At 62.9% G+C, this 57420-nt stretch carries 47 protein-coding genes and 1 other RNA gene (1 of these 48 only partly in view); 28 read left to right on the top strand and 20 right to left on the bottom strand.

Features of this window, described 5'->3' with window-relative positions; genetic code table 11:
- From AACW18_RS13640 to AACW18_RS13625, 4 genes are all read left to right on the top strand, one after another.
- On the top strand, positions 1 to 310 hold the end of the coding sequence (locus AACW18_RS13640) for a DUF1302 domain-containing protein (protein ID WP_042652475.1). Its footprint begins 1595 nt before the window's first position; only the last 310 of its 1905 coding nucleotides appear in the window; the start codon falls outside the window, past its left edge; it ends in the stop codon at positions 308 to 310.
- 31 nt (positions 311 to 341) lie between these two features.
- Positions 342 to 1703, top strand: coding sequence for a DUF1329 domain-containing protein (locus AACW18_RS13635; RefSeq protein WP_242379664.1), 1362 nt, complete (start codon positions 342 to 344; stop codon positions 1701 to 1703).
- A 98-nt stretch (positions 1704 to 1801) separates the two neighbouring features.
- On the top strand, positions 1802 to 2869 hold the full coding sequence (locus tag AACW18_RS13630) for a WD40/YVTN/BNR-like repeat-containing protein (RefSeq protein ID WP_218388963.1): 1068 nt from the start codon (positions 1802 to 1804) through the stop codon (positions 2867 to 2869).
- 28 nt (positions 2870 to 2897) lie between these two features.
- On the top strand, positions 2898 to 5423 hold the full coding sequence (locus tag AACW18_RS13625) for an efflux RND transporter permease subunit (protein WP_256351879.1): 2526 nt from the start codon (positions 2898 to 2900) through the stop codon (positions 5421 to 5423).
- Between the two features lie 390 nt (positions 5424 to 5813).
- On the opposite strand, the gene AACW18_RS13620 is transcribed toward AACW18_RS13625, so the two are convergent.
- Positions 5814 to 6866: an AraC family transcriptional regulator gene (locus AACW18_RS13620; RefSeq protein ID WP_042652472.1), complete on the bottom strand. Its 1053-nt coding sequence runs from the start codon at positions 6864 to 6866 to the stop codon at positions 5814 to 5816.
- Positions 6867 to 7158: 292 nt separating this feature from the next.
- On the opposite strand from AACW18_RS13620, the gene AACW18_RS13615 reads away from it, so the two are divergent.
- The 3 genes from AACW18_RS13615 (at position 7159) to AACW18_RS13605 (ending at position 11155) form a co-directional block, all read left to right on the top strand.
- Positions 7159 to 7725: an RBBP9/YdeN family alpha/beta hydrolase gene (locus AACW18_RS13615; protein ID WP_218388962.1), complete on the top strand. Its 567-nt coding sequence runs from the start codon at positions 7159 to 7161 to the stop codon at positions 7723 to 7725.
- Positions 7726 to 7820: 95 nt separating this feature from the next.
- On the top strand, positions 7821 to 9479 hold the full coding sequence (locus AACW18_RS13610) for a fatty acid--CoA ligase (protein WP_218329123.1): 1659 nt from the start codon (positions 7821 to 7823) through the stop codon (positions 9477 to 9479).
- Positions 9480 to 9598: 119 nt separating this feature from the next.
- Positions 9599 to 11155: a methyl-accepting chemotaxis protein gene (locus AACW18_RS13605; protein WP_218388961.1), complete on the top strand. Its 1557-nt coding sequence runs from the start codon at positions 9599 to 9601 to the stop codon at positions 11153 to 11155.
- Between the two features lie 105 nt (positions 11156 to 11260).
- Here AACW18_RS13605 and AACW18_RS13600 read toward each other — a convergent pair whose 3' ends face one another.
- Complete coding sequence (locus AACW18_RS13600) at positions 11261 to 12844, bottom strand: GGDEF domain-containing protein (RefSeq protein WP_218388960.1); 1584 nt, start codon at positions 12842 to 12844, stop codon at positions 11261 to 11263.
- 88 nt (positions 12845 to 12932) lie between these two features.
- Between AACW18_RS13600 and AACW18_RS13595 the strand changes: the two genes are divergently transcribed.
- From AACW18_RS13595 to maiA, 6 genes are all read left to right on the top strand, one after another.
- Positions 12933 to 13577: a TIGR01621 family pseudouridine synthase gene (locus AACW18_RS13595; protein ID WP_218388959.1), complete on the top strand. Its 645-nt coding sequence runs from the start codon at positions 12933 to 12935 to the stop codon at positions 13575 to 13577.
- Entirely contained in the window at positions 13574 to 14227 is a 654-nt protein-coding gene (locus AACW18_RS13590) for an HAD family hydrolase (protein WP_218388958.1), read from the top strand. The genes AACW18_RS13595 and AACW18_RS13590 overlap by 4 nt, the downstream gene beginning before the upstream one ends.
- Positions 14228 to 14466: 239 nt before the next feature.
- The gene (hppD, locus tag AACW18_RS13585) at positions 14467 to 15576 is read left to right on the top strand and encodes a 4-hydroxyphenylpyruvate dioxygenase (protein WP_218388957.1); all 1110 of its coding nucleotides are present in this window, start codon (positions 14467 to 14469) and stop codon (positions 15574 to 15576) included.
- Between the two features lie 50 nt (positions 15577 to 15626).
- Positions 15627 to 16787 (top strand): homogentisate 1,2-dioxygenase, encoded by a 1161-nt coding sequence (locus AACW18_RS13580; RefSeq protein WP_218388956.1) that lies wholly within the window; start codon positions 15627 to 15629, stop codon positions 16785 to 16787.
- 8 nt (positions 16788 to 16795) lie between these two features.
- Positions 16796 to 17794: a fumarylacetoacetate hydrolase family protein gene (locus AACW18_RS13575; protein ID WP_042652463.1), complete on the top strand. Its 999-nt coding sequence runs from the start codon at positions 16796 to 16798 to the stop codon at positions 17792 to 17794.
- Between the two features lie 107 nt (positions 17795 to 17901).
- Positions 17902 to 18540 (top strand): maleylacetoacetate isomerase, encoded by a 639-nt coding sequence (gene maiA / locus AACW18_RS13570; RefSeq protein WP_218388955.1) that lies wholly within the window; start codon positions 17902 to 17904, stop codon positions 18538 to 18540.
- 163 nt (positions 18541 to 18703) lie between these two features.
- On the opposite strand, the gene AACW18_RS13565 is transcribed toward maiA, so the two are convergent.
- The 4 genes from AACW18_RS13565 to AACW18_RS13550 form a co-directional block, all read right to left on the bottom strand.
- Positions 18704 to 19984: a hypothetical protein gene (locus AACW18_RS13565; protein ID WP_218388954.1), complete on the bottom strand. Its 1281-nt coding sequence runs from the start codon at positions 19982 to 19984 to the stop codon at positions 18704 to 18706.
- Positions 19985 to 20387: 403 nt separating this feature from the next.
- On the bottom strand, positions 20388 to 22052 hold the full coding sequence (asnB, locus tag AACW18_RS13560; RefSeq protein ID WP_218388953.1) for an asparagine synthase B: 1665 nt from the start codon (positions 22050 to 22052) through the stop codon (positions 20388 to 20390).
- Between the two features lie 193 nt (positions 22053 to 22245).
- Positions 22246 to 22614 (bottom strand): cupin domain-containing protein, encoded by a 369-nt coding sequence (locus tag AACW18_RS13555; RefSeq protein WP_218290883.1) that lies wholly within the window; start codon positions 22612 to 22614, stop codon positions 22246 to 22248.
- 153 nt (positions 22615 to 22767) lie between these two features.
- Positions 22768 to 23517, bottom strand: a complete 750-nt coding sequence (locus AACW18_RS13550) for an HAD-IIA family hydrolase (protein WP_042652456.1) — start codon at positions 23515 to 23517, stop codon at positions 22768 to 22770.
- Between the two features lie 204 nt (positions 23518 to 23721).
- Here AACW18_RS13550 and AACW18_RS13545 point away from each other — a divergent pair, with 204 nt between their 5' ends.
- Positions 23722 to 24741 carry an adenosine deaminase gene (locus AACW18_RS13545; RefSeq protein WP_218388952.1) on the top strand — a complete coding sequence of 340 codons (1020 nt, stop codon included), beginning with the start codon at positions 23722 to 23724 and terminating at the stop codon, positions 24739 to 24741.
- A gap of 91 nt (positions 24742 to 24832) precedes the next feature.
- Here AACW18_RS13545 and AACW18_RS13540 read toward each other — a convergent pair whose 3' ends face one another.
- The 3 genes from AACW18_RS13540 to AACW18_RS13530 form a co-directional block, all read right to left on the bottom strand.
- Positions 24833 to 25954, bottom strand: coding sequence for an alkene reductase (locus tag AACW18_RS13540; protein ID WP_218388951.1), 1122 nt, complete (start codon positions 25952 to 25954; stop codon positions 24833 to 24835).
- A gap of 164 nt (positions 25955 to 26118) precedes the next feature.
- Positions 26119 to 27660 carry a TerC family protein gene (locus AACW18_RS13535; protein ID WP_218290886.1) on the bottom strand — a complete coding sequence of 514 codons (1542 nt, stop codon included), beginning with the start codon at positions 27658 to 27660 and terminating at the stop codon, positions 26119 to 26121.
- A 276-nt stretch (positions 27661 to 27936) separates the two neighbouring features.
- On the bottom strand, positions 27937 to 28863 hold the full coding sequence (locus tag AACW18_RS13530; protein ID WP_218388950.1) for a cation diffusion facilitator family transporter: 927 nt from the start codon (positions 28861 to 28863) through the stop codon (positions 27937 to 27939).
- Between the two features lie 166 nt (positions 28864 to 29029).
- Here AACW18_RS13530 and ydiJ point away from each other — a divergent pair, with 166 nt between their 5' ends.
- From ydiJ to AACW18_RS13510, 4 genes are all read left to right on the top strand, one after another.
- Positions 29030 to 32101, top strand: a complete 3072-nt coding sequence (ydiJ, locus tag AACW18_RS13525) for a D-2-hydroxyglutarate dehydrogenase YdiJ (RefSeq protein ID WP_218388949.1) — start codon at positions 29030 to 29032, stop codon at positions 32099 to 32101.
- On the top strand, positions 32101 to 32589 hold the full coding sequence (locus tag AACW18_RS13520) for a hypothetical protein (protein WP_218290889.1): 489 nt from the start codon (positions 32101 to 32103) through the stop codon (positions 32587 to 32589). Before ydiJ ends, AACW18_RS13520 begins: the two co-directional genes overlap by 1 nt.
- A gap of 110 nt (positions 32590 to 32699) precedes the next feature.
- Positions 32700 to 33161: a hotdog fold thioesterase gene (locus AACW18_RS13515; protein ID WP_042652449.1), complete on the top strand. Its 462-nt coding sequence runs from the start codon at positions 32700 to 32702 to the stop codon at positions 33159 to 33161.
- 185 nt (positions 33162 to 33346) lie between these two features.
- Positions 33347 to 35245 carry a DEAD/DEAH box helicase gene (locus AACW18_RS13510; RefSeq protein WP_042652448.1) on the top strand — a complete coding sequence of 633 codons (1899 nt, stop codon included), beginning with the start codon at positions 33347 to 33349 and terminating at the stop codon, positions 35243 to 35245.
- A 494-nt stretch (positions 35246 to 35739) separates the two neighbouring features.
- On the opposite strand, the gene AACW18_RS13505 is transcribed toward AACW18_RS13510, so the two are convergent.
- Positions 35740 to 37062: a Na+/H+ antiporter family protein gene (locus AACW18_RS13505; RefSeq protein WP_042652446.1), complete on the bottom strand. Its 1323-nt coding sequence runs from the start codon at positions 37060 to 37062 to the stop codon at positions 35740 to 35742.
- 271 nt (positions 37063 to 37333) lie between these two features.
- Complete coding sequence (gene rnt, locus AACW18_RS13500; RefSeq protein ID WP_042652445.1) at positions 37334 to 37996, bottom strand: ribonuclease T; 663 nt, start codon at positions 37994 to 37996, stop codon at positions 37334 to 37336.
- 230 nt (positions 37997 to 38226) lie between these two features.
- Here rnt and AACW18_RS13495 point away from each other — a divergent pair, with 230 nt between their 5' ends.
- Entirely contained in the window at positions 38227 to 39102 is an 876-nt protein-coding gene (locus tag AACW18_RS13495) for a flagellar protein MotY (protein ID WP_218388948.1), read from the top strand.
- Between the two features lie 162 nt (positions 39103 to 39264).
- Here AACW18_RS13495 and suhB read toward each other — a convergent pair whose 3' ends face one another.
- Entirely contained in the window at positions 39265 to 40068 is an 804-nt protein-coding gene (suhB, locus tag AACW18_RS13490) for an inositol-1-monophosphatase (RefSeq protein ID WP_042652443.1), read from the bottom strand.
- 200 nt (positions 40069 to 40268) lie between these two features.
- On the opposite strand from suhB, the gene AACW18_RS13485 reads away from it, so the two are divergent.
- From AACW18_RS13485 to emrD, 4 genes are all read left to right on the top strand, one after another.
- Complete coding sequence (locus AACW18_RS13485; RefSeq protein WP_218388947.1) at positions 40269 to 40727, top strand: hypothetical protein; 459 nt, start codon at positions 40269 to 40271, stop codon at positions 40725 to 40727.
- Positions 40728 to 40907: 180 nt separating this feature from the next.
- Positions 40908 to 41516, top strand: a complete 609-nt coding sequence (locus AACW18_RS13480; protein ID WP_218388946.1) for a glutathione S-transferase family protein — start codon at positions 40908 to 40910, stop codon at positions 41514 to 41516.
- A gap of 17 nt (positions 41517 to 41533) precedes the next feature.
- A complete protein-coding gene (locus AACW18_RS13475; protein ID WP_218290894.1) occupies positions 41534 to 42199 on the top strand; it encodes a glutathione S-transferase family protein in 666 nt (221 codons plus the stop codon).
- Between the two features lie 449 nt (positions 42200 to 42648).
- The gene (gene emrD, locus AACW18_RS13470; RefSeq protein ID WP_218329101.1) at positions 42649 to 43848 is read left to right on the top strand and encodes a multidrug efflux MFS transporter EmrD; all 1200 of its coding nucleotides are present in this window, start codon (positions 42649 to 42651) and stop codon (positions 43846 to 43848) included.
- Positions 43849 to 43976: 128 nt separating this feature from the next.
- Here emrD and AACW18_RS13465 read toward each other — a convergent pair whose 3' ends face one another.
- The 8 genes from AACW18_RS13465 to zapA form a co-directional block, all read right to left on the bottom strand.
- Positions 43977 to 45119, bottom strand: coding sequence for a Gfo/Idh/MocA family protein (locus tag AACW18_RS13465; protein ID WP_218388945.1), 1143 nt, complete (start codon positions 45117 to 45119; stop codon positions 43977 to 43979).
- Positions 45116 to 46213 (bottom strand): sugar phosphate isomerase/epimerase family protein, encoded by a 1098-nt coding sequence (locus AACW18_RS13460; protein ID WP_218388944.1) that lies wholly within the window; start codon positions 46211 to 46213, stop codon positions 45116 to 45118. Before AACW18_RS13460 ends, AACW18_RS13465 begins: the two co-directional genes overlap by 4 nt.
- A gap of 77 nt (positions 46214 to 46290) precedes the next feature.
- Positions 46291 to 47259 (bottom strand): substrate-binding domain-containing protein, encoded by a 969-nt coding sequence (locus tag AACW18_RS13455; RefSeq protein ID WP_218388943.1) that lies wholly within the window; start codon positions 47257 to 47259, stop codon positions 46291 to 46293.
- A gap of 109 nt (positions 47260 to 47368) precedes the next feature.
- A complete protein-coding gene (locus tag AACW18_RS13450; RefSeq protein ID WP_218388942.1) occupies positions 47369 to 48361 on the bottom strand; it encodes an ABC transporter permease in 993 nt (330 codons plus the stop codon).
- A complete protein-coding gene (locus AACW18_RS13445) occupies positions 48342 to 49829 on the bottom strand; it encodes a sugar ABC transporter ATP-binding protein (protein ID WP_218388941.1) in 1488 nt (495 codons plus the stop codon). The genes AACW18_RS13450 and AACW18_RS13445 overlap by 20 nt, the downstream gene beginning before the upstream one ends.
- A gap of 51 nt (positions 49830 to 49880) precedes the next feature.
- A complete protein-coding gene (locus AACW18_RS13440) occupies positions 49881 to 50897 on the bottom strand; it encodes a LacI family DNA-binding transcriptional regulator (RefSeq protein WP_218388940.1) in 1017 nt (338 codons plus the stop codon).
- 206 nt (positions 50898 to 51103) lie between these two features.
- Positions 51104 to 51286, bottom strand: a non-coding RNA gene (gene ssrS / locus AACW18_RS13435) — 6S RNA.
- A 16-nt stretch (positions 51287 to 51302) separates the two neighbouring features.
- Positions 51303 to 51635, bottom strand: coding sequence for a cell division protein ZapA (gene zapA, locus AACW18_RS13430; RefSeq protein WP_042652432.1), 333 nt, complete (start codon positions 51633 to 51635; stop codon positions 51303 to 51305).
- Positions 51636 to 51808: 173 nt separating this feature from the next.
- Here zapA and AACW18_RS13425 point away from each other — a divergent pair, with 173 nt between their 5' ends.
- The 5 genes from AACW18_RS13425 (at position 51809) to gcvH (ending at position 57166) form a co-directional block, all read left to right on the top strand.
- The gene (locus AACW18_RS13425) at positions 51809 to 52378 is read left to right on the top strand and encodes a UPF0149 family protein (protein ID WP_042652431.1); all 570 of its coding nucleotides are present in this window, start codon (positions 51809 to 51811) and stop codon (positions 52376 to 52378) included.
- Between the two features lie 207 nt (positions 52379 to 52585).
- Positions 52586 to 53809 carry a 2-octaprenyl-6-methoxyphenyl hydroxylase gene (gene ubiH, locus AACW18_RS13420; protein ID WP_218290902.1) on the top strand — a complete coding sequence of 408 codons (1224 nt, stop codon included), beginning with the start codon at positions 52586 to 52588 and terminating at the stop codon, positions 53807 to 53809.
- A 92-nt stretch (positions 53810 to 53901) separates the two neighbouring features.
- On the top strand, positions 53902 to 55137 hold the full coding sequence (locus tag AACW18_RS13415; protein ID WP_218388939.1) for an FAD-dependent 2-octaprenylphenol hydroxylase: 1236 nt from the start codon (positions 53902 to 53904) through the stop codon (positions 55135 to 55137).
- 463 nt (positions 55138 to 55600) lie between these two features.
- Positions 55601 to 56698 (top strand): glycine cleavage system aminomethyltransferase GcvT, encoded by a 1098-nt coding sequence (gene gcvT, locus AACW18_RS13410; protein WP_218388938.1) that lies wholly within the window; start codon positions 55601 to 55603, stop codon positions 56696 to 56698.
- A gap of 78 nt (positions 56699 to 56776) precedes the next feature.
- Positions 56777 to 57166 (top strand): glycine cleavage system protein GcvH, encoded by a 390-nt coding sequence (gcvH, locus tag AACW18_RS13405; protein WP_042652427.1) that lies wholly within the window; start codon positions 56777 to 56779, stop codon positions 57164 to 57166.
- Positions 57167 to 57420: the final 254 nt, after the last annotated feature.

Raw genomic sequence — 57420 nt, 5'->3', positions numbered from 1 at the left:
GCTGTCGGTCAACTGGGGCCTGGCGGGCATCTCCCCGGTGCAGGCCGGCGGGGCGAAAGACACCGGCAACTACGCCGTCGGGCTGGGGGCCACCATCTACAACCAGTACTTCGTCGACCTGAAATACGTGGACTCCTTCGGCAAGTCGGCCGACTGCAACGACGGCGGCACCGATGGCTCTACCCCGAATGCGCTGGACGCGACCCAACGCAACACTTGCTACGCAGGCGGCTACTCCTCCTTCTCCGGTGGCGGCGCCACCACGGAAGACAGAGGCGCCATCTACCTGACCCTGAAGACCTCTTACTGATCCTCGGTGAGTCACCGAGCAGGAGCACAACATGATGAAATGTGAACGGACAGTGCTGGCCGTATCCCTCACCCTGGCCCTCATCGGTCAGGCCGAGGCGGCCGTCACCGCCACCGAGGCGGGCAAACTGGGCAGCAGCCTGACGCAGGTCGGCGCCGAAGTGGCGGCCAACAGCGATGGCAGCATCCCGGCCTACACCGGGGGCCTGACCACCCCGCCCGCCAGCTTCAAGGCCGGCGACAGCATGCGCCCCGATCCCTATGCCAGCGACAAGCCGCTGCTGGTGATCGACGGCAAGAACCTGGCTCAGTACAAGGGCCAGCTGACCGCGACCACCGCCGAGCTGCTGACCCGCTTCCCGGACTTCAGGGTCGATGTCTACCCGACGCACCGCAGCGTGGCCCTGCCGCAGGCGGTGCTGGACAACACCAAGAAGAACGCGCTCAGCGCCAAGACCCTGGAAGGTGGGCTGGCGGTGGACAACGTGCTGCCGGGCATTCCCTTCCCGATCCCCCAGTCGGGGGCCGAGGTGATGTGGAACTTCCTGCTGCGCTATCAGGGGGTGAACATCGCCACCAAGTACGACTCCTGGAACGTCGATTCGTCCGGTGTGGCGGCGCTCTCCACCACAGGTCAGGCCTTCATCAACTACGCCATCTACGAGGACATGGCCAAGCCCATCTCGGCCAGGGACACCTACTACCAGATGAAGCTGTACTACACCGGGCCCGCCCGCCGTGCCGGTGAGGCCATCATGCTGCGCGATGCCGCCAACCCCCTGGAGCAACCGCGCAAGGCCTGGCAGTACCTGCCGGGGCAGCGTCGGGTCAAGCTGGCGCCGAACCTGGCCTATGACACCCCGAACCCGGGCACCTCGGGCGCCGGCACCTATGACGACGTCTTCGTCTTCAACGGCGCGCTGGATCGCTTCGACTGGAAGCTGGTGGGCAAGCAAGAGATGATCGTGCCCTACAACACCTACAAGCTGACCTATGAGCCCGATGCCAGGGCGCTGACCACCCCCAACACCCTGTCGCCGGACTTCGTGCGCTGGGAGAAACACCGGGTCTGGGTGGTGGAAGGCTCGCTGAAGGCCGGTGAGCGCCACATCTATGCCAAGCGTCGCTTCTACATCGACGAGGACAGCTGGATGGCGCTGGCCTCCGACCAGTACGACGCCCGTGGTCAGCTCTATCGCGGCTCCTTCGCCTTCCTGAGCCAGAGCTACGACAAGCAGACCCCGGATGCCACCCCCTTCATGATCTATGACCTGGTGGCGGGCTCCTACAACATCAACGGTGTAGTGGGTCCCTACGGCGGCATCAAGTATGGCGCCTCCCTGTCGAAGGCCAAGTGGTCGCCGGAGTCCCTGGCCGGGGCCGGGATCCGCTAGTCGTCATAGAGGTCCGGCTCCCGGGAAGGGGCCGGACCTCTTGATGTTGGCGCCGGGGGGCACAGTCCCCCCGGCGCACCCTGACAAAAGGACGTGGTATGGGTTCATTCAAGAAGTTGGCACCGTGGTTGTTCTGCGCCCTGCTGACACCGAGCGCGGCGCAGGCGTCCGACTATGTTGACGTGCTGGACTTGCCAGCCAAACCGAGCGCGCTGGCCCAGCGCAGCCCCTTGCTGGACCTGGCCACGGCCGGCCAGCGGCTGGTGGCGGTGGGGCAGCGCGGCCATATTCTCTACTCCGACGACGCCGGCAAGCAGTGGCAGCAAGCGACTGTGCCGGTGAGCGCCGATCTCAATGCGGTCTATTTCCCGACCCCCGAACAGGGCTGGGCGGTGGGCGGCGATGGGGTGGTGCTGCACAGCCAGGATGCCGGCGCCAGCTGGCAGAAACAGCTGGACGGCCGCCAGATAGGCGAGTTGGTCTTGCGCCATTACTCGGTCCTGGCCAAGGCCGAGCCGGACAACGAACAGTGGGCCGCCCTGACCGAAGAGGGCCAGCGGCTGGTGGAGGAGGGGGCCGACAAGCCGCTGCTCGACGTCTGGTTCGCCAATGACCGGCTCGGCTACGTGGTCGGTGTCTTCAACCTGATCCTGCGCACCGAGGATGGCGGCCAGAACTGGACGCCGCTGCAGGATCGCACCGACAACCCGCAGGGGTTTCACCTCAATGCCATCAACGGCACCGGCGACGGACTCTATCTGGTCGGTGAGCAGGGCCTGCTGCGCAAGTGGGACGAGACCCGGCAGCGCTTCCTCGACGTTCCCACCCCCTATGAAGGCAGCTACTTTGGCGTGATCGGCAGGGCCGGCGAGCTGATCGTCTATGGCCTGCGCGGTCATGTGTTCCGCAGCACCGACGGGGGCAACAACTGGGCCCAGCTCGACAGTGGCCTGCCCATCAGCATCAGCGCGGCGGTGCAAGGCAGCGATGGCCACTACCGCCTGTTCACCCAGGCCGGCCAGATGCTGCGGGTGCAGGATGGCAACGGCCCTCTGCAGCGACTGCCCCAGGCCGAACCCTCACCGGTGGCCGGCGCGGCGCTGACCGCGAGCGGGACGCTGGCGCTGGTCGGCAGCCGTGGTGTGCGCACCCTGGCCGCCGAATAACGAGAATAACGAGAGCGAGAACGCAGACATGAGCAATGTGAAGCAAGAGACCATGCCGGTGATCCGCGACCTGGCACAGTTCGACAAGCGCAGCGGCAATCTGCTGGAGCGGATGGTGTTCAACCACAGGCCGCTATTCATGCTCTTCATGACGCTGGCCACCCTGGTGTTCGGCTACATGGCGATGACCAGGCTGACCCTGTCCCCCAGCTTCGAGAAGATGATCCCCCAGAGCCAGCCCTACATCAAAAACTTCCTGGAGAACCGCAACTCGCTGCGGGGCCTTGGCAACTCGGTGCGGGTGGTGGTGGAGAACAGCCAGGGTGACATCTTCGATCCCGACTACCTGGCCGTGCTCAAGCAGGTCAACGACGAGCTGTTCCTCGGCGACGGCGTGGACCGCGCCTGGATGAAGTCCCTGTGGAGCCCGGCGGTGCGCTGGACCGAGGTGACGGAGGAGGGCTTCCAGGGCGGCCCCGTGATGCCCGACTCCTACAAGGGCACCCCCGCCGACATCGATCAACTGCGCCAGAACATCAACCGGGCCGGCATCGTCGGCAGCCTGGTGGCCAACGACTTCAAGTCGACCATGCTGATAGTGCCGCTGCTGGACAAGGCCTCGGCCACTGGCAAGCCGCTCAACTACCACCAGTTCTCCCAGCGCATCGAGCAGTTGCGCGACAGGATTGAGTTCGCCGGAGCGCCCCATCAGGCGGGCGAGGAGGGGCAGGGCAAGTACAAGATCCGGGTGATCGGCTTCGCCAAGCTGGTGGGGGACCTGATCGACGGCCTCATCCAGGTGATCATGTTCTTCGGCCTGGCGGTGCTGACGTCGCTCGGCATCATCTTCCTCTATACCCGCTGCGTGCGCAGCACCTTGCTCGTGGTGGGCTGCTCCCTCATCGCCGTGGTGTGGCAGCTGGGCATAGTCGCCTGGCTCGGCTACGCCATAGACCCTTACTCGGTGCTGGTGCCCTTCCTGATCTTCGCCATCGGCGTCTCCCACGCGGCGCAGAAGATGAACGGCATCATGCAGGACATAGCCCGCGGCACCCATCGCCTGATCGCCGCCCGCTACACCTTCCGCCGGCTGTTCCTCGCCGGGGTCACCGCGCTGCTCGCCGACGCGGTCGGCTTCGCGGTGCTGATGCTGATCGACATCCCGGTCATTCAGGATCTCGCCATCACCGCCAGCATAGGGGTGGCGGTGCTCATCTTCACCTCCCTGCTGCTGATGCCGGTGGCGCTCTCCTTCGTCGGGGTCGGTCGCAAGGCGGCCGAGCGGGCGCTGCGGATCGATAACCGCGCCGCGGCGCACCGGGGCTTCGGCAAGCTGTGGGATCTGCTCGATCGCTTCACCACCCGCAACTGGGCCACCGGCATAGTGCTGGCGGGTCTGGCGATGGGGATTGGGGGCTTCCTGGTCAGCCAGCAGTTGAAGATCGGCGATCTCGACAGCGGGGCGCCCGAGCTGCGGGCCGACTCGCGCTACAACCTGGACAACGGCTACATCACCCGCCACTACGCGCTCTCCAGCGATCTGTTCGCGGTGATGATCAAGACGGCGCCGGAAGGCTGCCTGGACTACAAGACCCTGATCCTGGCCGACCGCCTGGCCTGGGATCTGCAGCAGTACCCGGGGGTGCAGGCCACCTCGTCGCTGGTCAATGCGGTGCGCCAGATCACCGCCGGCACCTACGAGGGCAACCCCAAGCTTGCCAGCATCCAGCGCAACCAGAACGTGCTGAACTATGCCGCCCAGCAGGCCTCGGTCAACGCCCCCGAGCTGTTCAACACCGACTGCTCCGTGATGCCGGTGATCGCCTACCTCAAGGATCACAAGGCCGAGACGCTCAACGCGGTGGTGGCCATCGCCGACAAGTTCGCCCGTGAGAACAGCACGGCGGATCGCCAGTTCCTGCTCGCCGCGGGCAGCGCCGGCATCGAGGCCGCCACCAACATGGTGGTGCACGAGGCCAACCGCACCATGCTGCTCTATGTCTATCTGGCGGTGACCCTGTTCTGCCTCATCACCTTCCGCAGCTGGCGGGCGACCCTGGTGGCCCTGGTGCCGCTGATGCTCACCTCGGTGCTGTGCGAGGCGCTGATGGTGGCCATGGGCATAGGCGTCAAGGTGGCGACCCTGCCGGTGATCGCGCTCGGGGTCGGCATAGGGGTGGACTACGCGCTCTATCTGCTGAGCGTGCAGCTGCACTACCAGCGCCAGGGCATGCCGCTGATGGAGGCCTATCGCAACGCCGTGGCCTTCACCGGCCGGGTGGTTGGCCTGGTCGGCATCACCCTGGCGGCTGGCGTGGTGGGTTGGGCCTGGTCCCCCATCAAGTTCCAGGCCGACATGGGCATACTGCTCACCTTCATGTTCCTGTGGAACATGCTGGGGGCGCTGATCGGGATCCCGGCGCTGTCCTACTTCCTGCTGTCCGGCCCCAAGGGGCTGGCGGCTGCGTCCCCCCAGGCAAAGGAGGAGCCCTCTTCCCCAGACGCCGCCAAGGTAACGCCTAACCAGATGGCCGCCAGTGTCGACGTCGGTTAAGAGGAGAGGGCGGACGAGCACGCCAGGCTCAGATGATTGAGAACCCAGAAAGCAAGAAGAGGGAGGCATGATGCCTCCCTCTTCTACGTCTGTCGGTCGGCATGCCGCGACCCTCAGGGCGCACCGCTTTGCCACCCACGTCGAACCCTTATCATCAGACGCAACCCAAGCCATGCTAGTCAGCTACCCGTCGCTGCCGGTGTCGATGTCGATGCCAGTGAGGGGTTGTCGGCAGGTCTGACAAAGGGAGAGGCAACCAGAGAGAGGGGAAGCAATAGCAAGCGAGGAGAAGCAGTAACAGAGAGGGGAGGCATGTTGCCTCCCCTCTCTGTTATCTCATGACCTTGTTATCTCATGATATCGGGAGGGTCGCCTCCCGCAGGGGGTCACTCAGCCATAGGCCAGGCTGGTGCGGGCACTCTGGACCGCCTTGGGCACTATCTTGTGGCGGGAGCGCCAGGTGGCGGGGGGCATGCCGAACTGCGCGCTGAACCAGCGGGTGAAGGAGCTGGGCATGGAGTAGCCGAGCATGTCGGCGATGTGACCGAGGGAGTAGCCCGCGTTCTTCAGGTAGCGGATCACCAGATCCCGTCGCACCTCGTTGACCAGCTCGCTGAAGGTGGCGCCGCTCTCTTCCAGATGACGTTGCAGGGTGCGCACGTTCATCCCCAGGGTGCTGGCGATCTGCTCTATGGTGGCGCGCCCCATGGGGAGCAGCAGGTAGATGGCCTTGCGCACCTCCACCAGCACGGATTGCTGGGTCTCCACCAGCAGGGTGTCGAGGTACTGGCGCGCATGGCGGGCCATGGCCTGATTGGCGAGGGGGTTGGGAACGTCCAGATCGACGGACTGGCATACGATGCCGTTGAACTCGCTGCCAAACTCCAGCTTGCAGCCAAACAGGCGCTTGTGGAGGCTGAGATCCGCCGGCGCATCATGGGTGAAGTTGACGCTGATGGGGTGCCAGTTGCTGCCGACGCCGACCTGGGCGGCGCAGAAGCGATACATGACGCCCACCGCCAGCTCGGTGACCTGGCGTGACGGCATGGGGGCGTCTGTGATGATCTCCTCGCGGATGATGACCGTCTTGCCCGCCTCCTCGATGAAGATCGCCAGCGAATTGTTGAACAGCTGGATGTATTGCACCATCACCTGCAGGGCTTCACGCAGATTGGGCTGGTAGCTGAGCAGCAGGCTGACCTCGCCAAAGTCCGATAGCTGGCGGTGTTCCGCCATGCGCAAACCCAGGCTGCTGCAAGCACCGACCCGGGCCGACAGCTCGAGCAACTTGACGATGGCCGAGACGGGAACCCGTTGGTTGGGGACATCCAGCACAGAGGCGCTGAGTCCGGCTTGTGCCAGCAGGCTGGGGGTGTTCAATCCCAATTGGCGGGCGACGTCGAGATAATTGGTAAGGGTAGCGGCTCTGGCGAAGAGGGTCATATTACAGCTCCAATGACAACGGCTCACATGCTGACTTGCTTGTTATTAACCTACTTTTATCATTTCATTTACAAAATGAGAAGAGACTTGTCACTAGTCAATTAGTCCTGTGTTTCATCTGATCACCATTCTGGGGGCCGGGTTTTTCGCTGGCCAAGCGGTCGCCGCCGCCTCGTTCCCCCTGTCACAAAATGACAAGCCCATGGCACCCAAGGTAAAGCAGCCGGCGGCGGGGCGTCTTACTGTGTCTCTCAATCGCTTGGCCCGCGCCGAGCCAGCATGAGGGAGTGAGATGAATAAATTGCACACTAGGGCCACGGTATTGATCGTGCCCGGCCTGCGTGACCATGTATCGGATCATTGGCAAACCTTGCTCGCGGCCCGTCTGGCCAAGGTGCATACGGTGCCGCCTTTGGCCTCGGACAAGCTCAGCTGCCAGGCCAGGGTCGATGCCATCGAGCAGGCGCTGGCGACCATAGAGGGGCCGGTGATCCTGGTGGCGCACAGCGCCGGGGTGCTGATGACGGTGCACTGGGCCGCGCGTCATCAAGGTGCGATCAAGGGGGCGCTGCTGGTCACGCCACCGGATCTGGACGCCAGCTGGCCGGCCCATTACCCCAGCCCGCAAGCCATGGCGGACGGTGGCTGGCGCCCGCTACCCCGCACGCGCCTGCCCTTTCCCAGTCTGGTGGCCATGAGCCGCAACGATCCCCTGGCCAGCCAGGATGCGGTGCGCGCCCTGGTCCACGACTGGGGGAGTGAGCTGGTCGACATCGGGGAGGTGGGTCATCTCAACCCGGCGAGCGGCTTCGGCCCCTGGCCCCAGGCGGAGGCCCTGTTGTTGAGTCTCGATGCCTGAGCGGCAGGCGCGGCGCAGGCAAGGTTAGTTCACAGGGGGAGGGATGCCCCCTTCGTCAGTCATCGCATTGAGCATATGAATCGCAAGGAGTGAATATGGTGAAGACCAGGATCATACCGCCAGCGCAGGGAGCCCATGCTTATCCGTTGCTGATCAAGAGTCTGTTGTTGTCGGGAGTGCGCTACCACCCCGATCAGCAGATCGTCTACGCAGACAGGTTGCGCTACGACTATCGCACTCTCAACCAGCGTATCCAGCGCCTGGCCAACATGCTGACCGCGGCCGGGGTCGGGCCCGGTGACACCGTCGCCCTGCTGGACTGGGACAGCCACCGCTCCCTCGAGTGCTTCTTCGCGGTGCCCATGATTGGCGCCGTGCTGCACACGGTCAACGTGCGCTTCTCACCGGAGCAGATTGCCTACACCATGAACCACGCCGAGGATCACCTGGTGCTGGTGCACGATGACTTCCTGCCGATCCTCGAATCTATCCAGAGTGCGCTCCCCACGGTGCGCGGCTACATCCAGCTCACCGATGGCGAGGCCCAGGCCACCAGCCTGCCCAGTCTGGGCGAGTACGAGACGCTGCTGACCGACTCGGATTGCCACTTCGACTTCCCCGATTTTGATGAGCAATCGGTGGCCACCCTGTTCTACACCACGGGCACCACGGGGGATCCCAAGGGGGTCTATTTCAGCCACCGCCAGCTGGTGCTGCACACTCTCAACGAACTCGGCACCCTGGCGGCCCACGCGGGCCAGTCGCTGCTGCAATCCGACGATGTCTACATGCCGATCACCCCCATGTTCCACGTCCACGCCTGGGGAGTGCCCTATGTGGCGACCATGCTCGGGGTGAAGCAGGTCTATCCGGGCCGCTATGAGCCCAACAAGCTGGTGCGCCTCTATCGTGAGGAGGGGGTGACCTTCTCCCACTGCGTGCCGACCATCTTGCAGATGATCCTCGACTGCGAGGAGGCCAGACAGACCTCGTTTGAGGGCTGGAAGATGCTGCTGGGGGGCAGTGCCCTGCCGCTGGGGCTGGCCACCCAGGCACACCACAAGGGGATCCTGATCCACGCCGGCTATGGCATGTCGGAGACCTGCCCACTGCTGTGCGTGGTCCATCTGAGCGAAGAGGAGCTGGCGCTACCCATGGCGGAGCAGCTCCCCCTGCGGATCCGTACCGGCACCCCGATCCCGCTGGTAGATCTGCGCATCATCGATGAGCAGGGCCGGGAGGTGGCGCACGATGGCCAGGCCATGGGGGAGATAGTGGTACGCGCCCCCTGGCTGGCGCAGGGCTATCTGAAGGAGCCGGAAAAAGGTGCCGAGCTCTGGCAGGGCGGCTGGCTGCACACCGGGGACATGGCCTCCATCGATCCCCACGGCACAGTGGAGATCAAGGATCGCATCAAGGATGTGATCAAGACCGGCGGTGAGTGGATAAGCTCGCTGGCGCTGGAGAATCTCATCAGCGCCCATGCCGCCGTTCACGCGGTGGCCGTGGTGGGGATCCCGGACGAGCAGTGGGGCGAGCGCCCGCTGGCGCTGGTGGTGTGCAAGGAGGGGAACCACCTGGATCAACAAGCCATCGCGACCCACCTGCAGCACTTCGTCGATAGCGGCCGCATCAACCGCTGGGCCATCCCGCGCCAGATCCGGGTCGTGCAGGAGATCCCCAAGACCAGTGTCGGCAAGGTCAACAAGAAGCTGATCCGGGAGCAGGAGCTGAGCGCGACCAGGGAAAATTGAGCGCAGCGTCATGAAATGAACAGAAAGGCCCTCAGTTTCCCTACGGAATGAGGGCCTTTATTGTCGGGGTCAATCGCCTTGACTACGCTAATTGAGTTTTAACACAAAAGGCGTGTGCCATGAGTAAGACGCAGAGTCATCTCGTTGATGAAGAAGTAGATTTTTCCGCCCATGAGCAGTTGGTCTCCACCACGGATATGCGGGGTGTCATCACCTACGCGAATGAAAACTTCTGCCGGGTGGCGGGCTACAGCCAGGCGGAGATGATAGGCCAGCATCACAACATGGTGCGCCATCCGGACATGCCAAAGGCGGCCTTTGCCGATCTCTGGGGCAAGCTGAAACAGGGCAAGCCCTGGCGCGGCATGGTCAAGAATCGCTGCAAGGATGGCCGTTACTACTGGGTGGATGCCTATGTCACCCCCATCTTCGAGCAGGGCAGGATCAGTGGCTACCAGTCGGTGCGCAGCCGCGCCGAACCCGAGCTGAAGGCCATTGCCACCCGCACCTACACCAGGCTGAAGGCGAGCGAGCGGGGGGAGCGCCGCGCCGGTGTCGCCCTGGGCCGCTGGGTGCGCCATGGGGTGGCCCTGCTCGGGCTGCTGGCGATGCTCGGGGGGAGCCTCCGTCTGCTGGGCGCCTGGGGGCCGCTGTTTATGCTGCTGCCGCTGGCCTGGCTTGTCCTGCTCTATCGCCACGAGCTGATCGGCACCCCCCGTTACCTGCGCCAGCTGGCCAGCGAGTACGACAGCCTGACCCGGCTCATCTACTCGGGCAATGAGCCCAAGGCTATCGCGGACTTCCACATCAAGCTGCTGCAGGCCCGGATCCGGACCGTGCTGGGGCGAGTGGAGGATGCGACCCTCTCCCTGCAGGATCTGGCCGTGCACCTCAAGACGGCCTCCAGTGAGGCGAGCGCCGACATCGCCGAGCAGGATATCCAGACCCAGCAGGTGGCGGCGGCCATCACCGAGATGGCGGCAACGGCCCACGAGATAGCCCGCAACATCGAGGAGACGGATAGCCAGATAGCCCAGGCCAAGGTGCACTGCCTGCACACCGACCGGCAGCTGGGGGACACCCAGCAGGGCATCACCGAGCTGGCCACCCAGGCCGAGCACGCCTTCAGTGCGGCGGTGGCGCTGGCCGACGAGTCGGAGCGCATCGGGGTGCTGATGAACGAGATCCAGGGGATAGCGGATCAGACCAACTTGCTGGCCCTCAACGCGGCCATCGAGGCGGCGCGGGCGGGGGAACAGGGGCGCGGCTTCGCGGTGGTGGCCGATGAGGTGCGCACCCTGTCGACCCGTACCCACAAGGCGACCGAGCAGATCCAGGGCAGCATAGGGCAGATCCAGCGCACCCTGAACGACTGGAAGGGGATGATGCAGAAGAACCTGCAGCAGACCCAGTCCTGCGTGGCCCTGACCCGGCAGGGATCGGACAGCCTGCAGCAGGTGCTGACGGAGATTGAGCAGGTGGTGGCGCTCTCGACCCAGATCTCGGCCGCGGCGGTGCAGCAGCAGGTGGTGGTCGAGGACATCAGTCAGAACGTCAACGTCATCTCCCAGCATTCCCACACCAACAGCAGCAAGATGCAGGTGGTGAACGAGTCGAGCGATATCCTGCTCACCAAGGCAAGGCAACTCAAGTCTCTGGGGCAGACCTTCGGCTGACTCGGGGACCGTCTCAATACAGCAAATACAACAAGGCCACCCCAGGGTGGTCTTGTTGCATGAGGACTGCATGGATTGGCGACGAGCAAGCCTGCGAGGGGCGACTCAGCCCAGGGTCCGCTGTTTCTCCAGCACTATGCCCTTGTCGCCATACATGGCCTGATCGGCGTTGATCAGCCACTGCTCCGCGCTCCAGCCGACCTGGTAGGGACTGACCCCCACGCTGATCCCGACCGACAGGGAGTGGCCATTGACCTCGAAGGGCGGGATCATGGCCAGCCGGATCACCTCGGCCACCTCCTCGGCCTGCCAGCTGTCGTGGTCGGGCAGCAACAGCACGAACTCATCCCCCGCCAGCCTGGCGAAGAAACGTCGGTGGCCGAGGCTGTGATTGATCCGCTCCGCCAGCTGGCAGAGCAGGGCATCGCCACAGCTGTGGCCGTAGCTGTCGTTGACCTGCTTGAAGCTGTCGAGATCGCAGAACAGCAGGCAGCCGGGATCGGGGTGTTGGATCTGCAGCTCCAGTTGCTCCATCAGGCTCAGGCGATTGGGCAGTCCGGTGAGCGGATCCTGGCGCGCCAGCTGCAATATTTCTTGCTCTCGCAGCTTGCGCAGGGCAACTTCCCGGTTGAGTCGCTCGTTGTTGATGAGCAGGTAGATGCTCAGCAGCAGGATGAGGGCGCCCACGGCCAGGCTCAGCAAGAACCAGGGGCGCCAGAATGCCCACTGCTCCGAGGGGGCCTGATAGAGGAAGTCTGCCAGCGGCAGGGGCCGCGGGATGAGGCCTATCTCCGTCAGCTGCTCCATGATGTGGCCGAAGCGATCCGGATTCATATACCCGATCTCCACATAGAGCGGCTGTATCATCTCCTTGCTCATCTGCAGCTCGTACTCCATGTGGGCCTGGCTGCGGTTGACGCCATACTCCTTGCGCAGCAGGGCAATGGCCTCCGCCGGATGGGACAGCGCGTAGCGCCACCCCTTCAGGCTGGCGGCGCGAAAGCGCTCCACCCGCGCCGGGTCGATCCGCTCTTGCGCCTGGGTGGTGAACAGGATGTCGCTGTAAAAGTCGATGCCGTAGTTGCGAGGGTTGATGATGGAGACCGCGATGCCCCGCTCCTCCAGGTAGAAGGGCTCGTTGCTGAGATAGGCGTTGAAGATATCGACCTTGCCCTCGATCAGATCGTCGATATTGACCGAGGTCGGAATGGGGGTGAGCTGGCGCTCGTGCAGTCCTTGATAGTAGAGGGTGGCGAGCAGCTCGGCATCCTGATGGCCGGGAAACATCATGATCCGTTTGCCCCTCATGTCCGCAACGGTGAGAATGCCGCTGTCACGACGGGCCAGGAAGATGGACGGCGAATGCTGATAGACACTGGCGAGGGCCAGCAAGGGCTCGCCATGGGCATAGCCGGTCAGCACCTCGGTGTTGCCGACGCCAAAATCGGCGCGCCCGGCCAGCACCTCCTGTACCGGGCTTATTCCCTTGCCACCAGGCCGGATCTCGACATCCAGGCCGACATTGGCATAGAAGCCCTTGGCCTTGGCCATGTGGTAGCCCACGAATTGGGGCTGGTGCAGCCAGCGCAGCTGCAGGACTACCCGATCGGGAGAGTCGAGCGAGCGCTCACCGGCCTGGAGGGGGGAACTGGCAACGAGCAATAGCAGCCAAAGCAAGCATCTCTTCATCCGTGCGATTCTTGTGCTGAAGGTCCATGGGGTGTGGCCAGTCGCCCGATCACAACTTATTAATAAATGTCATTCTAAAGGGTTCTAGATGTACCGGATACTGTCGCAGCAGAAAGATTTTATGGTGATCAACAAGGGGCCAGGCCTTGGTATGCATGATGAGGCGGGCGAGCCCGGCCTGATCAATCTGATGCGTGCCGAGACCGGGCTGGAGCTCTACCCCGTGCATCGACTCGACAAGATGACCTCGGGGCTGTTGCTGCTGGCCCGCACCCCGGCGGCGAACCGGGCGCTCAGCATGGGGTTTGCCGAGCGGCGGGTGAGCAAGCAGTACCTGGCGCTCTCGGATCGCAAGCCGAAGAAGAAGCAGGGCTGGGTCAAGGGCGACATGCAGAAAGGGCGAGGCGGCAGCTGGATGCTGGCACGCAGCCTGGACAATCCCGCCATCAGCTGGTTCGACTCCTGCCCGGTGCGGGAAGGCTTGCGGCTCTATCGCATCAAGCCCCAGACCGGCAAGACCCACCAGATCCGGGTCGCCCTGAAAAGCATAGGGGCGCCTATCCTGGGGGACGAGCGCTACGGCGGCACCCCGGCGGATCGCGGCTACCTCCATGCCTGGCGGCTGAGTTTCAGCCTGGATGGCGTGCCTTTCGATTTCATCTGCCCGCCGGAGGAGGGGGCCGAGTTTCTCACCCCCGAACTCGATGCCGCCATCGCCGGGCTGAGCGAATGAGCCACGAGCTGGGGGCCTTGCCCACGGGCTGGATCCTGGCGGACTTTGACGACACCCTGGCCCCGGGCGACAGCCACGCCGGCCTGCTTCGTTACATACTGCGCCGCCGTCGCTGGCCGCTGTTGCTGCTGCCGGTGATCGCGCTGGGCGGGCTTGTCTATCTATTGCCAAGCCGGCGGCGGCGGGGGATCTCGCTCATCTGGTGGGCCATCACCCTGGGGCTCTCGCCCCTGGGTTGGCGCACACTGGTGCGCGCCTATTGCCACACCCGATCCGGCCTGTATCGGGAGGCACGAACCCTGTTGCTGGAAGAAGGGAAGCGTTGCTGGGTGATCTCTGCCAGCCCCCGCGCCTTGGTGCGCGCCCAGCTTCATAGACAACTGCCTGGCCGGCTGCCTCACCGCATCCTGGGATCGCGGATGCACTACCGCTTTGGTGGCCTGATGCCGCGTTTTTACTGTCATGGCCAACACAAGATACTGCCGCGGATCCTGGATCTCGAGGTCGCCCTGGCCCTGAGCGACAGCCCGCACGATCTGCCCTTGCTGGCGTTGGGGGCAGAGGCCTGGCTCATCAATCCCAGCCCCGCTCGCCTGCAACGGGTGCGGGAGCGCCTGCCCCATATCGAACCCAGACAGTGGCGGCTGTAAGCCAGGGCTGACAGCCCCGCGGGTCGCCATGGGTTGCCCCGCAAGGCTGCGCCTTCAATGTCACAATTCATTTACATCTTTGACGGGGTAACCGGAAAAACTATCGTCATCCTGCCTCTTCTCTTCTGCGCGCCCGCTGCCTCTAATGAAACAAGTTGTTAACACCAGATCCCCCCGCGCGGATCTGCATCGGTTTGGCCATGGCAGCTGCCACAGGGCAGCGCCGCAAGGAGCGCATCATGACGACCACTTCCTCTTCCCGTTCCCACACCATCAATCCGCTCGGCACTGATGGCTTCGAATTCGTCGAATACACGGCGCCGGATCCCAAGGGCATCGCCGCCCTCAAGGCGTTGTTCGTCTCGCTGGGGTTCGCCGAGGTGGCGCAGCACAAGCACAAGCAGTGCTGGCTCTACCGCCAGGGGGACATCAACTTCGTGGTCAACGCCGAGCCCCACTCCCAGGCCGAGCAGTTCGCCAGCCTGCACGGGCCTAGCGTGTGCGGCATGGCGTTTCGGGTGGCGGATGCGGGCAAGGCCCAGCAACATGCCATCGGCAAGGGGGCCAAGCCGTTCGTCGGCAAGATAGGGCCCATGGAGCTCAACATCCCCGCCATCTACGGCATCGGCGAGAGCACCCTGTCATTTGTCGACCGCTACGGCGACAAGGGCTCCATCTACGAGGTGGACTTCGTGTTCTACCCCGACTGGCAGGCGCGCATGGCCGAGGTGGATGCGGGGCTGTACGAGATCGATCACCTGACCCACAACGTCCAGCGCGGCAACATGGATCTCTGGTCGAACTTCTATGAGCGGATCGGCAACTTCCGCGAGATCCGCTACTTCGACATCGAGGGCAAGCTGACCGGCCTGCATTCCCGCGCCATGACGGCTCCCTGCGGCAAGATCCGCATCCCCATCAACGAATCCTCCGACGACAAGTCCCAGATCGAGGAGTACCTGCGCCAGTACAAGGGGGAGGGGATCCAGCACATCGCCCTGGCCTCCAGCGACATCTACCAGACTATCCGTACCCTGCGTGGCCGTGGCACCGGTTTTATGCCGACCCCGGAGACTTACTACGAGAAGGTCAACAGCCGGGTGGAGGGGCATCAGGAGGATCTGGAGGCGCTCAAGGCGCTGCGCATCCTGATCGACGGTTCGCCGACCAAGGATGGCATCCTGCTGCAGATCTTCACCGACACCGTCATCGGCCCGGTGTTCTTCGAGATCATCCAGCGCAAGGGCAACGAAGGCTTCGGCGAGGGCAACTTCCAGGCACTGTTCGAATCCATTGAGCTGGACCAGATCCGCCGTGGTGTGCTGAGCGGCGAGCCCAGCGATGCGTAACGGGATGCGAGACCGTCGAGCGGTATTCATTTCATACGAGGTACTCAGCGATGCGTAACTGGATCAGTTTCCCCCACCGGGAGGGGACCCACTCCCGCCAGGCTCATGCCGACCTGCCCGAGCAGGCCATCTATGAGCGCGAACTGGGGCGGGCCGGTTTCTTCGGCCCCGCCACGCACATGCACCACAAGCACGCCCCCACCGACTGGATCAACTGGGAGGGACCGCTGCGGCCGCGGGCGTTCGATCTCAACGGCTTGCAGGAGGAGGTGAGCTCCCTCTCCCCCTGGGTGATGCCGGACATTTTGCACAATGCCCACTGCCGCTACCGGATCTGGCGCCTGACCGAGACCATGCCGTTCCTGGTGCGCAACGCCGACGGCGACGAGCTGCTGTTCATCCACGAGGGGAGAGGGGAGTTCTACTGCGATTACGGCCATCTGACCCTGAGGGACGGGGACTATGTGGTGATCCCCCGTGGCACCATGTGGCGCATCGAGCCGACCGCGCCGCTGTTCATCCTGATGATAGAGGCGACGGGGGACAGCTATCAGCTGCCGGACAAGGGGCTGGTGGGTCAGCACGCCATCTTCGATCCGGCGGCGCTGGACGTGCCCGCCATCGACGACGCCTTCCTGGCCCAGCAGGATGAGAATCCCTGGTCGCTGCAGGTCAAGCGTCACGATCAGGTGTCGGTCATCAGCTGGCCGTTCAACCCGCTCGATGCCCAGGGCTGGCACGGGGATCTCTGCGTGGTGCGCCTCAACTGGCGCGACATCCGCCCTCTGATGAGCCACCGTTATCACCTGCCGCCCTCGGCTCACTCCACCTTCGTGGCAAGCCGCTTCGTGGTCTGCACCTTCGTGCCGCGCCCCATCGAGAGCGATCCCGGAGCCCTGCGGGTGCCCTTCTACCACAGCAACGACGACTTCGACGAGGTGCTGTTCTACCACGCCGGCGACTTCTTCAGCCGGGACAACATAGAGCGGGGCATGGTCACCTTCCACCCCGCCGGCTTCACCCACGGCCCGCATCCCAAGGCGTTCGCGGCCGGCCGCGCCCATGCCAAGACCTTCACCGACGAGGTGGCTGTGATGCTCGACACCCGCGACGCCTTGAGCGTCGGCAGCCTGTGCGAGGGGGTGGAGAACCCGAGCTACGTCAACAGCTGGCTGCGTCCGGCACTCACCCCCGACCACAGCGGCAAATAAGGACTTTTATGAAACTGGCAACCCTGAACAATGGCAAGCGCGATGGCGCCTTGCTGGTCGTGAGCCGTGACCTGAGTCGGGCGGTGCGGGTCACCGCGATCGCCCCCACCCTGCAAGGGGCGCTGGATGAGTGGGCCGAGACGGCCCCGCGGCTTGCCGCCGTCTATGAGGCGCTGAACGCCGGTGCCTGCCCCGAGGCCTTCCCGTTCGATGAGGCGGCCTGCCTCTCCCCGCTGCCCCGCGCCTACCAGTGGGCCGATGGCAGCGCCTACGTCAATCACGTGGAGCTGGTGCGCAAGGCCCGCGGCGCCGAGATGCCGGACAGCTTCTGGCACGATCCCCTGATGTACCAGGGCGGCTCCGACAGTTTCCTGGCCCCGCGTGGCCCCATCGTCATGGGATCCGAGGAGTGGGGCATCGACTTCGAGTCTGAGGTGGCCATCATCACCGACGACGTGCCCATGGGGGCGAGCCCGGAGGCCGCGGCCACCCACGTCAAGCTGCTGATGCTGGTCAACGACGTCAGCCTGCGCAACCTCATCCCCGGCGAGCTCGCCAAGGGCTTTGGCTTCTTCCAGTCCAAGCCCTCCAGCGCCTTCTCGCCGGTGGCCATCACCCCGGACGAGCTGGGCAGCGACTGGCAGGAGGGCAAGGTGCACTTGCCGCTCATGACCCACCTCAACGGTGGCCTGTTCGGGGCCCCCAACGCGGGGGTGGACATGACCTTCAACTTCCATGAACTTGTCGCCCACGCCGCCAAGACCCGGCCGCTCGGGGCGGGCTGCATCATAGGCTCAGGCACCGTCTCCAACTATGACCGCAGCGCCGGATCTTCCTGCCTCGCCGAGCTGCGCATGCTGGAAATAATCGAGTCAGGTCAGGCCACTACACCCTTCCTGCGCTTTGGTGATACAGTGTCCATCGCGATGCTGGATCGCAATGGAATGAGTCTGTTTGGCACCATTTTGCAGCGCGTCACGCAAGGAGGCGCCAGCCAGACGAGCTAAGGAAGCCGTGGCCGACGGGGGAGTCGGCGGGGGAGACGGCAGGTGGTGGCCACCTGCCGATTTTCGTTCGCCACTCGCCGTCCGCCAAGCGTAAGAGGGACAGAGTTATGCTGCAGTTGTTTGGATATTGGCGTTCATCGGCAAGCTATCGGGTGCGGATCGTGATGCAGCTCAAGGGGCTCGATTACGAGCATCACCCAGTCAACCTGCGGCAGGGCGAGCAGCGCGAGAAGGCCTATCATCGCATCAACCCCCAGGGGCTGGTGCCCTTCCTCATCGACGGGGATGTGCAGTTCGGTCAGTCGGTCGCCATCATGGAGTACCTCGACGAGACCTATCCCGCCTATCCGCTGATGCCCTCGGCCGCCCAGGCGCGGGCCAGGGTGCGCCAGATCGTCAACATGATCGCCTGCGACACGCACCCGCTCGACAACCTGCGGGTGCTCAACTATCTGGAGCAGGAGCTGGGGCTGGGCAAGGCGCAGCGTGATGCCTGGTATCGCCACTGGATTGACGAGACCTTCAGGGCCCTGGAGCCGCTGCTGATGACCACCGCCGGTGTCTATTGCGTCGGCAACGAGGTGACCCTGGCCGACTGCATGCTGGTGCCTCAGGTCTATAACGCCCGCCGTTACAACATGACGCTGGATGACTATCCCACCATTGCCCGCATCGTCGCCAACTGCGAGCAGTTGCAGGCTTTTATCAAGGCCGCCCCCGCCAATCAGCCGGATGCGCAAGCCTGAATTTTACCCCTTATTTCCAACTCTTCTCCCGTAAGGGGAGAAGAGATCAAATAGCTCTGACTGTTAGTCAAATCAAATCGCCCCGGCTGGAACCGGGCGATTTTTAAAATAAGGCTCTGAGGGGGGCTAGGTGACAGCTAGGCTTGTGCATGCTAAGAACATTCTATTCTAGATCTACAGCATCTCGATTTAACTTTACATTTTTATCGCGAGATCCTTGCTTGGCCACAGATATAAATTTTTCTTTTAACTCAGGTAATATTTGCATGGCTTGCTGGAATGACGGAGATGAAAATAACTCATGCCAAGGACTACCATGAGCTTCATCATCAACCAAGCGAAGTGGTGCTTCTTCCAATCGAGTAAGAGCTGAACTAAATAACCTTGCTTCAAAAGCAGGGTCTATCCTAGCCGCTTCTTTACGATAACCTTCATATGCTCGCGCAACAGAAGCTTTGAATGCATAATCCTCGGTCAACTTAAAACGCTGCCCAATTTGTTTGGTTGCCATCCATGCAAACCATACTGGAGCGCCTATGCTCAGCACTGAAAGGACAATATGCATGATGATGATCCCCCACTGTGGCGATGATGAAGAAAGGGAATCTGATAGTATCTTGATTCTGCTTGAACCAAGTATTGCTCCACCAACTAGAGCCACAGTTAATCCTGTAACCCAGTATCTAATGGATGTTTTTAAGTCGTCAGCTCTAGCCTCAAAGGATGCAGCTAGACCTTTGCTTGCTGCGGCACGATATGCATCCTCACATTGGTCCATGGTTTTTTCTGCCTTAACTCCCAAAGTCATTAGTTTATCTAGCTCTTCAGATGAGGCTTTAGAATATGATCTAGTTTTGTCTGCATGAATAGCTGACTCTTCTGCCATCCTAGCTATTCTATCTCGTCCCCTTTTCAGTTCCTGCAAATCAGCAGGGAAGTTCTCTGCAACAATATGTGCATCTTGAATTTCTTTTAATTGCTTTGCGATAGCATCTTTATCAGGTAAAAGATCATCAACTTGATCCTTTATTGTATTTAAACGTCTAATAATCTGAGATGGAAGAATTTTTGAATCAGGGACTTCTTTCCAACACAAATATTCTCTAAATGTGTGCCTAATAGTACTCATAGTGGATATATATGCTGTCGTAGCCACTGCACAATTACTACCCCAGAATTGAGGTATTGTGTTAAGCTGCATTGAAAGAAGTCTTCTTGGTAAGTCTTGTGCATATGTTACTATGTTTTCAGGAAGATCTTTTATATTTGATGCCTTTAGTTCTTGGCCTAATGAAGATGCCAGGTAGGCTATTTCATAACGCGTCAGTGCGGGACAGTTCCAGCCATAAGAATCTAAAAATGTAGCGTCATTGGCGCTGGAGTTTAATATGGCATCAGAGATGGTATCTAAGGCTGTACAAACACTCTCAATTTCCTTTATCATGTTCCACCCAAACTCGTCGTTAATTTAAAGAGGCCAGAAAATCATTCCTGATTCAACTACCAAAAATAATATCCTTGGGCATGAATTCTATTATTTTTCCATTCGTAGACTCAGTTAAACTTATAAATATAACATTTGCTATGTTTATCACTCCTTGGAGATATGATTACGTTTCGCTAATCAAACTTACACATCTCAGGGGATTATTGGCATTTTACTATCTTATGGAATCATAAGGCGCGAATCCAGCGGCTTAAGAAGCCCGTAATTAGAGAAAGTTAAATTTTATGCGTTGGCGCACATCCTGATCAATTTTGGCCGTGACCAGAGAAAGGATGAGAAAAACGAAAGCCCCTATTGAGGGGCTTTCTTATATCTCTCAGCGGCTATATCCACGTTCAGATCAGTAACTCTGCTGGTGGACGTCCATCACGGCGCGACCTGAGGGGTCGGCCATCTCCTTGAACTTGGCATCCCACTCAAGAGCCGTGGGGGTGGAGCAGGCGACCGACTTGCCATAAGGCACTGTGCGGGCGGCGGACTCCAGCGGGAAGTGCTCGTCGAAGATGGCGCGGTAGTAGTAGGCCTCCTTGGTGAGCGGGGTGTTGATGGGGAAGCGGAACGCGGCTGCCTCGAACATCTGATCCGTCACCTCGACCTCGACCATGGCCTTCAGACTGTCGATCCAGGAGTAACCCACGCCGTCGGAGAACTGCTCCTTCTGACGCCAGGCCACCTCGTGGGGCAGCAGCTCCTCGAAGGCTTCGCGCAGTATGTGCTTCTCGATCTTGCCGTTGCCGCACATCTTGTCGGCGGGCTGCAGGCGCATCGCCACATCCATGAACTCCTTGTCGAGGAAGGGCACGCGGCCCTCCACGCCCCAGGCGGCCATCGACTTGTTGGCGCGCAGGCAGTCATAGAGGTGCAGGGAGGCGAGCTTGCGCACGTTCTCTTCGTGGAATTCCCGGGCGTTCGGCGCCTTGTGGAAATAGAGGTAACCACCGAACAGCTCGTCCGAGCCCTCGCCCGAGAGCACCATCTTGATGCCCATCGCCTTGATGTAACGGGCCATCAGGTACATCGGCGTGGAGGCGCGGATGGTGGTGACGTCATAGGTCTCGAGGTGATAGATGACATCCGTCAGCGCATCCAGACCTTCCTGCACGGTGAAGTGGATCTGGTGGTGGATGGTGTTCAGATGGTCGGCCACCTTGCGGGCGGCGGCGAGATCCGGCGAGCCTTCCAGGCCCACGGCGAAGGAGTGCAGCTGCGGCCACCAGGCCTCGCTCTTGCCATCGTCTTCCACCCGACGGGCGGCGTAGAGCTTGGTGATGGCGGAGATGACGGACGAGTCCAGACCACCGGAGAGCAGCACGCCATAGGGCACGTCACACATCAGCTGGCGCTTGACCGCCGCTTCCAGCGCGGCTTTGAGCTCGGCCTTGTCGCTGACGTTCTGTTCGACCGCGTCGTATTCCATCCAGTCGCGCTGGTACCACTGCTTGAGCTCGCCATCCTTGCTCCAGAGGTAATGTCCGGGCGGGAAGGTCTCGACGCTCTTGCACACAGGCACCAGGGCCTTCATCTCGGAGGCGACATAGAAGTTGCCGTGCTCGTCGCGGCCGGTATAGAGCGGGATTATCCCCATGTGATCGCGGCCGATGAGATAGGCATCCTGCTCCGCGTCATAGAGGATGAAGGCGAAGATGCCGTTGAGATCGTCCAGGAAGGCAGGGCCCTTCTCCTTGTAGAGTGCCAGCAGCACCTCGCAGTCGGAGTGGGTCTGGAACTGGAAGTCGACCTTGAGGCTCTTCTCGAGTTCTTTGTGGTTGTAGATCTCGCCGTTGACGGCCAATACGTGAGTGCGCTCGGGGTTGTAGAGCGGCTGGGCGCCATTGCCCGGATCGACGATGGCCAGGCGCTCGTGCACCAGTATGGCCTTGTCGGAGCTGTAGACGCCGGACCAGTCGGGGCCGCGGTGACGCAGTCGCTTGGACATCTCCAGGGCCGATTTGCGCAGGGCTGCTGCATCGGATTTGATGTCCAGAATGCCGAAAATAGAACACATTGGCGGTAATCCTCTTGATTTTTATGTGAGCCCCCCACGTTTGGGCTCGAAATTCCATTTACATTCCTCGCCAATCACAATGCCTAGCGTAAAACCCTTTTGCAAGCGGGAAAACCGCACAAAATCATGCCGCAAGCGTCAAGCTGGCGGCATGGACAAGCGGCAGGAAAAGGGCAGGTGCTTGACGTGCGCGTCAGGCCGCGGCGGGTTCGAAGATCACATAGAGTTTGCGGCAAGAGATGAGGGTCTCCCATTCGCCGACGAAGCCCGCCGGGATGACGAACTGATCCCCCGCCTTGAGGTGCAGCTGGCCGCCCTGGCCGTCGTGGATCCGCGCCTCACCCTCCAGCAGCTGGCAATATTCGTGCTCTGTGTAGTGGACGGCCCAACGTCCCGGCTCGCAGGCCCAGAAGCCCACGTGAAACTGCTGGCTCGGATCCGAGTAGTGATTCCACAGGGTCTGGCTTGGATTGCCCGCCCTGATGCGATTGCTCGGAGGTGTCAGCGGGGTGGGGGAGACGGGGTGCTGGTCCAGCAGGATCCAGTCATTCAGGTTCTTCATGGGGCTTCCTTGCGATGGCGGAGGGGGCAACGGGATCGTCCCGATCCCGTTTTCGTTTACTTTTCTTAACAATGTTGCAGTTAAGTTAAACGATCTACCTCCCCTTGCCAAGGGGTCGCCCTGCAGGGGCAAGAGGATGCCCCGAGTGCGGGCTCAGACGATATCGATGTCGACCACTGAGTCGAAGATGTGGTTCGGTCTGAACGGCATGCGGTCGATGTCGGCCACCTTGCTCACGCCGGAGAGCACCAGCACCGTCTCGAGGCCGGCCTGGAAGCCCGCCAGTATGTCGGTGCGCAGGTTGTCGCCGATGATGATGGTGTCATCGGAGTGCGCCTCCATCCGGTTGAGTGCCGCCCGGATGATCCAGGCGCTCGGCTTGCCCACGTAGAAGGGCTTCTTGCCGGTCATCCGCTCGATGGGGGCACAGAGGGCGCCGCAGGCGGGGTACATCATGGGGCCGTGGGTATCGGGGTTGGTGGCGATGAAGCGCGCCCCCTGATCCACGAACTTGGCCCCCAGCTGCATCATGGTCCAGTTGTAGTTGCGGGTCTCGCCCACCACCACGAAGTCGGGATCGATGTCGGTGATGGTGAAGCCGGCCTTGTAGAGCTCGTGGGTCAGGGCCCCTTCGCCGATCACATAGGCCTTCTTGCCATCCTGGCGCTTGAGGAAGTCGGCGGTGCCCATGGCGGAGGTATAGAAGCACTCTTCGGGCACCTCGATGCCGGCGGAGCGGAAGCGGTTCTGCAGATCTTTCTGGGTCTGGGCCGGGTAGTTGGTGAGAAACAGCAGCTTGCTGCCCTGCTCCAGCAGGCGATGGACGAAACGGTCGGCGCCGGGCACCAGATCGTTGTTGTGCAGTATGACGCCGTCGATATCACAGATGACGTTTTTCTTCATAAGAACTCCTTGTAGGGCGCAAGAGCGGACGCGAGGCGGGCGCCGACTTTGAATGTCTTCAATCGGTTATGATTTTTTGTGTCGCCATTATAAGGCGCTTTGATGACAAGTCTCCCCCGCCGCGCCAGATAGGTGCACAATGGGGGCAGAGGGAGGGCGCCTCAAGGGGGCGCCCGTACTGGGTCTGACGATGGAGCCGTCATCATGGATAACTTTATTGCCGGCTTGCCCAAGCTGGAACTGCATCTGCATATCGAAGGCACGCTCGAGCCTGAGCTGATGTTTGCCATGGCCAGCCGCAACGGGGTGGCCCTGCCCTGGCCCGATGTCGAGAGCCTGCGGGCCGCCTATGAGTTCGACTGCCTGCAATCCTTCCTCGACCTCTACTACCGCGGCGCCAGTGTGCTCATCACCGAGCAGGATTTCTTCGATCTCACCTGGGCCTACCTAGAGCGCTGCGCCGCCGAGCAGGTGGTGCACGTGGAGATCTTCTTCGATCCCCAGGCTCACAGTGCCCGCGGCATCCCCTTGGCCACAGTGCTCGGCGGCATAGAGCGGGCGCTGCAGGCAGGGGCGCTGGCCTTTGGCATCAGCTGGCGGCTGATCATGAGCTTCCTGCGCCACTTGAGCGAGGAAGCGGCCTTCCTCACCCTGCGTGAGGCCGAGCCCTTCCTGGAGCGGATCCACGGCATCGGGCTCGACTCGGGGGAGCTGGGCAACCCGCCCACCAAGTTTGCCGGGGTCTTCGCCCAGGCCAGGGCGCTGGGGCTGCCGGTGGTGGCTCATGCCGGGGAGGAGGGGCCGGTGTCCTACATCTGGCAGGCCATCAACGAGCTGCAGGTGAGGCGCATCGATCACGGGGTGCGCTGTGTCGACGACCCCGAACTGCTGCGCTACCTGTCGGACACCCGCTTGCCGCTCACCGTCTGCCCGCTCTCCAACACCCGGCTCAAGGTGTTCGCGCAGATGGCCGATCACAACGTGCTCCAGCTGCTGGAGCAGGGGCTGTGCGTCACCATCAACTCCGATGATCCCGCCTACTTCGGCGGCTACATGGCCGCCAACTTCCAGGCGCTGGTGGCGGAGCTCGGCGCCAGCCGGGAGCAGCTCTGCCGGCTGTCCCTCAACGGGGTGGAGGCGAGCTGGCTCGATCTGGCGGACAAGGCACGGCTGACCCGGGAGATCCTATGCTACGCCGCCTGTCACGGGGTTACCCTCAACTAGGGGCCGCGGTGAACGGCTGCCGCCGCGACAAAGCACAACGCGCCCTGAGGGGCGCGTTGGTTTTTATGGCTTGCCGGCTCGCCGACACGCCTCAGGCGGATTGCGGCTCGCGGATCCCCTGATAGAGGGGGTAGTCGGTCAGGCCCTGCTCGGCGCCGCCAAACAGGGTGGCCGGATCGTGCGGGGCCCAGGGGTAGCCGTGGCGCAGCCGGTTTGGCAGATCCGGGTTGGCCACGAAGGGGCGACCGAAGCCAATCATGTCGGCCCAGCCCGCCTGCAACGCGGCCCGTGCCCGGGCGCCGTCGTACTTGCCCGCATAGATGAGGGTGTTGGGGAAGGCAGCCCGCAGCCCCTGCTTGAAGTCCTCCGGCATCAGCGGGGCGTCATCCCAGTCCGCCTCGGCGATGTGCAGATAGGTCACGTCGAGATCCCCCAGCAGCCTGGCAGCGGCCAGATAGGTCTCCTGCGGCTTCGCATCTACGGTGCCGTTGAGGGTGGTGAGCGGGGCGAGCCGCACGCCGACCCTATCCGCCCCTATCTCGGCACTGACCGCCTCGGTCACTTCTCTCAGGAAGCGCAGCCGGTTTGCCAGCGAGCCGCCGTAGCCGTCGGTGCGGGCATTGGACTCGGAGTCGAGGAACTGGTTGATGAGGTAGCCGTTGGCGGCGTGCAGCTCTATGCCATCGAAGCCGGCCAGCATGGCGTTGCGGGCGGCCTGGCGGAACTGGCTGACCACGGCGTCGATGTCTTGCTGGCTCATGGCGCGCGGGGTGGCGGTCTCGACGAAGCCGGGGGCGTCGCTGCCGTTGTCGACAAACACCCTGACGCCGGCGGCCGGGATGGCCGAGGCCGAGATGGGCTGGGCGCCGCCGATGTTGTCCGGATGGGTGACCCTACCCACGTGCCAGAGCTGGGCGAAGATGGTGCCACCCTTGGCGTGCACGGCCTCGGTCACCAGTCTCCAGCCCGCGATCTGCTCGGCGCTATGGATGCCCGGGGTCCAGGCATAGCCCTTGCCAAGAGGGTCGATCTGGGTGCCCTCACTGACGATCAGACCGGCTTCGGCGCGCTGGGCGTAATAGGTGGCCATCATGGCGTTGGCCACATCGCCGGGCTGGCTGGCGCGGGAGCGGGTCATGGGGGGCATGACGATTCGGTTGTTAAGGTGCAGCTGGCCGAGGCGCAGGGGGCAGAACAGGGCATCGTGTGGCATGTTGAGTTCCTCATGGTGGGATTGAGGCGACTCTACCCCCCGGTGTCATTGTGAAAAAGAGGGGTAATTGCAGAAGAGAATTGTCGCTCACGCAGCAATTTGCCTAGCACCATGAGAAAGAGGGCCCGCGGGCCCTCTCTTCATATCAAGGCATGGCAGAACTATCAGCCGTTCAGCGGGGTCACCCGCACCCGCTCGATGCGCCGCTCGCTCACCGCCAGCACCTCGAAGCAGAGCTGGCCGAGGCGCAGCTGCTGGCCCGCGTCGGGCAATACGCCGAAGTGGGAGAGCAGCATGCCCGCCAGGGTCACGTACTCGTCGCTGTCGCTCACCAGGCCATCGCACTCCAGCACCTGCTCCACATGGTGGATGTTGGTGCTGCCGTTGATGAGCCAGCCCTCGCCGTCGGGCACTATGTCCGGGGTCTCGTCCTCGTCCGGCAGTTCGCCGACGATGGCCTCCAGCAGATCGTGGGTGGTGACCAGCCCCTGGATGACGCCGAACTCGTCCGCCACCAGGATGAGGCTGCCCTTGGCCTGGCGCAGCTCCGCCAGCAGCCGGATCACGTTGATGGTCTGCGGCACTATGATGGGGTCGTTCTGCTTGGCGAGCTGGGCGAGGGACTGGCCCTCGTTCAGGGCAAACAGCAGATCCCGGGCCTTGACCACGCCGATGATCTCGTCCAGCTCCCCGTCGCAGACCGGGAACAGGCTGTGGGGTGCCCGTTGCAGCAGGGCGCGGATCTCGTCGATGGAGTCGTTGAGGTCGATCCACTCCATCTCGGCGCGGGGGGTCATGATGGTACGAATGGACCGCTCCGCCAGGGAGAGCACCCCGGTCACCATGTAACGCTCTTCGTCCCCGAAGCTGATGGGGCGGGGGGCACCCTGATCCTCTTCCTCATCCTGCTGCTGGAGCTGGCTGGCCCGGCTGCCGCCCATCAGCTTGAAGATGGCGGCCGTGGTGCGCTCGCGCAGGGGCTGCCTGGACTCATGGCGCTGGGTACTGCGCTGGGCGAGCTGGTTGAAGAACTCGATCAGCACCGAGAAGCCGATGGCGGCGTAGAGATAGCCCTTGGGGATGTGGAAGCCGAAGCCTTCGGCCACCAGGCTGAAGCCGATCATCAGCAGGAAGCTCAGGCAGAGCACCACCACGGTCGGGTGGGCGTTGACGAAGCGGGTCAGCGGCTTGGAGGCGAGCACCATCACCACCATGGCGATGGTCACCGCGGCCATCATGACGCCGAGGTGATCCACCATGCCGACCGCGGTGATGATGGAGTCCAGCGAGAAGACCGCATCCAGCACCAGGATCTGGGCGATCACCACCCCAAAGCCGGCATAGACGCCGGCCGGGCCTTGTTCCTCCGGCTTGGCCTCCAGCCGCTCGTGCAGCTCTGTGGTGGCCTTGAACAGCAGGAACAGGCCGCCACCCATCAGGATCAGGTCCCGGCCGGAGAAGGCGAACTCACCGAGTTGCAGCAGGGGCTGGGTGAGCGTGACCAGCCAGGACATGATGCTGAGCAGCCCGAGGCGCATCAGCAGGGCCAGCGACAGGCCGATGAGCCTCGCCTTGTCCCGCTGGGCGGGAGGCAGCTTCTTCACCAGGATGGCGATGAACACCAGGTTGTCGATCCCGAGCACTATCTCCAGGATGATCAGGGTGAACAGACCGACCCAGATGGCAGGGTCCAGTAAAAATTCCATGACATGACCTCAATTGAACAGACGCAGATGGCGGCAAGGGTGCCGAACTAGAAAGCGATAGCGACGGCGCGATTCAGAGGCGTTGATTGAGCAGATAGAGATAGGTCTTGACGGGGGGAATAAATGAGCAACTTCGAGGGTTGTCCATGATGGGCAACTGTACCTTTTAGCGAAAATGAGTCCCGATGATAACGGGAATGGCGGCGTTGGCAAGGGGGATGATGCGATTGCCGGTCGATGGGCGAAGGCCGGCAGGGGCCTTCGCCACGGGGCAGATCAGAGCCAGCGCTTCTCGCGGGTGAAGCAGACCGAGAGCCAGGCATCGCCCAGGGTGTCGCCGAGGCGGGACCAGAGCTCCTGGCGCAGGGCGTCCTGGCGCTCGACGGGCCACTCCTGATCCGGGGCGACCAGGATGTTGATTTCTAGATCGAAACGGCGCCCGCTCTTGGCCAGATGGCTGTAGCACTCGATGCCATGGCGCTGACGCAGGGCCTCTATTTCGTGCTCGACCCGCTGGGGCACATCCCCCTTGGGTGCCACTTTCAGCACCTCCCGCAGGTTGCGGCTCAGCACCTTGATGGGGATCAGGGTGGCGCACAGCGCGAGCAGGGTGACCAGCACGGGGTCTATGTAGCGGTTGTAGTGGCCGTAACCGATGGCCTCGAGGCCGATGGCGACCACGAAGCCGATGAGCAGGGTGGCGCTGAGCAGGGTGTCGACCAGCCACTCCTTGGAGTCGACTCGCACCAGTTCGGAGTCGAGCCGCTCGGCGACGCCGGCCTCGATCCGGTAGATGATGGCGCAGAAGAAGGTGCAGACGGCGGCGTAGATGAGGGCGTGGCCGAGATCGATCTCCCGTCCCCCCTCCAGCAAGGAGGTGATGCCGCTATAGAAGGCGCCGAGGCAGAGCAGCAGGATGACGGTGCCGTTGATGACGTTGGTGATGGGTTCGAAGTGGGCGTAGCCGTACTGGAAGCGATCGTCGGAGGGGCGGGTCACCAGGTAGGCGGTGATTAACCCTAAACCCGTCATGCCCATGCTGAACAGGGTGAAGATGCCATCGAGCATGATGGCGTTGGAACCGACGAACAGGCCGTAGCCGATCCCGAAGATGGCGAAGCTGATGCAGCCGAACAGTGACAGGGTCAGAGCCTGTTTCTCGGTGCTGATAAACGTACTGATAACATGGCTGTGGTGAGCCATAAAAGTCCTCCTTTCAAATGGTGAAGATTGCAGAGCGCAAGCGGTTTTCTAGCTGATATACTGCCCGCTCAGTGAGCGGATCGGCCAAGGCAGCCCGATAGAGGCGGGCCTGGCGGTCGTTGTCGCCGGAGTTCCGGCATCAAGCAAAGGATGGGAACAAGGATTCATGATCCCGAGACTCGATTACCAGGACAGTTTGTCACCCACAACCCTGCAGTTTCTTGAGTTGCTAGGACGCAGCGCATTTCGTGGTGATATCGAAAAGTCTTATGCAAGCCGGTTGGCGATGGCGACGGATAACAGCGTCTATCAGGTCGTACCTCAGGCGGTTCTCTATCCGCGTAGCGCGGATGACATTGCGGTCATGCTCAGGTTGGCTCAGGAGAGCGCCTATGCCGCCTTGAGTTTTTTCCCTCGCGGCGGCGGCACCGGCACCAATGGCCAGTCTCTGGGCGGCGGCATTATCGTCGATCTCTCGCGCCATATGAACCAGATCCTGGAAATTAATCTGGAGGAGGGCTGGGTACGGGCCCAGGCCGGGGTGATCAAGGATCAGCTCAACGCCTATTTGAAACCCCACGGCTACTTCTTCTCGCCGGATCTCTCCACCTCCAACCGCGCCACTTTAGGGGGCATGGTCAACACCGATGCCTCGGGGCAGGGCTCCCTGGTGTACGGCAAGACCTCGGATCACGTGCTGGGCTTGAAAGCCGTGCTGGAGAACGGCGATCTCATGACCACGGAGCCTGTCACCGGCTCGCGTCTGGCCGACAAGCTGGCCCTCGAGAATCGGGAAGGGGAGATCTACCGCACCCTGTACCGCATCGGTAAGGAGCGCCGCGCCGACATAGAGGCGATCTTCCCCAAGCTCAACCGCTTCCTGACCGGTTACGATCTCAAGCATCTCTATCAGCCCGACAGCGACACCCTCGATGTGAGTCGGGTGTTGTGCGGCTCGGAAGGATCCCTCGGCTTCATCACCGAGGCCAGACTCAATATCACGGCCATTCCGCGCTATCGCACCCTGGTCAACGTCAAGTACGACAGCTTCCCCTCGGCCCTCAGGAATGCCCCCTTCATGGTGCAGGCCCACGCCCTGTCGGTGGAGACGGTGGACTCCCGGGTGCTGGGGCTGGCCCGCGCCGACATCATCTGGCACTCGGTCAAGGCGTTCATTGAGGACGTGCCCGGCAAGGATCTGCAGGGGCTCAACATCGTCGAGTTTGCCGACACCGATGAAGCCGAGCACCAGGCCAAGGTGGCCGAGCTGTGCCGGCGCATCGATGGGCTGTTGGCGCGCGGCGAGGCCGGCATCATCGGCTATCAGGTGTGTAGCCACCTGCCGAGCATCGAGACCATCTACGGCATGCGCAAGAAATCGGTGGGGCTACTCGGCAACGCCGAGGGGCGCAAGAAGCCGGTGGCCTTCACCGAAGATACCGCTGTGCCGCCTGAATCCCTTGCCGACTTCATCATGGAGTTTCGCGCCCTGCTCGACGGCCATGGCCTCGACTACGGCATGTTCGGCCATGTCGATGCCGGCGTGCTGCACGTGCGGCCGGCGCTGGACTTGTGCGATCCCGAGCAGGAGGTGCTGCTGCGCCGCATCTCGGATCAGGTGGTGGCGCTCACCGCCAAATATGGTGGCCTGATGTGGGGCGAGCACGGCAAGGGTTTCCGCTCCGAGTACAGCCCCGCCTTCTTCGGCGAGCTGTGGGAGGAGTTGCAGCGGGTGAAGGGGGCCTTCGACCCCGACAACCGCATCAACCCCGGCAAAATTTGTATACCTTATGGCAGCGGGGCCGAGCTGGTGTCGGTAGACGGCCCCAAGCGCGGCAAGTTCGACCGCCAGATCCCGATTGCGGTGCGGACAAGCTACACCCGCGCCATGGACTGCAACGGCAACGGCCTCTGCTTCACCTTCGAGACCGACTCCCCCATGTGTCCCTCGGTCAAGATCAGCAAGGACAGGCGCCACTCGCCGAAAGGCCGGGCGGGCCTGATGCGCGAATGGCTGCGCCAGCTGGCGGAGCAGGGCTTCGATCCCCTCGCGGAAGAGGTGGCGCTGCAAAGCGGCGGACTGCGCATCAAGGCCATCGTCAACAAGTTCCGCAATACGGTGGCCCGCGCCCGTGGCCAGTATGACTTCTCCCACGAGGTGATGGAGGCGATGGAAGGGTGTCTCGCGTGCAAGGCTTGCACCAGCCAGTGCCCCATCAAGGTGGATGTGCCTAATTTCCGCGCCCGCTTCATGCAGCTCTATCACAGCCGCTATCTGCGTGGTCCCAAGGATTACTTCGTCGGCACCGTCGAAGCTTACGCGCCGCTGCTGGCCAAGGCGCCGAAGCTGGTCAACTTCTTCCTGGAGAAGGAGTGGGCCCAGAAGGCGACCGAGAAGAGCATCGGCATGGTGGATGTGCCGCTGCTCTCGGTACCGACCCTGGCCGACGCCCTGCACGATCACCGCGCCCGCTACTTCGATCTGCCGGGCCTCGAGGCCATGACGGCAGAGCAGCGTGCCAAAGTGGTGCTCATAGTGCAGGATCCCTTCACCAGTTATTACGACGCCCCCGTGGTGCGGGACCTGGTGAGACTCGCCAGCAAGCTGGGCTATCAGCCCTATCTGCTGCCGTTCAAGCCCAACGGCAAGCCGCAACACGTGAAGGGGTTCCTGCGTGCCTTCGCCCGCACCGCGGCCAACAGTGCCCAGTTCCTCAACAAGATCGCGGCCCTGGGCATCCCCATGGTCGGGGTGGATCCCTCCCTGGTGCTCTGCTATCGGGATGAGTATGTGAAGGCGCTGGGCGCCGCCCGTGGCGACTTCCAGGTGCTGCTGCCCCAGGAGTGGCTGCTCTCTCTTCCGGCAGACACCTTGCCCGCCCCTGAAGCCAAAGCGGTGGATGGCGAGCAGGCCGAGCCCTGGTATCTGTTTGCCCACTGCACCGAGAAGACCGCCAAGCCCTCGACCCATGGCGACTGGAGCACGCTGTTCGGCCGCTTTGGCGCCAAATTGCAGCCGGTCTCGGTCGGTTGCTGCGGCATGGCCGGCACCTATGGTCACGACGCCAAGCAGGTGGACAACTCCAAGGGGATCTACTCCTTAAGCTGGGCCGAGCCGCTGGCTCGCTTGCCGAAGGCCCGCTGCCTCGCCACCGGCTATTCCTGCCGCAGCCAGGTCAAACGCATGGAAGGGGAGAAACTCAAGCACCCGTTGCAGGCCTTGCTGGAACTGCTCTGATGCTGAGCCTGCCCAAACGGTTCCGGGTGCCGCCCGCCTTTCGGCACCCGCACTTCCTGCTGCTGCCGACCAGCCCGGAGCAGGCGGTGGTGGAGTTCGTCGCCATGCTGCGGGAGCGGCAGCAGCTGCAACAGCTGTTTCGGCCCGACGATGTCTGGCCCTCCGCCCACTTCAGCCTGGGTCAGCACGAGGCCGATCTGGAGTGGCAGCGCTCCGAGTTTCTGGCCAAGCGCTCCTTCGCCTATGGCCTGTGGAGCCCTGAGCGGGAGCCCCAGTTCTGGGGCGGGGTCTATCTCTACCCCTCGGTATTGCCGGAGGTGGAAGTGGAGCTGTTCTTCTGGAAGGTGGCCGAGGCACCGCTCAGCGATGGCGAGCTGGAGCGCGAGTTGCGCGCCTGGCTTGGCAATACGTGGCGCTGGTCAGCCCCGCGCTTGCCGGGGCGGGAGCTGCCCTGGGCCGAGTGGCCAGGGGTGACCTACCCCTGGTGAGTCGGTTATCATTTTTGCCGGATGCCCTGCACTGCGGGGCATCTCTTCTTGTGCGTTCTCTCTGACGCAGCATGTTTCAACCCATTGATCATACAAGGAGTCATCTCGTCATGAACCAAGATATCGCCCCCATCTGGCGCAAACCCATGAGCCTCGACGTGCTCAATGCCAGCTCCCGCAATACCCTGATGGCCCATCTCGACATCCGCTACACCGCCTTTGGTCCCGACTGGCTGGAGGCCACCATGCCGGTGGATCACCGCACCCATCAGCCGCTCGGCATGCTGCACGGCGGCGCCTCAGTGGTGCTGGCGGAGACGCTGGGGTCGCTGGCTGCCAATATGGCGGTCGGACCGGACAGCTACTGCGTGGGGCTGGAGGTCAACGCCAACCATCTGCGGGCCAAGCGGGAAGGGGTGGTGACAGGGCGCTGCTCGCCCCTGCATCTGGGGGCCACGACCCAGGTCTGGCAGATTGAAATTCGGGATGAAAGGGGGCGTTTGTTGTGTACCAGCCGGCTCACCATGGCGGTGTTAAAACACAAGCTGGACAAGGACTTTCGCGAGAAGTGATCTGCAATAACGCACCATGCGTGCAAAATAAGCAAGCCATAGTCGCGAGATCCCTCTATAATTGCCAACGTCTTGAGATGCTTATCACATTTTTCAAGACAGCAGAACAAAGTGGCGCTATAATCGCCGCCTTTTTGCTATTCCGCGGTGTTAGCCGCCTGCCTTAATCTGGAAGAATCGAATCTATGTCTGATACCGAACAACTGCCCCTTTTTAGTGAGCTTGGACTGGCCGCGCCTGTATTGAAAGCGCTGCAGGACGTGGGCTATGAGCGCCCGTCTCCCATCCAGGCCGCAGCAATCCCCCACCTGATGGCGGGACACGATCTGCTGGGGCAGGCGCAAACCGGTACAGGGAAGACCGCTGCTTTTGCCTTGCCTCTGTTGTCTCGTCTGGAAGCTGGTAACCGTAACACCCAGGTTTTGGTGCTGGCACCGACCCGTGAACTGGCGCTGCAGGTTGCTGAGGCGTGCCAACGTTACGCCAAGCACATGCCGGACTTCCATGTCCTGCCGATCTACGGTGGTTCCTCCTACGAAACCCAGACCCGCGCCCTGCGTCGTGGTGCTCAGGTTGTCGTGGGTACCCCAGGTCGTGTGATGGACTTGATCCGTCGCAAAAACCTGGATCTCTCCGGTCTGAAAGCCTTGGTGCTGGACGAAGCCGATGAAATGCTGCGTATGGGCTTCATCGACGACGTGGACTGGATCATGGAGCAGTGCCCGGCCACCCGTCAGGTTGCCCTGTTCTCCGCCACCATGCCGGACCAGATCCGCCGTGTGGCCCAGAAGCACCTGAAGCAGCCCAAAGAGATCAAGATCATCACCAAGACGTCCACTGCACCGACCATCCGCCAGCGCTACTGGCAGGTGACCGGTCTGCACAAGCTGGACGCCATGACCCGTCTGCTGGAAGTCGAGCCGTACGAAGCCGTACTGGTGTTTGTACGCACCAAGAACGCCGCCGAAGAGCTGGCCGGCAAGCTGGCCGCCCGTGGTCACGCCTGTGAAGCCCTGCACGGTGACATTCCGCAGAAGCTGCGTGAGCGTACCGTCGACAAGCTGCGTCAAGGCCAGCTGGACATCCTGATCGCCACCGACGTCGTCGCCCGTGGTCTGGACGTTGAGCGCATCACTCACGTGGTGAACTACGACATTCCGTACGATACCGAATCCTACGTTCACCGTATCGGCCGTACCGGCCGTGCCGGTCGTAAGGGTGAGGCCATCCTGTTCGTGGCTCCCCGCGAGCGCCGCATGCTGCGCGCCATCGAGCACGCTACTCGTCAGGCCATCGAGCCGATGAAGATGCCGAGCACCGAGGACATCAACCAGCACCGCATGACCAAGTTCAAGGAGCGCATCCGGGAAACCATGATGGGCGAAGAGCTTGAGATCTACGTGAACCTGGTGAACGAGCTGATCGAAGAAGATTCTGCCGATCCGCTGGAGCTGGCTGCCGCCCTGGCCAAGCTGGTGCAGGGTGACCAACCGCTGCTGCTGGATGACTCCATCACTGAACCGGCAAGCGATCGTGCTGGCCGTGAGTTCGAGCGCCGTGACTTCGGTGATCGTGCTCCCCGTGATTTCGCCGACCGTGGTGATCGTCCTGCCCGTCGCATGCCGTCCCTGGAGCCGCGCCCGCTCAAAGACAATCCTGACGTAGAGATGGAGCGTTACCGCGTAGACGTGGGTGCTAACCACGGTGTCAAGCCGGGCCAGATCGTTGGCGCCATCGCCAACGAAGCGAACATCGAGAGCCGTTTCATCGGTAACATCGATATCGCCGATGACTTCTCCACCGTCGATCTGCCCAAGGGCATGACCGCTGATGTGCTGGAAGTGATCAAGAAGGCCCGTGTCTGTCAGCGTCCGCTGCAGATCAGCCACTACACCGAAGTGCCGGCCGGTAGCAACACTGCTCCCCGTCCGTCCAGCGATCGTCCCGCCTTCAACAAGGACCGTCCTTTCAACAAGGATCGCCGTCCCAGCGGTGACCGTCCGTTCAACAAGAGCGGGGAGCGCCGTGAAGGTGGCTTCAACAAGGATCGCAAGTTCGGTGGCCCCAAGCGCCGCGACAGCTAAGTCCAGATCGCACTGATAAAAGGCCGCTCATCGAGCGGCCTTTTTTATGGACATTGGCCAGGGTGGTGGAAAGGCTGAGCCGCTCTTATCTCCTCTACGCCAACGGGCACACTCTGCCTCATCCCTCTAGCGGTGATGGCAGAAGAGGAGTCGGCGGGCCGTCTTGCTGAGTCTGGGGGAGTATGCCCCGATCGCCCATCAGCCACTCAGCCATGTCCCGAGGGAGGCGGCGAGGGGCTGGCTCACAACCCTGTTCAGGGTGGGCATGTTCCTCTTAGGGGCGATAGGTATAGCGGGGCATGCTGACCTGGCAGTGGGGGTTGGGCAGGGGAGAGGGAGGCTCTGTGGCCCCGCGCCGGTTCTGCCGGGCTCCTCTACGGGGAGAGCAGGAGTGAGTCCACTCGGCGGTATCACGAGGCCGAGGCGCCTCCCTATAGAGATAAAAAAGGCGACCCTGGGGTCGCCTTTTCGTATGCAGCTATCTTATTGCCGACTCAGAGCACCATGGCGGCAATCCAGCCGAAGATGATGAGCGGGATGTTGTAGTGGATGAAGGTGGGCACCACGCTGTCCCAGATGTGATCGTGCTGACCATCGGCGTTGAGGCCCGAGGTCGGGCCCAGGGTCGAGTCGGAGGCGGGAGAGCCCGCATCCCCCAGCGCACCGGCAGCCCCCACCAGGGCGATGGTGGCCATGGGGGAGAAGCCGAGGTGGATGCACAGCGGCACATAGATGGTGGCGATGATGGGCACGGTGGAGAAGGAGGAGCCTATCCCCATGGTGATCAGCAGGCCAACCAGCAGCATCAGGAAGGCGGCGAGCCCTTTCTGATCCCCGATCACCGCAGAGACGGATTGCACCAGGCTCTCCACCCCATGGGTCTCTTTCATCACGGCGGCAAAGCCGGCGGCGGAGATCATGATGAAACCGATGAGGGACATCATGCGCACGCCCTGGGTGAAGGCATCCTGGCTCTCGCGGAACTTGATGACGCCGCCACAGGTGAAGATGACGAAGCCGGCCAGGGCACCGAGTACGATGCTGTTGGTCATCAGCTGCAGCCCCAGGGCGACGGCGATGGCCAGCAGGGCGACCCAGATGTGGTTGAGGTTGAGCTCGACCGTCTCCGGCTCGGCGGCCAGGATCTTCTCCAGATCATACTGGCGTGGCTTGCGGTAGGTGATGAAGACCGCAACCAGCAGGCCGATGAACATGCCCAGCACCGGAATGGCCATCGCCAGCGGCAGCTGGCCATGCTCGACCGGCACGCCGTTATCGATCAGGTTCTTGGCCAGGATGTTGTTGAGGAAGATGCCACCAAAGCCCACCGGCAACAGCATGTAGGTCGCGGTCAGGCCGAAGGTGATGACGCAGGCCACCTGGCGGCGATCGATCTGCATCTGGGCCATGACGTGCAACAGCGGCGGGATCAGGATGGGAATGAAGGCGATGTGGACCGGGATCAGGTTCTGGGAGGAGATGGAGACCCCCAGCACGGAGGAGAGCAGCAGGGTCTTGACCCAGAGGATGCGAGAGGTGCTGGCATCCTTGCCCAGCTGACTGATCACCTTGCGGGCCAGCAAGTCGGTGATCCCGGAGCGGGAGATGGCAACCGCGAAGGCCCCCAGCATGGCATAGGAGAGGGCGATCTCGGCGCCGCCACCCAGGCCACCACTGAAGGTGCTGAGCGTCGTCTCCAGTGAGAGTCCGCCGACCAGGCCGCCCACGATGGCGCCGATGGCGAGGGAGACCACCACATTGATCCGCAGCAGGCTGAGCACCAGCATCAGCGCAACCGCGATAACAACAGGATTCATTTGATTTCCTTATAGATTGTGTTGCTGTCTGTCGTGTGAAAGGCAGCTAGTTTGCGAAAAACGTGACAAATGTCGAGAAAAAAATCGGCAAAATAGCCTCTTCACGGCATTCCTGCCGAGCTAATCCGGAATGGCCGGGATGGAATGCTAAAAACGGTGCTGGATGGCCCTGTTTATGCCGTTCTGGTCGAACCAGATGGCATGAGGTGGTGCCCAGCGGCCTCATGGAAAGAGGCTGCCACGGCAGCCTCTTTCTCATGCTCCGGCGCGACTATTGGGGGCTGTCGTCGGCGGGGACTTCATCCGGGTTGACCGGTGGCCAGCCACCCAGGCTCTTCCAGCGGTTGACGATATGACAGAACAGCTCGGTGGTGCGCTCGGTGTCATACAGGGCGGAGTGCGCCTCTTTGTTGTCAAACGGGATGCGGGCGCTCTGGCAGGCCTTGGCCAGCACCGTCTGGCCCAGGGCCAGGCCGGAGAGGGCGGCGGTATCGAAGGTGGCGAAGGGGTGGAACGGATTGCGCTTGAGGCCGGCCCGCTCGGCGGCGGCCATCACGAAGCCGTGATCGAAGGTGGCGTTGTGGGCCACTATGATGGCGCGGCCGCAGTCGTGCTCCTTCATTCCCTTGCGAATGCCCTTGAAGATCTCGGTCAGCGCTTCTCTCTCGCTGACGGCACCGCGCAGCGGATTGAAGGGATCTATGCCGGTAAACTCCAGCGCCGCCTTCTCCAGGTTGGCGCCTTCGAATGGCTCGACATGAAAATGAAAGACCTGATCGGGCAGGAGCCAGCCCTGCTCATCCATCTTGAGGGTATAGGCGGCGATCTCCAGCAGGGCGTCGGTGCTGGCATTGAACCCGGCGGTTTCAACATCGATGACGACGGGGTAGAAGCCACGAAAGCGGCCCTTGAGGGTGTGAACGGCGTCGGTCATGGTATCTCGGTCGGCGTGAAAGAAGGCGGCATTATGGCAAAAAAGCGCGCCCTTGTCCCCCCGGACGACCGGTCAGCGGCGGCCTGGCCCGCGATTTTTGGCCGATGCACTGCCGCTTGTCAGGCCGAGGCCACTCACTCGGCTTTTCTCCTCAGGCCACATTGGTTTGTTGCTAAAGCTTGCCCAGCCCCTGCCGATACCTAATCCGAGATCGTATGGAGGGCAAGCCGTTGAATGCTTGGGTGTTAGGGTTGGTCAGCATATCAGTGAGTATGCAGTTGCAGGCGGGGGTCACCGAATTTGGTGCCGGCCTGGATCAATCCGTCTGGCGTTTGACCTCGGACACCCAGGTGGAGTGTCGCCTCGAGCACCCCATTCCCCGCTGGGGCACGGGGGCCTTCGTCAGCCGTGCCAGTCGCAAGATCAACCTGGATTTCGAGCTGAAGGGGCAGCGTCCCCAGGCGCGAACCCAGCGAGTGAGCCTCGGCATCATGCCCCCCATCTGGCGACCGGGCGTGGCTGGCCGCGAGATCAGCCAGCTGCAGTTCTACCAGCAGTTTGACGGTCTGGTGGCCGGCCAGACCGCCTGGACCATGCTGGATGAGCTGGAGGGGGGGCGCATGCCCACCTTCCAGTATCGCGACTGGTATCGCCAGGACAGGCCGGTGCGGGTGTCGCTCTCCTCGGTCAACTTCAGAGTCAAATACCAGGCCTTCATGGACTGCCTGAGCGGCCTGCTACCTTACAACTTCAACGACATCGCGTTCAGCGTGCTCTCCTATGACAAGAACAGCGACGAGTTGTCTACCGCCTCCAAGCGGCGGCTGGCGATGATCGGCGAGTATCTGAAGGCGGACAAGAGCATAGACGTGGTGGTGATCGACGCCTACAGCGACAGCTATGGCGGGCGCTGGCCCAATCAGAAGCTCTCCGAGAAGCGGGCCGACGCCATCAAGCAGGTGTTTATGGATCTTGGCGTCGAGGAGGGCAAGATCTCGGTGGAGGGGCACGGTGAGAAGCAACACGTGGCATCCAACGAAACCGAAGGTGGCCGTGCCAAGAACCGGCGCGTGGTGATCAACATGGGGCGCAACGGCACCATCTGATTGACGGTGCAGCCTCTATCCTCTCTACATTCCTGTCTGCCCCATGTTGGCGCTTGTCGCCGCACCTCCCTTGCAACCTTCGAAGGCACGTTCTTCCCGTACGACTGCCATAAAAAAAGCCAGTCAGCTGAGCTGACTGGCTTTTTATTGGAAAACACCGGCTTATTTGGCCAGGGAGTCCGGCAGGTTCTCACGGATCTTGCCGAGCATCTCTTTCAGGACGCGCGGGTTGGCAACCACGATGTTGCCGGAGTTTTCGTAGTTGTGACCACCGACGAAGTCGGTGACGATGGCACCGGCTTCCTTGGCCAGCAGCTCACCGGCGGCCGTTTCCCAAGGCTTGAGGCCGATTTCCCAGTAGCCGTCGATGCGGCCGGCGGCCACATAGGCCAGATCCAGCGCGGGGGAGCCGGCGCGACGGATATCGGCACACTCGATGAACATGCTCTGGAACATCTTCAGATAGGGTTCGATGTGGTGCTTCTGCTTGAACGGGAAACCGGTCGCCAGTACGGTGCCAGCCATCTCTTTGGCCTTGCCGACACGGATGCGGTAGCCGTTCAGCTGGGCGCCGTTACCACGAGTCGAGGTAAACAGCTCGTCACGGATAGGATCGTAAACGACGGCTTGTTCGGTCTTGCCCTTGACGCGCAGGGCGATGGAGACGGCAAAGTGCGGAATGCCTTTGACCAGGTTGGTCGTGCCATCCAGTGGGTCAATGATCCATTGGTAGTCCGGATTGGTACCGGCAATCTCACCAGACTCTTCAGCGATGATGCTGTGTTCCGGGTAAGATTTTTTGATGGTGTGAATGATGGCCGCTTCGGCTTCACGGTCAACGTTGGTCACGAAGTCATGGCTGCCTTTCTGGATAGCCTCGATATTCTCAGGCTGGGAGAAGGCTTTTACTACAACTTGACCGGCGTTGCGCGCAGCGCGCACGGCGATATTCAGCATCGGATGCATAGGTTCACCACTGGATGTTAAAGAACGGGGGACAAAAGGACGCGGTATCTTATCAGGATATTCAGGAATGGCAACCGTTATACATGGGTTCCTGCGCGTTGACGATTGCCAGATCTGACGGCTCCAATAAAGGCTCTTTTTGGTCTAGTCTTATCGCGGCAGCTGAATAACAGGCTGTGGTGAGCATAGGGATATGAACCATGAATCTGTCATTAATCAGTCAAAAACCATCGGCTGCGACGGCACAGGGAGTGCTGATCGCGTTGCAAGCCGTCAGTGGTGAGGGTCATTGCGTCGACGAGGTGCGCGTCGTTCAACCGGCACAATGGCGGCCGGAGCCGGGGGAGGCGGCCATCCTGTTGCAGGAAGAGGATGATGTTGCCTGGCCCGAGTTTGCCTGGCCGCTCGGCAATGCACCTCTGGGTCTGCCCGTCCTGCCGCTGCGAGTGAGCCGGCAGGCCGACAACCTGCCCACCCAGGGGCCGGATGTGCGGGATCCGCGTTTCTACTTCGTTTCCAACGGCATTGTGCTGGACGAGGCCGATCTGGCGGATCCCGCCTGTAGCCGTGTGCTGCAGAGCAAGCTGGAGTCCTATTTCCCCCTGCTGGCCCGTCTCATCCTGCTGCGCCAGCGCCAATCCGCGGGGCTGCTCAGCTAGTTATCTCCGCTGATGGACTGTTCAAGCGGCGCAATATTTGTCATAAGAAACAAGGAAACATCTTACGCCAGAGTGGAGGGGTAAGATGTTTCAACTGACCGGTATTGCGCCGCTGCTCTGTGTCATTCTCAGAGCCGGCGGGGCACGGCGAGAACAGGATGGCTATCGACGGAGAATGAGATGAAGGTGTATGAGCTCAAGCGTGCTCCCAACGCCCGCCGGGTCAGGATGTTTCTGGCGGAGAAGGGGGTCGAGATGACCTATCGGCAAGTGGACCTGGGGGCAGGGGAGAACCTGAGCCCGGCGTTTCTGGCCAAGAACCCGGCCGGACGCATCCCGGTGCTGGAACTCGATGACGGCACCCATATCAGCGAGACCCTGGCCATCTGCCGCTACTTCGAGGAGCTCTATCCCGACCCTAACCTGTTCGGTACCACGCCACTGGAGCGCGCGACCATAGAGATGTGGAGCCGTTTCATCGAGTTCAACCTCTGGCTGCCCACCGGCATGGCGTTTCGCCACATCACCGGGTTCTACAAGGATCGCGAGACTACCTTTCCTGAATGGGGGGAGGAGTGCAAGCAAAGCGCACTGACCTGGTTTGGCAAGCTGGACGAGCGGCTGGCCGAGGTCCCCTATGTGGCGGGAGAGCGCTTCACCATCGCCGATATCCTGACCCTCTGTACCATAGATTTTGGCAAGGTGGTCGGACTGCGCATCGCCCCCAACCAATTGTATTTGCAGGACTGGCATGAACGGGTCAGCGCCCGTCCAAGTGCCCAGGCTTGAATCACAAGGAGCCCACGATGATCGATCTCTATACCGCAGCAACCCCCAATGGCTTCAAGGTCAGCATTGCCCTCGAAGAGCTGGGCCTTCCCTACCGGGTGATCCCGCTCGACCTGTCGGCGCTGGATCAGAAGCAGCCCGACTTTCTGGCGATCAACCCCAATGGCCGCATCCCGGCCATCGTCGATCGGGACAACGGTGACTTCGCCGTGTTTGAGTCCGGCGCCATCCTGCTCTATCTGGCGGAGAAGGCGGGCAAGCTGTTGCCGCAGGACCCCAAGCGCCGCTCCCAGGCTATCCAGTGGCTGATGTTCCAGATGGGCGGGGTCGGCCCCATGATGGGACAGGCCAACGTCTTCTACCGTTACTTCCCGGAGAAGATCCCAGCGGCCATCGAACGCTACCAGAAGGAGGGGCGCCGCCTGTTTGAGGTGCTGGACGTCCATCTGGCCCATCACGAGTACCTGGCCGACGAGTACAGCATCGCCGACATCGCCACCTGGCCTTGGGTGCGGATCCATGACTGGAGCGGGATTTCCATCGACGGCCTGCCTCATCTGCAGGCCTGGATGGAGCGGATGGCCGCCAAGCCCGCGTGTCAGAAGGGGGTCAACATTCCGCCCCGCAAGGAAGAGACGCCTGAAGAGGCGGCCAAGCGGGTGCAGCAGATGATGACCCGCTGAGGTCAAGATGGCCCCGTCATGGGGCCATCTCTTTTATCTGTTCCTTCTATTCCGCCCGTCATCCGATGTTGCCTGAACAACTCCCGTCCCCGATGCCCCGGATCCATGATCCACGGCCTCTCTGCCCATGGCCGCGTGCGGCTCTCGTAGTCATCAGGCCCGCCATGAACAGGCCAGGTCGCCGAGCAGATAACGCCTTGATTTGGCGAGCCGGAAAGGGGCATAGAGATAGTTATATTAGAAAAACTAGGGAAAGCTGATTATAAAGATTCGTTCGTTTTTTGTGACCTGAATCACTAAGATTCACGCAAGCCAAGGGAGCGTCCTGCTCCCGGCCGGTGCGGGTTCTCCGCCTTGTTTTTTTACCCTTGATTGACCCTTGTTTGGATCCCCTCCGCAGCTATCTGCCAGGGGTGCGGCAGCTTTTTGATGATTTGCGGGACTGAGATATGTATCGGCACAGTTTTTACCCCCTGTTTCTTCTGACCATTCTGATGGTCGCCGTGGGTCAGATGACCCAGACCCTGTATGTGCCCTCCATTCCCATGATGGCGGGGGACTTCGATGTGGCCTCCGGCCAGCTGCAGGCGGTGATGGCCTGTTACCTCATTCCGTACGGGCTCTCCCAGTTTGTCTATGGCCCGCTGTCGGATCGCATCGGCCGTCGCCCGGTGCTGCTCATCGGCATGATGGTGTTTCTGGTGGGTACCCTGACCATACAGCTGATCCCGAGCTTCATGGCGCTGCTGATCGGCAGCTTCATTCAGGGGCTGGGCACCGGTGCCGGTGGTGCCATGAGCCGCACCGTGATGCGCGATCGCTACAGCGGCGCCGAGCTGAACCGGGCCAACAGCCTGGTGAGCATGGGGGTGATCTTCTCCCCGCTGCTGGCGCCCGTGCTGGGTGGCTGGCTGACCGAGCTGTTCAACTGGCGCGCCGGTTACTGGTTCCTGTTCGGCTTCGGCGCCCTGACCACCCTGGCCCTGCTGGCCTGGTTTGGCGAGACCCTGCCGGTGACCGCGCGTCAGCAGCCACTGCGGGTCGGTGCCGCCTATCGCCACGTGCTCGGCAACCCGCGCTTCCAGGGCAACCTGCTCTGCCTGATGGCGACCTTCGCCGGCCTGGCGGTGTTTGAGGCGGCGGCGGGCGTGCTGCTCGGCGACGTACTGAAACTGAGCGCGCGTACCGTGAGCGTGCTGTTCGTGCTGCCGCTGCCCGGCTACCTGTTCGGCGCCTGGCTCTCCGCCAAGCTGAGCTTCCGCCTGAGTCAGGGCAAGCTGATGCGCCTTGGCATCGCCTTCCTGGCGCTGGGCTCGCTCATCATACTGGTGCCTGGCCTGTTCGGGCTGGTGAGCGCGGCCTCCCTGGTGGGCGGCGCGGCGGTTTACTTCATCGGCAGCGGTATCCTCTACCCGACCGCCACCTCCTGCGCCATCGAGCCCTTCCCGGGGCAGGCGGGGACCGCCGGCGCCATCCTGGGGGGGATGCAGAACCTGGGGGCGGGTATAGTCACCCTGCTGGCCGCCTGCTTCCCCATGGAGGGGCAGGTAACCCTGGGCGCCATCATGACGCTGATGGTGTTGCTGGTGGTGCTGAGCTTCACCTGGCTGCGCCACCATGGCTCGCCCCACGAGCAGATGGCCGTCTGAGTGCATCGAAGATAGGTGAAGAGCCCGCCCTCGTCGGCGGGCTTTTTATTGCCCGCTGTCGGTGACTGGAAGGGGGAGAACCGCCGTCCGCCTGTTTGCGGTGGGCTCTTCCTTCTGTCGTTCAGGCGTCAGGAGATCTTGAGCCAGCGCCCGGCGGCGTGACTGGCCAGGCTGGCCTCGATGAAGCGCATCCCCGCCACCCCGTCTTCCACCGTGGTGAGGGCCAGGGTCTCGGGGGGCGGCGCCAGACCGGCCGCCAGGGCGTGGATCTGCAAGGCCGCGTCCGTATAGAGCTGGGCGAAGGCCTCCAGATAGCCCTCGGGATGACCGGCGGGCACCCGGCTGGCGTGGCGCGCCGCCGCGCTCTCCACCCGGCCCCGGGTCAGCCGCTGGCTGGCCCCGCCAATAGGGGTCAGCCAGAGCGCATTGGGCTCCTCCTGCCGAAAGATGAGGCTGGCCTTGTCGCCATAGAGGCGGATCTGCAGCCGGTTCTCCTCGCCGCTGGCGACCTGGCTGGCGTTAAGCGATCCGCGCATCCCGCCGGGGTAGCGCAGCCAGACCTGCAGATGATCGTCCACCAGCCGCCCCGGCACGAAGCTGTGCAGCTCGGCGGCGAGCTCGCTCGGCAACTGCCCGGTGATGAAGGCCGCCAGCTGGTAGGCGTGGGTGCCGATGTCGCCGAGGCAACCCGCCCGCCCGGCGCGGGCCGGATCGGCCCGCCAGTCCGCCTGCTTGTTCTGACCGGGGGGGATGGGGTTGGCGAGCCAGTCCTGCAGGTACTCCACCTGCACGTAGCGCAGCTCGCCGAGCTCACCGGCGGCGACCAGATCGCGGGCGTGGCGCACCATGGGGTAGCCGGAGTAGGTGTGGGTGAGGGCAAACAGCCGCCGCTGCTGGCGGGCGAGCCGGGCGAGCTCCTCCCCCTCGGCCAGGGTCAGCGCCAGCGGCTTGTCGCAGATCACGTGGATGCCGGCTTCGAGAAAGGCACGCGCCACCGGGGCGTGCAGGTGGTTGGGGGTGGTGATGGCCACCACCTCGATGCCGTCGGGCCGGGCCGCCTCCGCCTGGGCCATCTTGGCGTAATCCTCGTAGGCGCGGGCCGGGTCCAGCCCGAGGGCGAGGGCGCTTGAGCGGGCGTTGGCGGGATCGGCGGAGAGGGCCGCGGCGAGCAGCTCATAGTGATCGTCCATGCGGGCCGCCAGCCGATGCACGGCGCCGATGAAGGCCCCCTGGCCACCGCCCACCATGCCCAGGCGCAGTCTTCTCGTCATTTTTTCTCTCCTGTCTTACCGCCCGAATTACCGCTCAAGCTATCGCCGAGGCCGAGCAGGCTTCTGACCGCCTCCCGCGTCAGACCGCTGCCGGCGAAGTCATCGAAGGGGCGCTCGGCGACACGGATAATATGATTGCGAATGAAGTCGGCCCCCTCGGCGGCGCCATCCTCCGGGTGCTTGAGGGCGCACTCCCACTCCAGTACGGCCCAGCCGGGGTAGTCGTACTGGGCGAGCTTGCTGAAGATGGCGCCAAAGTCTATCTGGCCATCCCCCAGGGAGCGAAAGCGCCCCGCCCGCCCGAGCCAGGGGGCGTAGCCCCCGTAGACCCCCTGTCGCCCCGAGGGCCTGAACTCGGCATCCTTCACGTGAAAGGCGCGCACCCGCTCGTGATAGAGGTCGAGGAAGGCGAGGTAATCGAGCTGCTGCAACAGCATATGGCTGGGGTCGTAGAGCACGTTGACCCTGGGGTGCTCGCCGGTTGCCTCGAGGAAGCGCTCCAGCGTGGTGCCATCGAATAGGTCCTCCCCCGGATGCAGCTCGTAGCAGACGTCCACCCCGGCCTCGTCAAAGGCCTGCAGCAGGGGGAGCCAGCGCCGGGCCAGCTCGGCGAAGGCCTCCTCGATGAGCCCGGCGGGCCGCTGGGGCCAGGGATAGAGATAGGGCCAGGCGAGGGCGCCGGAGAAGGTGACGTGGGCGTTGAGTCCGAGCCTTCGGGAGGCGAGGGCGGCCGCCTTGAGCTGCTCGCCGGCCCACTGGGTGCGGGCTGCGGGCTTGCCGCGCACCGCCGCCGGGGCGAAGCCATCGAACAGGCTGTCATAGGCGGGGTGGACGGCCAGCAGTTGGCCCTGCAGATGGGTGGAGAGCTCGGTGATGACCAGCCCCCGCTCGGCCAGCAGGCCGCTTATCTCATCGCAATAATCCTGGCTGCCAGCCGCCAAGCCCAGATCGAACAGGCGCGAGTCCGTCGGCAGTTGCAGGCCGCGGAATCCGAGGCCGGCGGCCCAGTCCACCAGGCCGGTGAGCGTATCGAATGGCGGCTGCTCCCCCATGAACTGGGCGAGGAAGATGGCCGGTCCCTTGATGGTCTTCATGGGCACTCCTGGATGAAAGAGGGGTGAGTCTCAGGACGACAGGCTGGCGACCGGAGCCTCCGGTCGCCAGCCATCCCTTAGAACGGGGAGTCGGGGAAGTAGAACTCCTTGGCCGTTTGCGGGGTGATCAGCACCGAGGGGATGATGGTGTTGGCCGGCAGGCGCTCGCCCTTGAGGCGAGCCTCTGCGGTGAGCATGATGGCGTCATACATGAACTTGGGGGAGTAGGAGACGTTGGCCTGGATGCGGGGATCGCTGCCGTCCATCAGGGTCTTGATCGCCCCCTTGGCCCCGGCGCCACCAAACACCAGCTTGATGTCAGTGCGCTTGGCCTGATCGATGGCCTTGAGCACCCCCACCGCCATGTCGTCATCGGCGGCCCAGACGGCGTCGATGTGCTTGAAGCGGGTCAGGAAGTCCTGCATCACCTTGAAGGCGTCATCCCGGTTCCAGTTGCCATATTTGGCGTCGAGGATCTTGATGCCGCCATGCTGCTTCATCACCCCGCTGAAGGCCTCGAAGCGCTCGTTGTCCAGGGTGGTCGGAATGCCGCGCAGGGCGACTATGTCTCCCTTGCCATTCAGGGTCTTGGCCATGAACTCGGCCGGCAGCTTGCCGAAAGCGGTGTTATCCCCGGCCACGTAGGCATCCTGGGCGCTGACGTCGGTCAGCCCCCGATCGACCACGGTGACATAGACCCCCTTCTGCTTGACCTGGGCGACCGGCTTGGTCAGGGAGGCTGACTCAAACGGGAAGATGACTAGCGTGTCAATCTTGTTTACCGTCAGCAGATCCTGCAGCTGGTTGGCTTGCTCTGGGGCATTGGCGGCGGTCTTGACGATCACCTTGAGATCGGGATTGGCCTTCTCCAGATCCTCCTTGGCCTTGTTGGCCCACCAGACGATGCCGGCGGTGAAGCTGTGGGTCGCGGTCGGGATGGAGACCCCCAGGGTCATCTTCTCGGCCGCCGAGGCGCTGCCGGCAGCGATCATGAGGGCGCAGGCGCCCAAGGTGTGTAGTGTTAAGTTGTGTAGCATCTTGTTCATCTTGATAGCCTCTTGACTGTTGGGCTTGCGCCCGTTCCTTGTCGCTGGCGAGGGGAGACCCCGCCGCTCGTTTCACTGCCGTTTCTTCGCCTTCCTGTCCACAACAGTCTCAACGCCTGTGTTGCATGAAGGCGACCATGATGATCACGATGCCCTGCACGGCGGCGTTGAGGTAAACACTGATGATGCTGGTCAGATTGAGGATATTGCTGATGACCGACAGCAGTATGGCGCCCACCAGGGTGCCGAAGATGCGCCCCTCTCCCCCCTTGAGGGAGGTGCCCCCCACCACCACGGCGGCGATGGCCTCCAGCTCCCACAGCAGCCCGGTGGTGGGGGTGGCGGAGCCGAGGCGCGGTACATAGAGCAGGGTGGCGATGCCGACGCAGAGCCCCAGCAGCGCATAGGTGAGCAGCTTGACCCGATCGACCCGGATGGCGGCGTAGCGCGCCACCTGCTCGTTGGAGCCGATGGCCTGCACATGGCGGCCGAAGGCGGTGCGGTTGAGCAGCAGCCCCCCCGCCAGCGCCACCAGCAGCAGGACCCAGACCGGGATGGGAACGCCCAGCAGGCTGCCGTAATAGACGGGGCTGTAGCTATCGCTGAGGGCATCGTCCAGGGTCAGGGCACCGCCATCGGCCAGATAGGTCAGGACGGCGCGAAAGATGCCGAGGGTGCCGAGGGTGACGATGAATGGCTCAATCTTGCCCCTGGTGATGAGCAGGCCGTGACCGGCGCCAAACAACAGGCCGAGCAGCAAGGCCAGCCCTATGCCGAGGATCACCACCAGCAGGGGGGCATCCGCCAGCGCCCCGGCGCCGAGCCGGTTCATGACGAGGATCATGGCGCCGGCGATCAGGGCGGCCATGGCGCCGACCGAGAGATCGATGCCGCCGGACATGATAACGAAGGTCATGCCCACCGCTATGATGCCGATGAAGGCGGTGCGGGTCAGCACGTTGAGCAAGTTGTCCAGGGTGGCGAAGTCGGGGTTGAGCAGGGTCCCGAGCAGGCACAGCAGGATCAGCCCCAGCAGCGGGCCCGTCTCCGCTAGCAGGGAGAGCAACCGCTCTTTGCGGCTTTCAGTGGGTACCTGTTGCATAGGCGATCAACTCCTCTTCGGTCAGATGATGGGCGGGCAGCACCGCCTGGAGGCGGCCGGCCCGCAGCACGGCGACTCTGTGGCACAGGCCGATCAGCTCGATCAGCTCGCTCGAGATGACGATGACGGCGCGCCCCTCGGCGGCCAGTCGCTGGATCAGGAAATAGATGTCACGTTTGGCACCGACATCCACCCCCCGGGTGGGCTCGTCGAGGACGATGACCCTGGGGTCCGGGTGCAGAAACTTGGCGAGGGCCAATTTTTGCTGATTGCCCCCCGACATCATGCGGGCCCGGGCCGAGTGGGAGCCGGCCTTGATGCCGAAATCATTGATGGCCCGGGTGAGGGCCGCCCGCTCCGCCCCCTTGTCCAGCCAGGGGTGGGCATAGCGTGCCAGCGTCATCAGGGTGAGGTTCTCGGCCAGCCCGAGCTGCAGGTGCAGCCCCTTGCCCTTGCGATCCTCCGGCAGATAGGTGAGCCCCTGGCGCACGGCGGCGCGCGGGCTGTCGATGCGCACCTCCTTGCTTGCCAGCTGGATCCTGCCCGCCTTGCGCTCGCGCAAGCCAAGGATGGCCTCGAAGGCCTCGGTGCGGCCGGCCCCTACCAGCCCGGCGAAGCCATAGATCTCGCCGCTGCGCACCTCAAAGTCGAGATCCTCCACCCAGCCGGGGACGCAGAGCCCGCTCACCGCGAGGGCGATCTCCGTGCCCTCCGGCGGCGGCAGCCTGGGCGGGAACATGTCCGACATCTCGCGCCCCACCATGAGGTTGGCCATCTGCTGACGGCTGAACGACGATGTCTCGCCCCGGCTGACGAAGCGGCCGTCGCGCATGACCACCACCTCGTCGGTGATGCGCTGGACCTCGTCCAGCTTGTGGGAGATGTAGATGATGGTGGTGCCCTGTGCCTTGAGCCTGGCGATGAGGGCGAACAGCCGCGCCGTCTCCCCCGGGGTCAGGGTGGCGGTCGGTTCATCCATGATCAGCAGGCGGGCCTGGCGTGACAGCGCCTTGGCGATCTCCACCAGCTGCTTCTCCGCCACTATGAGCTGGCGCACCCTGGTGGCGGGGGCGCGTTGCAGCCCGACCAGCTCCAGATAGTGCTGCGCCTGGGTCGCCATGGTGTGCTCGTCCAGCAGGCCGCCTCTGGTCAGCTCATGGCCGAGGAACAGGTTCTGGGTCAGGGTGAGGTGCTCGGCCAGGTTGAGTTCCTGGTGGATCAGCACTATGCCCGCCTGCTCCGCCTCGCGGGAGGAGTGCCAGCCGCGCTCCTCGCCATCGATGCGGATCAGCCCGGCGCTGATCGGCTCGTAACCGGCTAGGATCTTCATCAGGGTGGACTTGCCGGCGCCATTCTCCCCCAGCAGGCCGTAGACCCGCCCCGGCGCCAGGCTGAAGTCGACCCCGTGCAGCACCCTGATGGGCCCAAAGTCCTTGCAGACGCCGCTAAATTCGACACTGAGGCTCATCAGTTTCTCCTGTTGTGATCAGCCAGAATGGCCTGCTTGGGGGGGCTTGCATCAGGCGCTGCCTCTGCTGACGAGCCGATGGGGGAGCAGGCGGCCGGTCAGCGGGGTGTCGGGGGCGTTCAAGCGCTGCAGCAGCAGGCGTGCGGCCTCGGCACCGAGCTCGTCCATGGGTTGCGCCATGGTGGTGAGCGGCGGATTGAGCTGGGCGCTCATGGCGATGTCATCGAAGCCCATGATGGCGATGTCGTCCGGGATGCGCAGCCCCGCCTCTTGCAGGCTGTGCATCAGGCCGATGGCCAGCGCATCGGCGACGGCGAAGACCGCGGTCGGGCGTTGCGGGCAACGGAGCAAGCGCTGCGCCGACTCGGCCCCAGCCAGGAAGCTGAAGCTGGTGACCCGGATGTTCCACTCCTCCGCCAGGGTCAGTCCGGCCTCTGCCAGGGCCTGGCGGACCCCGGCCTCGCGCTGGCGGGCGTAGAGGTAGGCGGGATCCGCGCCTATCAGCGCGATGCGGCTGTGGCCCCGGCTCAGCAGATAACGGATCGCCTCCGCCGCCGCCGCCTGGTTATCTATGCCCACGTAGGGAACCTGCATGGCGGGGTCAAACTCACAGCAGGCGACCCAGGGCAGCGTGTTGATCTCCTGGCTCAGCCCCAGTTGGATGGAGTCGGGATCCAGACAGATGGCGCCGTCGGCTCTGTGGGTGCGCAGCAGCTCGAAGGCCGAGCGCTCCCGGCCCGGATCGGCGCCGGTGTCGCACAGCAGCACGAAGTAGCCGTGCTGGCGGGCCACTCTGTCTATGCCACGCACTATCTCGATGTAGAAGGGGTTGGTGAGGTCGGGCACAATGATGAGCAGCAGCCAGCTTCTGGCGGTGCGCAGGCTGTTGGCCAGCTGATTGACTCTATAGCCGAGCTCCTCGACGGCGAGGTTGACCTTGGCCTTGGTCTTGCCGGTGACCCCCTCCTGATGGTTCAGCACCCTGGAGACGGTGGCGACCGACACCCCGGCCAGGGCCGCCACGGCGGCCATGGAGATGGGGTTGACGGGGGCGGGGGGGCGGCTCATTCCAGCTTCCTGTGTTTAAAATGTAATCGATTACATTTTTAGGTGAGACCGGGAGAGTTCGCAAGGTTGCAGTAACAAAAAAATAACAAATAGATATCGCATTGATATTATGCGTATTTTTAATAAAGGTTTTGCGGTGTTGGAGGGGCTGGGCGCGGGCCGCGGATAAAAAAAGCCCGTCATCATGATGACGGGCTTTTTACTGTAGGTACCCCGGAGATGCCGTTGCCGGTTTGGGCCCTTGAACCGTGAGTTCAAGGCGGAGATCTAAACTGGCCGCAGGCTTCTCGGTCGGGCCGAGCATGCGCAATAGTCAGAAGATAGAACTCCTGTTGGGTATGATTATCGGCTCGGGGACTTGAACCGGCTGACGCACATCCCAGGGAATTTTAAAACGGGTCGCGTTTAGGGCTGCAGGCCCTGCTCGCTGGAATCACCATATTGTCCGTGCTCGATCAAGGCAGCTTCGATGGTGCGCTGCAGCATCTTGATCCGCTTGTCCATGGTCTCAGAATATTGGTGGTTCTTGTCTTTTTCAAGGCAGAGCTCATGACAGAAGTTGAGCGCCGCCATGATGGCAAGCTGTTCATTGCTGGAGACCTTGGAGCGTTGACGCAGCTCGATAAGCTTGTCACTCAGCTGGTCGGCGGCCTGGCGCAGGGCATCCTGCTGTCCCAGGGGACAGGATACCTTGTAGGGACGTCCCAAGATGACGATTTCTACGGCCTCTATGCTCATGCCTTCCTCAATACGGCGGGGCTGATTTCCGCCTTTATCCACGTGGACAACTGGGCGGGACTATATAGCGCAGATACAGAAGTTTCAAGGCCTTGCTGGCCCTGGAAGGGGGAGAATGCTAGGATCCTTGCCATAAATTTTGCATATTTGCCTGAACTTTGAGCGGATCTTCGATGAGCAAAACGAACCCCCCGAAATACGCGGTCGTGGCCGACCTGATGGAACAGCACGAGCTGATGGCGACTGCTGTCGAGGCCCATGGCGTGATCTGTGGCCTGGTCTGCGGTGGCGTGGCACTGGATGACAAGAGCTGGTTGCCCCCCTTCAACGATCTGGTCAACGACGGTTTCGGCCTGCCGGCACCGGTGCGCCAGCTGATGACCGATCTCTATCACGAGGTGATCGAGAGCCTGATGGCCCAGAAAGGGGTCGAGCTGCTGTTGCCAAGCGACGAGGAGCCGCTCGATGAGCGTATCGACGCCCTGGTGGACTGGTCCCAGGCCTTCCTTGCCGGTTTCGGTGTGGTGCAGCAGGAGCTGTCCAAGGCCTCGGAAGAGCTGCAGGAGATGATCCAGGATATCGCCAGCATCACCCAGGTCTCTGCCGAATTCGATCAGGAGGATGACGAGAACGAAGCCTCCTTCCTGGTGCTCTACGAGCATGTGCGCCTCGGGGTCATGATGACCTTCGAAGAGTTCGGCAAGCGCCCAGATGCCCCGAACACGCCGCCGACCCTGCACTGATCCCCGTGACTGTGCCCGTCATTGCATGAAAAGAGCGCCGAAGGGCGCTCTTTGTGTATGGGAGCGTTGTATTGGGGAGGGCCAAGCCTGGCAGCGGATTGCCCGGCTAAGCGATGGCCCAGAATCGGTTTTTGCCCGTGGCTTCGCATCCCGCCCCCCGGCTTTGTGATAGCATGAGCCCATGTTTTAGCTGCTTCCCCTCATCTCATGTCTCAATCCTCTCTGGTTCACGTCGATGTGGCTATCGTCGGCGGTGGTATGAGTGGCGCCGTGCTGGCGCTCTCCCTCGCGGCCCTGCGCGGGCCGACCGGTGCGCCCCTGCAGATCCTGCTGCTGGAGGCGAGCGCCCCCGAACTCAATGCCCATCCCGGTTTCGATGCCCGTGCCATCGCCCTCTCGGCCGGTACCTGCGAGGCGCTTGAGCGCCACGGTCTCTGGTCCCGCTTCGCCCCTCACTGCGCCCCCATCACCGACATCCACGTCTCGGACAGGGGTCATCCCGGCCAGGCCAGGCTGTCGGCGGCGGAGTACGGACTGCCCGCGCTCGGTCAGGTGATCGAGTTGTCGGCGGCGGGCATCGAGCTGCAGCGGGGGATCGCCGCCTGCCCCCATATCCGGATGTGCTGCCCGGCCCAGCTCTCGGCCATTGAGCCGCTCGAAGAGGGGGTGGTCCTGACCCTGGCGAGCGGTGAGCGCTACCAGAGCCGGCTGCTGGTGGCGGCCGACGGGGGCAACTCCTTCGTGCGCCAGCACTTCAAGTTGGCGGTGACCCGCCACGACTACGAGCAGAGCGCCATCATCGCCACCGTCAGGACGGCGCAAGATCCGGCCGGCCGGGCGTTCGAACGTTTCACCGAGGGGGGGCCGCTGGCGCTGCTGCCGATGCAGGACGGGCTCTCCTCCCTGGTGTGGAGCGTCGCCCGAGCCGAGGCGGATGCACTGATGGCGCTGGATGACGCCGCCTTCCTGACCCACCTGCAGCAGGCCTTTGGCTGGCGGCTCGGGCGCTTCGAGCGCAGCGGCCAGCGCCACCTCTATCCACTGGTGTTGACCGCCGCCGACTACCCGCTGGCCCAGCGCACCGTGCTGGTGGGCAATGCCGCCCATCTGCTGCACCCCATCGCCGGGCAGGGCTTCAACCTCGGCATGCGCGATCTGGACTTGCTCACCCAGGCGGTGGCCCAGGCGCTGGCGGCCGGGGAAGAGATCGGCAGCTTCGGGGTGCTGAGCCGCTACTGGCGGCGGCGCCAGGAGGATCAGGCCCACACCATCTGGCTGACCTCGTCCCTGGCCCAGCTCTTCTCCAATGGCCACGCACCCCTGGTGGCGGGCCGCAACCTGGCGCTCTCCCTGATGGGACGGCTGCCCTGCCTCAAGGCACCGCTGGCAGCCCAGACGCTGGGGTTCGTCAGCCAGACGGCGACAAGGTGAGGGATGCGTCGAGCGTCCGACCGGCAGGCCAGACCTGCCCCGGTTTATGTTCCCGGTGGCCCGGTGCGGCCGGGTATGAAAGGAAATAGATGATGCAAATGCAGACGGTGGATGTGGTGATCGTGGGTGGTGGCATGGTGGGCCTTGGGCTCGCCGCCGCGCTCAGGGAGAGTGCGCTCAAGGTGGTGGTGGTGGAGGGGCAACTGCCCGATCCCGCGCTCGGGGACGCGCCGGACAACAGGGTCAGCGCCCTGAGCCTCGCCAGCCAGCAGATACTGCAAGGGGTCGGTGCCTGGGCCGGGATCGCGGCGCGGCGCCTGCAGCCGTACGACAGGATGCAGGTGTGGGAGCAGGACAGCTTCGGCCATATCGACTTCGATGCCGCCAGTCTGCGCCAACCGGCACTCGGCCACATCGTCGAGAACAGGGTCATCCAGCTGGCGCTGCTGGATGCCATTGCGGGGGCGAGCAACATCAGCCTGCTCACCCCGGCCCGGGCCGCCAGCCTGCAGAGCGGCCCGGCGGGCTCAGTCCTGCTGCTGGACGACGGCCGTGCCCTCTCGGCCAGGTTGGTGGTGGCGGCCGATGGCGCCCACTCCTGGGTGCGTCGCCAGGCCGACATCCCGCTCACCAGCTGGGATTATGGCCACCACGCCCTGGTGGCGACGGTGCGCACCCAGGAGCCCCATGAGGCGGTGGCGCGCCAGATCTTCACCCCGGATGGCCCGCTCGCCTTCCTGCCCCTGTGGCAGCCGGATCTCTGCTCCATCGTCTGGTCGGTGCCCGCCGCCCGCGCCGAGGCGCTGTGCGCCTGCGATGACGAAAAGTTCAACCGCCAGCTCACCACGGCATTCGACGGCCGGCTGGGACTGTGCAAGGTGGAGGGGGCCCGCAGCGCCATCCCGCTCACCGCCCGCTATGCCCGCGATTTTGCCCGCGAACGGCTGGTGCTGGTGGGGGATGCGGCTCACACCATACATCCGCTGGCGGGGCAGGGGGTCAATCTGGGCCTGCTGGATGCGGCGGCCCTGGCCGAGCAACTGCTGCGCAGCCACAACGCGGGGGCGGACATCGGCCTGCTGGCCAACCTGCGCGGCTACGAGCGTTGGCGCAAGAGCGAGGCCGCCCGCATGCTGGCGGCGATGGAGGGGCTCAAGCGGCTGTTCAGCGGCAATCATCCGCTCAAGAAGCTGATGCGCGGGGTGGGGCTGCGGGCGGTCGATGGGCTGACGCCGCTCAAGCAAGGGGTGATCCGGGCCGCCATGGGGCTGGACGGTGAGTTGCCCGCCTTGGCCAAGGGGAAAAATTTGCCGACCCGGCTGAAGTAAGAGGGTGATCCGGGCCGTGATGGGATTGGACGGCGAGCCGCAGGCGCAGACCAAGGGTGAAAAAATCTAATATTACTCGGGGTTTTTAACAATAAAACTAATCTGACGAGGCTGATTGCCCCTGCGGGGTGTCAGCCTTTAATGTTGGCGCCAGGCGAAACGTTTTTCTGCAAATTGTGATGGAACGGTAAAAATCAACATTAAATCTCGCAAATGTCGGTCATGTACTGTTTTTATCACTGTTTTTACCTTAGTGTCTGGTCTCAGTTTGCCGTGAGCGGATTAGTTTTTTTTGAGCGGCGCCCTAGCGCTCTTGTCATATAATCCGCTCCGTTCAAGGAATCACTCTTGCCCGCAAGGGCGGGAACGAGCACAGACCTTGTGATCCTGTCTCCCTTCCTGATGTTCAAGCGAGATGGGACGGATTGCGAGTGTTGTCGCTAACGCTTAAGGAAACACAGCGATGATCCAGACTACTGTACTGCATCCCAAACACCTGGAAGCTGGCGCCAAGATGGTGGACTTCCACGGTTGGGAAATGCCCATCAACTACGGCTCCCAGCTGGAAGAGCACCACGCGGTGCGCACCGATGCGGGCATGTTCGATGTCTCCCACATGACCATCGTCGACCTGACCGGCGAGCGGGTCAAAGCCTTCCTGCAACACCTGCTGGCCAACGACGTGGCCAAGCTCACCGTCCCCGGCAAGGCCCTCTACAGCGGCATGCTCAATCCGGACGGTGGCGTCATCGATGACCTCATCACCTATTACCTGACCGATACCTTCTACCGCCTGGTGGTGAACTCCGCCACCCGCGACAAGGATCTGGCCTGGATCCGCCACCACGCCATCGACTTCGCCGTGAGCGTGACCGAGCGCCCCGAGCTCGCCATGATCGCGGTGCAGGGCCCCCAGGCCAAGGCCAAGGCGGCCAAAGTATTCAACGCCGAGCAAAACGCGGCCGTCGCCGGCATGAAGCCCTTCTTCGGCGTGCAGGCGGGGGATCTGTTCATCGCCACCACCGGCTACACCGGGGAAGATGGCTACGAGATCGTGGTGCCAGAGCCGCAGGCCTGTGCCCTGTGGCAGGCGCTGCTGGATAACGGCGTGGCCCCCTGCGGTCTGGGTGCCCGCGACACCCTGCGTCTGGAAGCCGGCATGAACCTCTACGGCCAGGACATGGACGAGAGCATCAGCCCGCTCGCCGCCAACATGGCCTGGACCCTGGCCTGGGAGCCCGCCGATCGCCAGTTCATCGGCCGCGCCGCGCTGGAGGCCCAGAAGGCCGCCGGCACCCAGCCCAAGCTGGTGGGTCTGGTGATGGAAGAGAAAGGGGTGCTGCGCGCCGGCATGCCGGTCACCTTCACCAGCGCCAGCGGTGAGTCGCGCGAAGGTGTGATCACCTCCGGCTCTTTCTCCCCCACCCTGGGCTACAGTATTGCCCTGGCGCGGGTGCCCCGTGACATCGGCGCCGAGGCCCAGGTGGAGATCCGTAAGAAGCTTGTCACCGTCAAAGTCACCAAGCCGGCCTTCGTCCGTAACGGCCAGTCCCTGGTGTAATCATCCATCGCGGCGAAGGGGTGCCCCTTCGCCGAACCATTTTTGTTGAAGCGATCCAAGAGCATAAAGGAAGCACAAATGAGCCATATCCCGAGCGAACTGAAATATGCCACCTCCCACGAGTGGGTCCGTGTTGAAGCCAACGGTGAGGCCGTGGTCGGTATCACCGAACACGCCCAGGATCTGCTGGGAGACATGGTGTTTGTCGATCTGCCGGAAGTGGGCAAGCAAATTGGCGCCGGTGAAGACTGCGCCGTGGCCGAGTCGGTGAAAGCCGCCTCCGACATCTACAGCCCGGTGAGCGGCGAGATCATCGCCATCAACGAAGAGCTGGAAGGCAGCCCCGAGCTGGTCAACTCCGACCCCTACGGCGCCGGCTGGCTGTTCCGCATCAAGCTGGATGACGCCGCTGAGCTGGCCAACCTGCTGGATGCCGAAGGCTACCAGAACGTGGTAGACGAAGAGTAAGACTGTCGGGCCCTGCAATGATTTGCAGGGCTTTTTTGTATGACAGCCCACCGGCGTCCGTCGCTAGGTGGACGGGGTGAAGTCGCCCGCGCCAATCCGCTTGCCGCCCGCACTTGGGGGTGAGCCGGCGCCAGCATCGCGACCCCCCGCCGATGCTCCCGCAGCATCCGGTGCCGCCCGCGCCAGAAGAGTGCCCGCGGTGCCCAGAACATGAGTGGAGTCGGCCCGTGCCGGCTATCAGGAACATCTATCAG

The sequence above is a fragment of the Aeromonas sp. sia0103 genome (genome assembly GCF_963895295.1).
In the GTDB taxonomy this organism is placed as follows: domain Bacteria; phylum Pseudomonadota; class Gammaproteobacteria; order Enterobacterales; family Aeromonadaceae; genus Aeromonas; species Aeromonas encheleia.
Note: the sequence above shows the minus strand (reverse complement) of the source record. Positions and strands in the feature narration are given on the sequence as shown.

Bases quoted from the DNA above. Each gene is read 5' to 3' on its own strand.
- AACW18_RS13635 (WP_242379664.1), top strand. From the start codon at position 342: ATGATGAAATGTGAACGGACAGTGCTGGCCGTATCCCTCACCCTGGCC.
- AACW18_RS13630 (WP_218388963.1), top strand. From the start codon at position 1,802: ATGGGTTCATTCAAGAAGTTGGCACCGTGGTTGTTCTGCGCCCTGCTG.
- AACW18_RS13625 (WP_256351879.1), top strand. From the start codon at position 2,898: ATGAGCAATGTGAAGCAAGAGACCATGCCGGTGATCCGCGACCTGGCA.
- AACW18_RS13620 (WP_042652472.1), bottom strand. From the start codon at position 6,866: ATGACCCTCTTCGCCAGAGCCGCTACCCTTACCAATTATCTCGACGTC.
- AACW18_RS13615 (WP_218388962.1), top strand. From the start codon at position 7,159: ATGAATAAATTGCACACTAGGGCCACGGTATTGATCGTGCCCGGCCTG.
- AACW18_RS13610 (WP_218329123.1), top strand. From the start codon at position 7,821: ATGGTGAAGACCAGGATCATACCGCCAGCGCAGGGAGCCCATGCTTAT.
- AACW18_RS13605 (WP_218388961.1), top strand. From the start codon at position 9,599: ATGAGTAAGACGCAGAGTCATCTCGTTGATGAAGAAGTAGATTTTTCC.
- AACW18_RS13600 (WP_218388960.1), bottom strand. From the start codon at position 12,844: ATGAAGAGATGCTTGCTTTGGCTGCTATTGCTCGTTGCCAGTTCCCCC.
- AACW18_RS13595 (WP_218388959.1), top strand. From the start codon at position 12,933: ATGTACCGGATACTGTCGCAGCAGAAAGATTTTATGGTGATCAACAAG.
- AACW18_RS13590 (WP_218388958.1), top strand. From the start codon at position 13,574: ATGAGCCACGAGCTGGGGGCCTTGCCCACGGGCTGGATCCTGGCGGAC.
- hppD (WP_218388957.1), top strand. From the start codon at position 14,467: ATGACGACCACTTCCTCTTCCCGTTCCCACACCATCAATCCGCTCGGC.
- AACW18_RS13580 (WP_218388956.1), top strand. From the start codon at position 15,627: ATGCGTAACTGGATCAGTTTCCCCCACCGGGAGGGGACCCACTCCCGC.
- AACW18_RS13575 (WP_042652463.1), top strand. From the start codon at position 16,796: ATGAAACTGGCAACCCTGAACAATGGCAAGCGCGATGGCGCCTTGCTG.
- maiA (WP_218388955.1), top strand. From the start codon at position 17,902: ATGCTGCAGTTGTTTGGATATTGGCGTTCATCGGCAAGCTATCGGGTG.
- AACW18_RS13565 (WP_218388954.1), bottom strand. From the start codon at position 19,984: ATGATAAAGGAAATTGAGAGTGTTTGTACAGCCTTAGATACCATCTCT.
- asnB (WP_218388953.1), bottom strand. From the start codon at position 22,052: ATGTGTTCTATTTTCGGCATTCTGGACATCAAATCCGATGCAGCAGCC.
- AACW18_RS13555 (WP_218290883.1), bottom strand. From the start codon at position 22,614: ATGAAGAACCTGAATGACTGGATCCTGCTGGACCAGCACCCCGTCTCC.
- AACW18_RS13550 (WP_042652456.1), bottom strand. From the start codon at position 23,517: ATGAAGAAAAACGTCATCTGTGATATCGACGGCGTCATACTGCACAAC.
- AACW18_RS13545 (WP_218388952.1), top strand. From the start codon at position 23,722: ATGGATAACTTTATTGCCGGCTTGCCCAAGCTGGAACTGCATCTGCAT.
- AACW18_RS13540 (WP_218388951.1), bottom strand. From the start codon at position 25,954: ATGCCACACGATGCCCTGTTCTGCCCCCTGCGCCTCGGCCAGCTGCAC.
- AACW18_RS13535 (WP_218290886.1), bottom strand. From the start codon at position 27,660: ATGGAATTTTTACTGGACCCTGCCATCTGGGTCGGTCTGTTCACCCTG.
- AACW18_RS13530 (WP_218388950.1), bottom strand. From the start codon at position 28,863: ATGGCTCACCACAGCCATGTTATCAGTACGTTTATCAGCACCGAGAAA.
- ydiJ (WP_218388949.1), top strand. From the start codon at position 29,030: ATGATCCCGAGACTCGATTACCAGGACAGTTTGTCACCCACAACCCTG.
- AACW18_RS13520 (WP_218290889.1), top strand. From the start codon at position 32,101: ATGCTGAGCCTGCCCAAACGGTTCCGGGTGCCGCCCGCCTTTCGGCAC.
- AACW18_RS13515 (WP_042652449.1), top strand. From the start codon at position 32,700: ATGAACCAAGATATCGCCCCCATCTGGCGCAAACCCATGAGCCTCGAC.
- AACW18_RS13510 (WP_042652448.1), top strand. From the start codon at position 33,347: ATGTCTGATACCGAACAACTGCCCCTTTTTAGTGAGCTTGGACTGGCC.
- AACW18_RS13505 (WP_042652446.1), bottom strand. From the start codon at position 37,062: ATGAATCCTGTTGTTATCGCGGTTGCGCTGATGCTGGTGCTCAGCCTG.
- rnt (WP_042652445.1), bottom strand. From the start codon at position 37,996: ATGACCGACGCCGTTCACACCCTCAAGGGCCGCTTTCGTGGCTTCTAC.
- suhB (WP_042652443.1), bottom strand. From the start codon at position 40,068: ATGCATCCGATGCTGAATATCGCCGTGCGCGCTGCGCGCAACGCCGGT.
- AACW18_RS13485 (WP_218388947.1), top strand. From the start codon at position 40,269: ATGAATCTGTCATTAATCAGTCAAAAACCATCGGCTGCGACGGCACAG.
- AACW18_RS13480 (WP_218388946.1), top strand. From the start codon at position 40,908: ATGAAGGTGTATGAGCTCAAGCGTGCTCCCAACGCCCGCCGGGTCAGG.
- AACW18_RS13475 (WP_218290894.1), top strand. From the start codon at position 41,534: ATGATCGATCTCTATACCGCAGCAACCCCCAATGGCTTCAAGGTCAGC.
- emrD (WP_218329101.1), top strand. From the start codon at position 42,649: ATGTATCGGCACAGTTTTTACCCCCTGTTTCTTCTGACCATTCTGATG.
- AACW18_RS13465 (WP_218388945.1), bottom strand. From the start codon at position 45,119: ATGACGAGAAGACTGCGCCTGGGCATGGTGGGCGGTGGCCAGGGGGCC.
- AACW18_RS13460 (WP_218388944.1), bottom strand. From the start codon at position 46,213: ATGAAGACCATCAAGGGACCGGCCATCTTCCTCGCCCAGTTCATGGGG.
- AACW18_RS13455 (WP_218388943.1), bottom strand. From the start codon at position 47,259: ATGAACAAGATGCTACACAACTTAACACTACACACCTTGGGCGCCTGC.
- AACW18_RS13450 (WP_218388942.1), bottom strand. From the start codon at position 48,361: ATGCAACAGGTACCCACTGAAAGCCGCAAAGAGCGGTTGCTCTCCCTG.
- AACW18_RS13445 (WP_218388941.1), bottom strand. From the start codon at position 49,829: ATGAGCCTCAGTGTCGAATTTAGCGGCGTCTGCAAGGACTTTGGGCCC.
- AACW18_RS13440 (WP_218388940.1), bottom strand. From the start codon at position 50,897: ATGAGCCGCCCCCCCGCCCCCGTCAACCCCATCTCCATGGCCGCCGTG.
- zapA (WP_042652432.1), bottom strand. From the start codon at position 51,635: ATGAGCATAGAGGCCGTAGAAATCGTCATCTTGGGACGTCCCTACAAG.
- AACW18_RS13425 (WP_042652431.1), top strand. From the start codon at position 51,809: ATGAGCAAAACGAACCCCCCGAAATACGCGGTCGTGGCCGACCTGATG.
- ubiH (WP_218290902.1), top strand. From the start codon at position 52,586: ATGTCTCAATCCTCTCTGGTTCACGTCGATGTGGCTATCGTCGGCGGT.
- AACW18_RS13415 (WP_218388939.1), top strand. From the start codon at position 53,902: ATGCAAATGCAGACGGTGGATGTGGTGATCGTGGGTGGTGGCATGGTG.
- gcvT (WP_218388938.1), top strand. From the start codon at position 55,601: ATGATCCAGACTACTGTACTGCATCCCAAACACCTGGAAGCTGGCGCC.
- gcvH (WP_042652427.1), top strand. From the start codon at position 56,777: ATGAGCCATATCCCGAGCGAACTGAAATATGCCACCTCCCACGAGTGG.